The 57671-nt window shown below is 58.2% G+C and carries 54 protein-coding genes and 2 pseudogenes (1 of these 56 running past the window's edge); 26 read left to right on the forward strand and 30 right to left on the reverse strand.

Annotated features, from left to right (window positions below; genetic code table 11):
• The 4 genes and pseudogenes from repA (at position 1) to QA648_RS35480 (ending at position 4073) form a co-directional block, all read left to right on the forward strand.
• Entirely contained in the window at positions 1-1215 is a 1215-nt protein-coding gene (gene repA / locus QA648_RS35465; protein ID WP_283055006.1) for a plasmid partitioning protein RepA, read from the forward strand.
• Entirely contained in the window at positions 1212-2207 is a 996-nt protein-coding gene (gene repB / locus QA648_RS35470; protein WP_283055007.1) for a plasmid partitioning protein RepB, read from the forward strand. Before repA ends, repB begins: the two co-directional genes overlap by 4 nt.
• A 194-nt stretch (positions 2208-2401) precedes the next feature.
• Entirely contained in the window at positions 2402-3616 is a 1215-nt protein-coding gene (gene repC / locus QA648_RS35475) for a plasmid replication protein RepC (protein ID WP_283055008.1), read from the forward strand.
• Positions 3617-3665: 49 nt separating this feature from the next.
• Positions 3666-4073, forward strand: a pseudogene (locus QA648_RS35480) (hypothetical protein).
• Between the two features lie 43 nt (positions 4074-4116).
• Here the strand turns inward: QA648_RS35480 and QA648_RS35485 are convergent.
• Positions 4117-4320, reverse strand: coding sequence for a cold-shock protein (locus QA648_RS35485; RefSeq protein ID WP_040678917.1), 204 nt, complete (start codon positions 4318-4320; stop codon positions 4117-4119).
• Positions 4321-4576: 256 nt separating this feature from the next.
• Here QA648_RS35485 and QA648_RS35490 point away from each other — a divergent pair, with 256 nt between their 5' ends.
• Both QA648_RS35490 and QA648_RS35495 read left to right on the forward strand, forming a co-directional pair.
• Positions 4577-4972 (forward strand): RidA family protein, encoded by a 396-nt coding sequence (locus tag QA648_RS35490; RefSeq protein WP_283055009.1) that lies wholly within the window; start codon positions 4577-4579, stop codon positions 4970-4972.
• Between the two features lie 123 nt (positions 4973-5095).
• Positions 5096-6193 (forward strand): IS1595 family transposase, encoded by a 1098-nt coding sequence (locus QA648_RS35495; RefSeq protein ID WP_283055071.1) that lies wholly within the window; start codon positions 5096-5098, stop codon positions 6191-6193.
• Positions 6194-6457: 264 nt separating this feature from the next.
• On the opposite strand, the gene QA648_RS35500 is transcribed toward QA648_RS35495, so the two are convergent.
• Positions 6458-7279, reverse strand: coding sequence for a hypothetical protein (locus QA648_RS35500; protein ID WP_283055010.1), 822 nt, complete (start codon positions 7277-7279; stop codon positions 6458-6460).
• A 528-nt stretch (positions 7280-7807) separates the two neighbouring features.
• On the opposite strand from QA648_RS35500, the gene QA648_RS35505 reads away from it, so the two are divergent.
• Both QA648_RS35505 and QA648_RS35510 read left to right on the forward strand, forming a co-directional pair.
• Entirely contained in the window at positions 7808-8266 is a 459-nt protein-coding gene (locus QA648_RS35505) for a GNAT family N-acetyltransferase (RefSeq protein ID WP_283055011.1), read from the forward strand.
• Positions 8267-8557: 291 nt separating this feature from the next.
• Positions 8558-8794 (forward strand): hypothetical protein, encoded by a 237-nt coding sequence (locus QA648_RS35510; protein ID WP_283055012.1) that lies wholly within the window; start codon positions 8558-8560, stop codon positions 8792-8794.
• Positions 8795-8952: 158 nt separating this feature from the next.
• Here the strand turns inward: QA648_RS35510 and QA648_RS35515 are convergent, their stop codons facing one another.
• The 3 genes from QA648_RS35515 to QA648_RS35525 are packed head-to-tail and all read right to left on the reverse strand — an operon-like array spanning position 8953 to position 10648.
• Positions 8953-10005, reverse strand: a complete 1053-nt coding sequence (locus QA648_RS35515) for a site-specific integrase (RefSeq protein WP_283055013.1) — start codon at positions 10003-10005, stop codon at positions 8953-8955.
• Entirely contained in the window at positions 10005-10391 is a 387-nt protein-coding gene (locus tag QA648_RS35520) for a type II toxin-antitoxin system VapC family toxin (RefSeq protein ID WP_283055014.1), read from the reverse strand. The genes QA648_RS35515 and QA648_RS35520 overlap by 1 nt, the downstream gene beginning before the upstream one ends.
• Positions 10391-10648 (reverse strand): type II toxin-antitoxin system VapB family antitoxin, encoded by a 258-nt coding sequence (locus QA648_RS35525; RefSeq protein ID WP_283055015.1) that lies wholly within the window; start codon positions 10646-10648, stop codon positions 10391-10393. The genes QA648_RS35520 and QA648_RS35525 overlap by 1 nt, the downstream gene beginning before the upstream one ends.
• A 260-nt stretch (positions 10649-10908) precedes the next feature.
• On the opposite strand from QA648_RS35525, the gene QA648_RS35530 reads away from it, so the two are divergent.
• The 6 genes from QA648_RS35530 to QA648_RS35555 all read left to right on the forward strand — a co-directional run bounded on the left by QA648_RS35530 (position 10909) and on the right by QA648_RS35555 (position 18791).
• Positions 10909-12480, forward strand: a complete 1572-nt coding sequence (locus QA648_RS35530) for a Mu transposase C-terminal domain-containing protein (protein WP_283055072.1) — start codon at positions 10909-10911, stop codon at positions 12478-12480.
• Positions 12471-13409, forward strand: a complete 939-nt coding sequence (locus tag QA648_RS35535; protein ID WP_283055016.1) for a TniB family NTP-binding protein — start codon at positions 12471-12473, stop codon at positions 13407-13409. Before QA648_RS35530 ends, QA648_RS35535 begins: the two co-directional genes overlap by 10 nt.
• Positions 13406-14548 carry a TniQ family protein gene (locus QA648_RS35540; RefSeq protein ID WP_283055017.1) on the forward strand — a complete coding sequence of 381 codons (1143 nt, stop codon included), beginning with the start codon at positions 13406-13408 and terminating at the stop codon, positions 14546-14548. Before QA648_RS35535 ends, QA648_RS35540 begins: the two co-directional genes overlap by 4 nt.
• A gap of 468 nt (positions 14549-15016) precedes the next feature.
• Positions 15017-15976 (forward strand): DUF1403 family protein, encoded by a 960-nt coding sequence (locus QA648_RS35545; protein WP_283055018.1) that lies wholly within the window; start codon positions 15017-15019, stop codon positions 15974-15976.
• A 2-nt stretch (positions 15977-15978) separates the two neighbouring features.
• On the forward strand, positions 15979-16683 hold the full coding sequence (locus QA648_RS35550; protein ID WP_283055019.1) for an SMC-Scp complex subunit ScpB: 705 nt from the start codon (positions 15979-15981) through the stop codon (positions 16681-16683).
• A 101-nt stretch (positions 16684-16784) separates the two neighbouring features.
• A complete protein-coding gene (locus QA648_RS35555; protein WP_283055020.1) occupies positions 16785-18791 on the forward strand; it encodes an ATP-binding protein in 2007 nt (668 codons plus the stop codon).
• 152 nt (positions 18792-18943) lie between these two features.
• Here the strand turns inward: QA648_RS35555 and QA648_RS35560 are convergent, their stop codons facing one another.
• The 3 genes from QA648_RS35560 to QA648_RS35570 form a co-directional block, all read right to left on the reverse strand.
• The gene (locus QA648_RS35560) at positions 18944-20218 is read right to left on the reverse strand and encodes a hypothetical protein (RefSeq protein ID WP_283055021.1); all 1275 of its coding nucleotides are present in this window, start codon (positions 20216-20218) and stop codon (positions 18944-18946) included.
• Between the two features lie 82 nt (positions 20219-20300).
• The gene (locus QA648_RS35565) at positions 20301-21722 is read right to left on the reverse strand and encodes a UvrD-helicase domain-containing protein (RefSeq protein WP_283055022.1); all 1422 of its coding nucleotides are present in this window, start codon (positions 21720-21722) and stop codon (positions 20301-20303) included.
• A 1-nt stretch (position 21723) separates the two neighbouring features.
• Entirely contained in the window at positions 21724-22830 is a 1107-nt protein-coding gene (locus tag QA648_RS35570; protein ID WP_283055023.1) for an AAA family ATPase, read from the reverse strand.
• A 203-nt stretch (positions 22831-23033) separates the two neighbouring features.
• Between QA648_RS35570 and istA the strand changes: the two genes are divergently transcribed.
• Positions 23034-24560, forward strand: coding sequence for an IS21 family transposase (istA, locus tag QA648_RS35575; protein ID WP_283051926.1), 1527 nt, complete (start codon positions 23034-23036; stop codon positions 24558-24560).
• A complete protein-coding gene (istB, locus tag QA648_RS35580; protein ID WP_283051923.1) occupies positions 24550-25362 on the forward strand; it encodes an IS21-like element helper ATPase IstB in 813 nt (270 codons plus the stop codon). The genes istA and istB overlap by 11 nt, the downstream gene beginning before the upstream one ends.
• Before the next feature lie 619 nt (positions 25363-25981).
• Here istB and QA648_RS35585 read toward each other — a convergent pair.
• A complete protein-coding gene (locus QA648_RS35585; RefSeq protein WP_283055024.1) occupies positions 25982-26899 on the reverse strand; it encodes a nucleotidyl transferase AbiEii/AbiGii toxin family protein in 918 nt (305 codons plus the stop codon).
• Complete coding sequence (locus tag QA648_RS35590; protein ID WP_283055025.1) at positions 26896-27498, reverse strand: type IV toxin-antitoxin system AbiEi family antitoxin domain-containing protein; 603 nt, start codon at positions 27496-27498, stop codon at positions 26896-26898. The genes QA648_RS35585 and QA648_RS35590 overlap by 4 nt, the downstream gene beginning before the upstream one ends.
• A 100-nt stretch (positions 27499-27598) precedes the next feature.
• Between QA648_RS35590 and QA648_RS35595 the strand changes: the two genes are divergently transcribed.
• On the forward strand, positions 27599-31669 hold the full coding sequence (locus tag QA648_RS35595) for a helix-turn-helix transcriptional regulator (RefSeq protein WP_283055026.1): 4071 nt from the start codon (positions 27599-27601) through the stop codon (positions 31667-31669).
• Between the two features lie 427 nt (positions 31670-32096).
• Here the strand turns inward: QA648_RS35595 and QA648_RS35600 are convergent, their stop codons facing one another.
• The 7 genes from QA648_RS35600 to QA648_RS35630 all read right to left on the reverse strand — a co-directional run bounded on the left by QA648_RS35600 (position 32097) and on the right by QA648_RS35630 (position 40096).
• The gene (locus QA648_RS35600; RefSeq protein WP_283054807.1) at positions 32097-33749 is read right to left on the reverse strand and encodes an IS66 family transposase; all 1653 of its coding nucleotides are present in this window, start codon (positions 33747-33749) and stop codon (positions 32097-32099) included.
• 62 nt (positions 33750-33811) lie between these two features.
• Entirely contained in the window at positions 33812-34165 is a 354-nt protein-coding gene (gene tnpB, locus QA648_RS35605; protein ID WP_283054400.1) for an IS66 family insertion sequence element accessory protein TnpB, read from the reverse strand.
• Positions 34162-34605, reverse strand: a complete 444-nt coding sequence (locus QA648_RS35610) for a transposase (RefSeq protein ID WP_283054806.1) — start codon at positions 34603-34605, stop codon at positions 34162-34164. The genes tnpB and QA648_RS35610 overlap by 4 nt, the downstream gene beginning before the upstream one ends.
• A gap of 190 nt (positions 34606-34795) precedes the next feature.
• On the reverse strand, positions 34796-36370 hold the full coding sequence (locus tag QA648_RS35615; RefSeq protein ID WP_283055027.1) for a S53 family peptidase: 1575 nt from the start codon (positions 36368-36370) through the stop codon (positions 34796-34798).
• On the reverse strand, positions 36367-37563 hold the full coding sequence (locus QA648_RS35620) for a hypothetical protein (RefSeq protein ID WP_283055029.1): 1197 nt from the start codon (positions 37561-37563) through the stop codon (positions 36367-36369). The genes QA648_RS35615 and QA648_RS35620 overlap by 4 nt, the downstream gene beginning before the upstream one ends.
• Positions 37564-37578: 15 nt before the next feature.
• Entirely contained in the window at positions 37579-37914 is a 336-nt protein-coding gene (locus QA648_RS35625; RefSeq protein ID WP_283055030.1) for a hypothetical protein, read from the reverse strand.
• Positions 37915-37993: 79 nt separating this feature from the next.
• Positions 37994-40096, reverse strand: coding sequence for a multicopper oxidase family protein (locus QA648_RS35630; protein WP_283055031.1), 2103 nt, complete (start codon positions 40094-40096; stop codon positions 37994-37996).
• 749 nt (positions 40097-40845) lie between these two features.
• Here QA648_RS35630 and QA648_RS35635 point away from each other — a divergent pair.
• A pseudogene (locus QA648_RS35635) lies at positions 40846-41072 on the forward strand (hypothetical protein); the annotation flags it as partial.
• Between the two features lie 77 nt (positions 41073-41149).
• Here the strand turns inward: QA648_RS35635 and QA648_RS35640 are convergent.
• The gene (locus QA648_RS35640; protein ID WP_283055073.1) at positions 41150-41443 is read right to left on the reverse strand and encodes a WGR domain-containing protein; all 294 of its coding nucleotides are present in this window, start codon (positions 41441-41443) and stop codon (positions 41150-41152) included.
• A 176-nt stretch (positions 41444-41619) separates the two neighbouring features.
• On the opposite strand from QA648_RS35640, the gene QA648_RS35645 reads away from it, so the two are divergent.
• A complete protein-coding gene (locus QA648_RS35645) occupies positions 41620-41832 on the forward strand; it encodes a hypothetical protein (RefSeq protein ID WP_283055032.1) in 213 nt (70 codons plus the stop codon).
• Here QA648_RS35645 and QA648_RS35650 read toward each other — a convergent pair.
• The 3 genes from QA648_RS35650 to QA648_RS35660 all read right to left on the reverse strand — a co-directional run bounded on the left by QA648_RS35650 (position 41772) and on the right by QA648_RS35660 (position 46257).
• Entirely contained in the window at positions 41772-43139 is a 1368-nt protein-coding gene (locus QA648_RS35650) for an ISL3 family transposase (protein WP_283055033.1), read from the reverse strand. The two genes, QA648_RS35645 and QA648_RS35650, sit on opposite strands and share 61 nt — an antisense overlap.
• Before the next feature lie 232 nt (positions 43140-43371).
• Entirely contained in the window at positions 43372-45279 is a 1908-nt protein-coding gene (locus QA648_RS35655; protein WP_283055034.1) for a DUF262 domain-containing protein, read from the reverse strand.
• Positions 45280-45963: 684 nt separating this feature from the next.
• Positions 45964-46257 (reverse strand): WGR domain-containing protein, encoded by a 294-nt coding sequence (locus QA648_RS35660; protein WP_283055074.1) that lies wholly within the window; start codon positions 46255-46257, stop codon positions 45964-45966.
• A gap of 184 nt (positions 46258-46441) precedes the next feature.
• Between QA648_RS35660 and QA648_RS35665 the strand changes: the two genes are divergently transcribed.
• Positions 46442-46663, forward strand: coding sequence for a hypothetical protein (locus tag QA648_RS35665; protein WP_283055035.1), 222 nt, complete (start codon positions 46442-46444; stop codon positions 46661-46663).
• A 287-nt stretch (positions 46664-46950) separates the two neighbouring features.
• Here QA648_RS35665 and QA648_RS35670 read toward each other — a convergent pair whose 3' ends face one another.
• The 3 genes from QA648_RS35670 to QA648_RS35680 form a co-directional block, all read right to left on the reverse strand.
• Positions 46951-47193, reverse strand: a complete 243-nt coding sequence (locus QA648_RS35670; protein ID WP_283055036.1) for a GapR family DNA-binding domain-containing protein — start codon at positions 47191-47193, stop codon at positions 46951-46953.
• A gap of 70 nt (positions 47194-47263) precedes the next feature.
• Positions 47264-47605: a hypothetical protein gene (locus QA648_RS35675; RefSeq protein WP_283055037.1), complete on the reverse strand. Its 342-nt coding sequence runs from the start codon at positions 47603-47605 to the stop codon at positions 47264-47266.
• Positions 47606-47622: 17 nt separating this feature from the next.
• Positions 47623-48297 carry a ParA family protein gene (locus QA648_RS35680; RefSeq protein ID WP_283055038.1) on the reverse strand — a complete coding sequence of 225 codons (675 nt, stop codon included), beginning with the start codon at positions 48295-48297 and terminating at the stop codon, positions 47623-47625.
• Between the two features lie 485 nt (positions 48298-48782).
• On the opposite strand from QA648_RS35680, the gene mobC reads away from it, so the two are divergent.
• A complete protein-coding gene (mobC, locus tag QA648_RS35685) occupies positions 48783-49169 on the forward strand; it encodes a plasmid mobilization relaxosome protein MobC (RefSeq protein ID WP_283055039.1) in 387 nt (128 codons plus the stop codon).
• Complete coding sequence (locus tag QA648_RS35690) at positions 49162-52386, forward strand: LPD7 domain-containing protein (protein ID WP_283055040.1); 3225 nt, start codon at positions 49162-49164, stop codon at positions 52384-52386. Before mobC ends, QA648_RS35690 begins: the two co-directional genes overlap by 8 nt.
• A gap of 414 nt (positions 52387-52800) precedes the next feature.
• Here the strand turns inward: QA648_RS35690 and QA648_RS35695 are convergent, their stop codons facing one another.
• From QA648_RS35695 to QA648_RS35720, 6 genes are all read right to left on the reverse strand, one after another.
• Positions 52801-53118 carry a CopG family transcriptional regulator gene (locus tag QA648_RS35695; protein ID WP_283055041.1) on the reverse strand — a complete coding sequence of 106 codons (318 nt, stop codon included), beginning with the start codon at positions 53116-53118 and terminating at the stop codon, positions 52801-52803.
• Positions 53115-53525, reverse strand: coding sequence for a hypothetical protein (locus QA648_RS35700; RefSeq protein ID WP_349254346.1), 411 nt, complete (start codon positions 53523-53525; stop codon positions 53115-53117). Before QA648_RS35700 ends, QA648_RS35695 begins: the two co-directional genes overlap by 4 nt.
• Positions 53526-53546: 21 nt before the next feature.
• Positions 53547-53981 carry a hypothetical protein gene (locus tag QA648_RS35705; protein ID WP_283055043.1) on the reverse strand — a complete coding sequence of 145 codons (435 nt, stop codon included), beginning with the start codon at positions 53979-53981 and terminating at the stop codon, positions 53547-53549.
• Positions 53981-54187: a hypothetical protein gene (locus QA648_RS35710; RefSeq protein ID WP_283055044.1), complete on the reverse strand. Its 207-nt coding sequence runs from the start codon at positions 54185-54187 to the stop codon at positions 53981-53983. The genes QA648_RS35705 and QA648_RS35710 overlap by 1 nt, the downstream gene beginning before the upstream one ends.
• Positions 54188-54311: 124 nt before the next feature.
• On the reverse strand, positions 54312-55409 hold the full coding sequence (locus QA648_RS35715) for an IS1595 family transposase (protein WP_283055045.1): 1098 nt from the start codon (positions 55407-55409) through the stop codon (positions 54312-54314).
• A gap of 2 nt (positions 55410-55411) precedes the next feature.
• Positions 55412-55759, reverse strand: a complete 348-nt coding sequence (locus QA648_RS35720) for a hypothetical protein (RefSeq protein ID WP_283055046.1) — start codon at positions 55757-55759, stop codon at positions 55412-55414.
• A gap of 461 nt (positions 55760-56220) precedes the next feature.
• Between QA648_RS35720 and QA648_RS35725 the strand changes: the two genes are divergently transcribed.
• From QA648_RS35725 to QA648_RS35740, 4 genes are all read left to right on the forward strand, one after another.
• On the forward strand, positions 56221-56469 hold the full coding sequence (locus tag QA648_RS35725; protein WP_283055047.1) for a hypothetical protein: 249 nt from the start codon (positions 56221-56223) through the stop codon (positions 56467-56469).
• 59 nt (positions 56470-56528) lie between these two features.
• Complete coding sequence (locus QA648_RS35730) at positions 56529-56699, forward strand: hypothetical protein (protein ID WP_283055048.1); 171 nt, start codon at positions 56529-56531, stop codon at positions 56697-56699.
• 6 nt (positions 56700-56705) lie between these two features.
• Positions 56706-57296, forward strand: coding sequence for a zeta toxin family protein (locus tag QA648_RS35735; protein WP_283055049.1), 591 nt, complete (start codon positions 56706-56708; stop codon positions 57294-57296).
• A gap of 225 nt (positions 57297-57521) precedes the next feature.
• On the forward strand, positions 57522-57671 hold the 5' portion of the coding sequence (locus QA648_RS35740; RefSeq protein ID WP_283055050.1) for a hypothetical protein. 66 nt of this gene lie beyond the right edge of the window; only the first 150 of its 216 coding nucleotides appear in the window; the start codon lies at positions 57522-57524; its stop codon lies off the right edge, out of view.

Genomic DNA, 57671 nt, shown 5'->3' on the forward strand with positions numbered 1-57671 from the left:
ATGCTTAACCTGGCTTCTCAGAACGTCAGAGATACCGCATCGAAGATCGAACTGTATACCTCGAAGCTTTCGGCGGAGCTTCAGGATATGCGGGAGGCCGTCTATCCGCCAGCGGCAAGGAAGACATTCGCAAGGACATTCTCGACGCTTGATCTCGTGCGGTTGCTAAAGGTACCCGAAAGCACTCTTCGCCAATTGACGATTGAGGGAAAGGGGCCTTTACCGGAGCGCGCCGAAAACAATCGCCGCACATATACGGTTGAGCAGGTGAAGGAGCTCCGTTCATTTCTAGCTGCGCTTCGTCCAGACGATGCCGAAGATCTTCTACCTTACCGTCGAAAAGGTGAAAAACTGCAGGTGATCGCCACCGCCAATTTCAAGGGTGGCAGTTCCAAGACGACAACGTCGATTCATCTTGCCCATTTCCTCGGTCTACAGGGCTATCGGGTTCTGTGCCTCGACCTGGACCCACAGGCGTCCATGACCTCACTTTTCGGCATACAGCCGGAATTCGATCTCGGCGAAAACGAAACGGCCTACGCGGCAATTCGTTATGACAACGAGCGGCGATCCTTAGCGGACGTCATTCGTCCGACCTATTTCCCGGGAGTCGACTTGGTGCCGGGAAACCTCGAACTCATGGATTTTGAGTTTGATACACCTTCATACCTTACTCAAAAGAATCGCGACGACCTTGGCCTTTTCTTCGAGCGGCTGAGCAATGCGCTGGCGCGCGTGGAGGATCGCTACGACATTGTTATCCTCGATACGCCGCCGTCGCTCGGCTATTCGACGCTGGCGGCACTCTACGCAGCTACGTCCTTGATTGTAACGGTGCATCCCGCCATGCTGGATGTTGCGTCGTGCAATCAGTTCCTCATCATGATCTCAGATCTTTCAGACGTGCTGGGACAGTTCGGCGCTCGGTTCGAGCACGATTTCTTCCGCTTCCTACTGACCCGGGTGAACCCGAATGACGGACCACAGAAATACATGTCCGGCGTCATGCGCCGCCTTTTTGGTGGTGACGTACTGGTGTCGGAAGCGTTGGAATCGACCGCCATTGCTGGGGCGGCCGTTGCAAAAAAGACCCTTTACGAACTCGAGGCCGGCGAGGTGGGCCGGGAAGCGCTTAAGCGCGCTATCGAAAGCGCCGATCGGGTGAACTTCGAAATCCTTAGCCTGGTACACACGGTATGGGGGCGTAGCGCATGAAAAAGAGCATACTTCAAAGGATGGCTGCCGATGCCGAAAATCGTGATACCGGTCAGGTGAGTGATATTTTAACCACAGGATTGCCCTCCCGGCGTCATTCTTCTCCGGTCATTTCGAATGTCGGAAGAGTGCTTACGCAATTGACTGAAGATACCATCATTTCGCTTGATCCCGACAAGGTGGAACGTTCCCCTTTTAAGGATCGCTTCGACAATGATGACGAGGCCGAGAAAGAGCTTGAAGGGCTGAAAGTTTCCATTGCAGCGGAAGGCCAGAAGATACCCGTTCTCGTCCGACCACACCCCACCAAGAGCGATCATTTTCAGCTTGCCTACGGATATCGCCGCTGGGCGGCCGTTAAGGCAATCATGGCGGAGGCCGAACGGCCTGAGACGATCAAGATCAAGGCCTACGTCCGCGATTTGACAGATCGCCAGCTGATAGAAGAACAGTCGCTGGAAAATGGCGTAAGGGAAAATCTCACCTGGATCGAGCAGGCGATGTGGGCCGTGCAATTGAAGAGCGCCGGCCTGTCTCATCGAGCAATATGCCCTATTCTCGGCTTATCAGAGGCGGCGGTATCGCATTTATTTCGGGTCACTGATGTCGTTCCCCAAGACATTATCTACGCTGTTGGTCGTGCAAAAGGCGTCGGCCGTCCGAAATGGACTGCTTTCGCGGACCTGTTGAAAGATTCGGAAAAACTCGAGGCTGTACGACGGATCATTGATACGCCTGATTTCAAGAAGGCGGATGGCCCCGAGCGGATGAGGCAGGCGACGAAAGCCGCAAGCAGAAGATCCGCCGAGGAGGGTGACGATGAAGCCAGAGACTTCGCTCTTGGAGAAAGGGTTTTCGGTCGCATGAAATCGACATCGGCCGGGACGACCGTCATTATTCCCAAGAAAGAGACTGCGTTTGCGCGATGGCTGGCGGATCGGATGCCGGAGCTGGTGCGCGAGTACCAGCAATCAACCGATTCAGCGCTATAGGGCGTGGGATCAAGCAATGGGTTAGGTCAAAAGGAGAGACCGCAAAAGAAAAAGGCCCCCAAACGTTTCCGTCGTGGAAGCCTCTCTCAATTCCTTAAGCAAGATCGAGAATCGCATTTCCACGAATCACAGTCAAGAGTCTTTGGCACCGTTTTGGTGAGCAGATTTCTTTTGCCTTCTGAAAGGTGAAGGAAATGCAGACTGGAAATGTGACGACGCCCTTCGGGCGGCGGTCGATGTCGCTTGCCCAGGTAAAAGGGCAAATGAAAACGGCTGAGATGCGGCCGGGTAAGACGGCCGACAAATGGAAGATTTTTCGCGATGCCTCGGAGGCGAGAACAGTGCTCGGCATTCAGGACCGCGCCCTTGCCATTCTTGATGCGCTCTTGACCTTCTATCCGGACAATGAGCTTTCGGAAGAGCGCGGCCTGGTGGTGTTCCCGTCAAATCAGCAGCTTTCGGTTCGAGCGCATGGTATTGCTGGCACGACATTGCGGCGCCATCTTGCCGCACTCGTCGATGCTGGCCTGATCCAGCGCAAAGACAGTGCTAACGGCAAACGCTACGCGCGAAAGGACAATGGCGGTCAGATCGAAGATGCGTTCGGCTTCAGTCTGGCGCCGCTGCTTGCTCGTGCTGAAGAGCTTGCGCAACTCGCCCAGCAGGTGGTTGCCGAGCGACGGCACTTCCGTCGCACCAAGGAAGCCCTGACGATCTGCCGTCGCGACGTCCGTAAGCTAATCACGGCTGCGATGGAAGAGGGTGCCCCTGGCGATTGGGGGAAACTGGAAGGTCACTATGCGCAACTCGCCGCGCAGCTTCCGCGCTCGCCAACCATTAAAGATATCGAATCCGTCCTCGACGAAATGCAGATGTTGCGTGAGGAGATCATCAACCTTCTGGCAATTCAGGAAGATTCCCAAAAAACAGATAGCAATGATGTCCAAAATGGACGTCACTTACAGAATTCAAATCCCGAATCCAGCAATGAACTTGAACCACGCTCTGAAAAAGAGCCGAGGGCGAAATCGAACCCAGATATCGGGCGGATGCGAGAGCCGATAAAGGTTTTTCCGCTTGGAATGGTGCTGCAGGCCTGCCCTGAGATTTCGAACTACGGGTCGGGCGGTGCGATCGGTAGTTGGCGCGATCTGATGTCGGCTGCGGTGGTCGTGCGATCGATGCTGGCCGTCAGTCCGAGTGCCTACCAGAATGCCTGCGAGGCATTGGGCGCCGAGAACGCCGCGGCAGTGATGGCCTGCATCCTCGAAAGGGCTGGGCACATCAACAACGCGGGCGGTTATTTGCGTGACCTCACCCGCAAAGCAGAACGCGGCGAGTTTTCGATTGGACCGATGTTGATGGCTTTGATGCGAACGAATGCTTCGCCTGGCCGGAGGGCATCGTGATCAACAAAAGGGTCATACTGCTGTCAGGTTGAGATGGAGTCGCTGAAAAATGCATACTCGAATGGCTGTAACCGCAGATGCGGAGGAGCTGTGTAGCATTCTGAACGAAATCATCCGCACTGGCGAGACAACCGCAATCGAGACATCGCGACATTCGCACGTATGCATCCAAAGATACCCGGCGCCCTTTTCCTGCAACGCGGAAAGCAGCCGAAGAACTCGGTTTCGAATTCATCAATGCGACCACGTGCCGACAATGTTAGCGTTCTTGCCTATTACACGAAGATGGGTTTTGAGGATTATGACAGGCTCATCGACGTTCCGTTCCTGGATGGGGCATCCCGTCGACCGGATCAAGAAGCGCTTCAAGTTGGGCGCTGCGCAGCACACGCCTATTTGGACTCATCGATGGTTTGGGCAACAGGCCGAGATCTCGCAACGAAATCCCGGGCGGTGAAGGCGCTCTTAAGCGCCTTGCCGTCATTTCAGATCCAACGCGGTCAGAGTGGTCTGACGTTTTCCGCCTTTGACTTGCCGGTCTTTCGATCCTGACCGAGATCATAGGAAACGGACTGTCCCTCTCTGAGCACATCGCCATATTGCAGGGCGGAGACATGCACGAAAACGTCCGTTCCTCCGGATTCGGGTGTGATGAAACCAAAGCCCTTGTCGGCGTTGAAGAACTTTACCTTGCCAGTCGGCATAACAATCCTCGTATCTTTGCAATTTGATCGCGGCGGCAAACTAGCGGTCAGCCGTTGACAGATCAAGCCAATCCGCCTTTGGCGTTCAATATCGCATCCTTAGACAGTGTAAACGAAAAGCAGCACCCGAGCCGTTGAACAAAATGGGAGTGCGACATCCTCTTGCATTTGCGGGGGGATTGGCAGACGTTCACCGGCCACCTGCCGGCAGTGGAGATCGATCACCTGGGCACGGGGGCAACCAAGGCGAACAACCATGAAGATTTTGAACCCTCCGACTGTCTGGACCGTGCCTGAGCAGTTCCGCACCATTTACACCCACGCTCTCGAAACCCCTGCTGGGCGCACGCTCTTTGTGTCGGGGCAATTCGGGGTAGCTCCGGACGGCAAGATGCACAGCGATTTTCCGGAGCAACTTGGTCAGGCTATGGACAATGTGGAAGCACTGCTTTCCGCCGCAGGCATGGAGCTCAAAGACGTAGCGAAGACAACGTTCTTCCTCACCCGAGCAACTGATCTCCCGGCGCTCGGCCAAGCTCGTCGCGCGCGCTGGGCCTCGGACACGCCCGCGGCGGTAACCGTCATCGTCGTTGCAGCATTGGCTCGTCCGGACGCGCTGATTGAGGTCGAAGTCACGGCTGTTCGACCGTAGAGGTTGGGGTCGGAACAAGATTTGCAGAAAATCGTACGCGGCCTTTATCAACCAAAGACAGTGAAGTCCTTGTAGGTGAGCGTCTTCCATGAGATTCTTCGATCAGTGCCGATGGAGATCATGATGTCCGAAACGATGTTTGCGACACTTTCCAATATTCGAACAGTGGACGATATGGTCGCTGCGTTCCAAGGTGAGGAACAATGCCGTCGCTTGTTGGAAGGCATGGTATGGCGAGATGGCAGAATTTGCCCTGCCTGTGGTTACAGGCGTTCGACCGCGATAGCTGGCCGCGACATGGGCAAGCGTCGCGCGCGGCCAGGCCTCTACCAATGCTCCAACGGTGATTGCCGCTTCCAATTCACCGTGACAACACATACGCCCTTGCACGCCACGAAGCTGCCGTTGCGCACCTGGCTCAAGGCGATGTGGCTGTTGCTGCAGTCGGATAAAGGCCTATCCTCGGTCCGTCTCGCCGAGACCCTTGGCGTTAGCCAACCGACCGCCTGGCGGATCGGTCATGCGCTGCGTCTCATGGTGGCGCGCGAGCACATGCTCGACGGCACAGTGGAAGTCGACCATTTCTATCTCGGCGGCAGACCCAGAAAGCATCCCGATGATCCGCCACCTGGAAGAGGCCGGAAGGGGCAGGTGAAGACCGAAAAGACGCCGGTCATGGCGATTGTGCAGCGACCGGCAGACCTCACCCCAGGTTCCAGTGTGGGCGATGCCCGTGCCGCTGTCGTTACCGGCCTTTCATTGCGTGCTGCTGTACGAGCAGTTGCAACACAAGTTGAACTTCGAGCTCATTTGATGAGCGACGAGGCAAAGGCATTCGTGGCCATAGGCGAAAGCTTTGCCGTACACGAGACGGTCAACCACTCCAGCCGCGAATATGTCCGGGATGCCGTCCACGTCAATTCAGCTGAAGGGTTCAATGCACGGGTCCGGCGAACCATTGCAGGCGTCTTTCATCACATCAGCCCGGAACTTGCCGACCTGTATTTCCATGAAATCGGTTTCCGCTGGTCCCAGCGCGTTGTTACCGGCCAAGCAGTGCGGAAAAGCCGAAGCGGCAAGGAAAGCACGAAAACCCTCTGGTCACGGGTACCTCCCGCACTGCAATTGCAGCAGGTCTTCCGTGCTGCTACCGGCCGCCAAATGCGCCGTAGTCATAGCGGAGGCATCACCATCAAATCGGCTGTGGCTGTCTTTGGTTGATAAAGGCCGCGTAAGATTTTCTGCAAATCTTGTTCCGACCCCGGTTGGGCGTGAACCAGCGGTCAACGGCTACCACCGTCCAGGAGCGCGATGCCGGGATCGGCCGATTTCGGCATGAACCCCAACAGCGGCCCGTGGGCCGAAAAGGCGGCGGTGTCGAGCCCGGCCCTTCGCGCTCGGGCTTTCAGGATCCGGTTGACCGACTGCACGGTGAGGGGACGCGGCGTGGGCGGCCTGAACGGGTATGAAATCGGAGCCGATTGATCATCCAGCGAGGACATCGAGAGCAGTGTCGAAGATGCGCTGATCCACGTGCCCCGCGCCTGGGACAATCCGCAGCGTCCAGGCAAGAGGGTCACCGAGTCGATCCGCGATCTGCTTGCAGAGATCGAAATGCCACAGACCACGCGCCACGCGATGTGGTCCTTGTGCCAACGCTTTCTCGTCGCGGGGCAGATCGGATGCGGTGCTGTCGGAATCTGCTTCTCCGAGCAATATCGTTAGTTTCTTGCCGAAGTATCGTTGTAAGGAGGATCGATTGAGATCTAACCCGCCCATGCCGCCCGGATATTCGACGGCAAGATCCGGCAGCATGTAAATGCCGCTGTTGGATGCGACCGCCCGATCGACGGCCGATGCGTTGGTCAAGGCCAGATATCTCAGGACGAATTGCGAGCCAGCGGAATTGCCAAACATTCCGAACCCGGTGCGTTCGGACCCAACGCCATCACGAACATGACGGAATAATCGATCGACGATTCCAAAGGACCAGTGGTCTCGCGGCGCGACGGCTGCGCCCGGGCCTGACCTGACGTTTCCGTAGTTGTAGGCATAGACGTCGGGGAATGCTTCGACGTCGAATTCCGGCACCAAGATAATCATTCCGTATTCATCCGCCCTTTTGACCAAAACATCCCGGAAATCCGATGCTGCGCGATCCAACCCATGCATGGCGACGACGATGCGGGCGGCTTTGACGCCCGATGTCGGCCGAAAATAGAATACCCGCATGTGCTGTCGGGTGCCTGTCGCAGGATCGGAGAATTGGAAGCTTCCCTTACCGGCCTCCATCTGGAACCTACTCATGATGACCTCTGTATTCTGCGTCAGCGAGTGGTGCCTGATCGAGGACCACGTGCTTGGCCTTCGTCTTAAACATCGGGCAACGGGCGGCACACTTTCAACCGACGAACTGATGTCGCCGCAAGGGGGACTATCTGTCAATCAGCATCGCGCTCTGCGATCACAAAGAGTTGGTCAATATTGAAGCATAAAATCTGTCGTGGTCCTCGTTTGAAGTTCTTGCAGGGCATGAAGATTCTCTGCTTCGCCGAGCCACTCGTTCATCAGCGTTGTAAACAGCGTGTAATTGGAGACCTTGCTCATGAGATGAGCTGCTCTGTAGAATTGATCCACGCCGCGCCCTGCGAGCGGGCACAGCGTTCGTTTCCCTGACTTCATTCGTCATCGCTTGTCTCCTCACGGTGAAGGGGAGGGAAGTGGCAATGCTGCGATGGTATAGGATATTTTGCTGGCCCGCCAATCTACCGCATTTCATTTGTTTAAGCTCAGCATCCATGTTGGGGGCTCTGCCATACATTGCAAGGAATTCTTATGAAAATCCGAACTGCCGACCACGGAGATATCCCGCAACTGCTGGAACTTTATCGCCACCTTGATCCTGACGATACAGAAACAACAATCGAAGACGCACGCGACAATTGGGAAGCGCTTAAGCGGTATACGGGAAGCGACATTTTCGTCGGATGTTTGGGGAATGAGATTGTTACGAGCTGCACGCTCGTGGTTGTCCCAAATCTCACGGGGGGCGGCGCTTCCTATGCCTTGATTGAAAATGTCGTGACCAATACTGCCTATCGCGATATGGGCTACGGGAAGGCGGTTCTTAAGGAAGCTGTCGAGGCGGCATGGCGCGCACATTGTTACAAGGTGATGTTGCTCACCGGCTCAAACCGGGCCGCCGTCCATCAATTTTATCGTGACGCAGGTTTTGATCAAAATAAAACCGGGTTCCAAATTCGGCGAATCCCACCGCGTTCTTCGTTAAGCTAAGGGAATTCCCCTGTACGCTGCCGTATATCCGTGTTCCTTTAATGCGCGTCGGCTACCAAATGTCCGGCCTCTCATTCGCTCCGGGACCCCCTTAATCAACTTCCGCTTGTCGCAGCTTCCCGCTTCCCGAGCATTGACCTTTGGTGTGAGTCTAACCTGCAACAGCCCTGGGGCAATGCGCGGCGCGACCAATTTCGCGCTGGATCTCATTCATTCACTCAAGCTATTCACTGATGAGCGGAAAGATTTGAGCGCGCAGTGGCCGTCGTCGTCTCCGCAATGGGATACGTCATGACGGCGCAGATTATTGCTGATTGGGCGATACAGAATGGGTTCAATTTACTCGATTCGTGGAAGTATCGCCGCTGCGATAGTGGGCGCACGGTGACCATCGAGATAAAAAGGCTCTCGGTGGTGCTGATCGATGAGAGAGTTGGTTTGCCTCCCCGGATTGCCGCTGCGTTGTTCAAAGATTTTCTTTGCGGGAGTCCAAACAGCAAGCTGGAGCGACTTTTGCTCGACCGTTAAAAGATGGCGGTGCATTCACCTCGCTGCCCGCTGAACATCGGCATAGATGGCCTCGATGGTTGTGGCTTTTACTTACCGATTTCAACTGAAGTCCTAAGGTAAAAATCTGACGCGCAGTTTTTACCTAACGGTTTCATGCCCGGAAGGGGAGGGGGCGCTCAAAGGCCCGATGCTTTGGTGAGATTGACCCGAAAACGGTCACGCCGGCGCTGATATTTGCGGGTCATTTCCGCACTGGCATGGCCAAGCTGTTTCTGGACATAGCGTTCGTCCACCTCGGCCGAGGAGGCAAGACCGGCGCGCAGCGAATGGCCCGAGAATTTTGTCGCGCGCTCACTCTCGCTAAGATCGCCTCTGACGCCGGCTGCGAGCGCCACCTTCTTAACGAGACGTGCGATTTCGCGGTCGTTCAATCGGTCCGGTCCAACATCCTTGCCCTGGCCGCGGACGCGGCGGAAGAGGGGGCCGTTGGCAATCCGGGCGAACTTGATCCAGGTCTGTAAGGCGACGACCGGGCAGGTCACATCAGACGAGCCGCGGCCGATCTCGACTTCGCGCCAGCCGGTTTTTCCGCGCAGGGTGACGAGCAGGCCCTTATCGAGGATCTCGATCCAGCCACGGCCGTCCTCGGTCTGGTCGCGGCCGCAATCCAGTCCGACGATCTCGGACCGGCGCAGCCCGCCGGCAAAGCCGATGAGTAGCATCGCCCGGTCCCGCAGGCCACGCAGGCTGCCTCGGTCGAGCGTTTCGAGCATGGCGATCAGGTGTTCGGGAAGGATCGACTCTTTCTGCCGGGGAGGGGCGGCGTGGGTGTTGCGAATGCCGGCGAGCACTGTGGCGATATGGCGATCCTTGCGATCGAGTTTTTGGCCGCCACGCTGGGCGTAATTCCAGCACAACGAGGACAGGCGGCGCTCGATCGTCGAGACGCTGTTCGGCTTTCCGCCGCGAGTAGCCGTGCCAGATGCACAGGCGGTGATGTACAATCCGACGACCTGCGGATCCGGAGGGAAAGGGGCAAGGTTTTGCCGCCGGCACCAGGCAGAAAAATGCTTCCAGTCGGCGGCATAGGCTCGGCGCGTGTTGGCCGAGCTGGCGGCCTCGACATAGGTGCGGGCGCGCGCGGTCAGATCTCGCAGGTGCGCCGGCGGAGCAGGGGAGGGAGCAATGTCGGGCAGCTCGCCACTAAGAACGGTTTCGCCTTCGCTCATCACGCCGCCTCGATATCGGTCTGGGCAAAATCCTGGCCGATAAACAGCAGCGCTTCGTCGGCGCGTTTGGCCAAGGCATAGGAAAAACAGTCGGCAAAATTCAAGCCGGCCGGATGGCGACCCTTGCCGTAGGTCAGCCAAGCCTGGGTGGCCAGATCCACCAGATCGGCATCGACCGGAATGATCTCGGCCTTGATTTTCGAAAGCCACAGATCGATTTCGGCCAGCGCATGCTCGCCGCGGCGGCTGACCAGCACCATACGCGCTTCCAGCACGCAGGTGGCGGGGACGAGGCGGATCGGATCGGCAACCAGGGCCTTTTCCAGTCGCTCCATCTCCGGTTCATTGCGCAGCATGGCGACGATGGCGGAAGTGTCGATGACCATCAGTTGGGGATACCATCTTCGTCATAGCCGACGATATCCTCGTCGCTGCGGCTGTCCAATTCCGGAAGATGTGCTACTCTTTGACGGATCGCTTGAAGCTCATGCAGCAATCGCTCCTGAGCGCCGCCGCCGTGTCCCATGCGGCGGAGCTGTTCGCTGAGCGCCTGATGAATGGCGGCCGTTTTGCTGATCCCCTGGCGCCGCGCCAGTTCGTCGACGAGCGCAACGGTGGCCGGGTTTTTGATGTTCAGGGACACGAGAATCTCCAAAAATCTACCTTTTGTTGACTTTCTACCATGTCCTTCGAGGTTCGTCAACGGACGGTAACTGATTGATATACTCCAAGTCACGTTCGGAGTGATTGGGCGGATTCTAGCCGAATCAGCGGACTTTTTGTAGTGTTCAGGCGGACGAACTTTGCAGCGAGGCAGCTGTGGTTCATGAGCCTGACAGGAATGCTGTCGATGACGCTGTCTGGAGCGAGGCGGTCGCAAGAGAGGCTGTCATCCGGAGGCTGGTGTTGCTTCAGCGACCCAGCCGCTCTGACTTTCTTCGCGCCTGCCGCGAGCTCGGTCTTAGGCGGACCCGTCTTTATGAGTTGATCAGGGCGTATCGTGAGCATCCGCTCACAAGTTCGCTGCTACCGCAGCCGGCGGGGACGAGACGTGGGAGCCGGCGGCTGCCGGACGAGACCGAAGCCGTCATCGGCGAAGCGTTGCGGGATTTCTATAAGACGCGTCAGAAGCCGAGCATCAATCAGCTACACAAGGAAATCCGTAGGCTTTGCCGCTTGCGTGGCGTGCGGGTGCCGTCCTGGCATACGGTGAAGGCCCGGATCGCTGGCCTGGAGCCCGCCGCACTCATTGCGGCGAGGAATGGCCCGAAAGCAGCACGCGACCGCTTCCAGCCGGTTCCCGGGCAATACGAGGCCGCGTACGCCTTCGACATTGTCCAGATCGACCACACGTTGGCTGATATTATCGTGGTCGATCGCCAATACAGAAAGCCGCTGCAGAGGCCATGGTTGACGCTCGCCATCGATATTGCAAGCCGCATGATCGCGGGTTTCTACCTGACGCTGGAGCCGCCGTCGACGGTTTCGGTGGCGCTCGCGGTCCAGCATTGCGTGCTCCCAAAAGAGGCATGGCTTGCCGGGCTGGACATCGGCGCCGAGTGGCCGGTCTCCGGGTTTCCCGATGCGATCCATCTCGACAATGCCAAGGAATTCCGCTCCCGCGCCCTGAAGCGCGGCGCCCAGGAGTATGGCGTAGACCTCATCCACCGTCCGGTCGCCACACCGCACTATGGCGGCCATATCGAACGGCTGATCGGCACCATGATGGGCGCCGTCCATCTCCTGCCCGGTACGACCTTCAGCGACATCGACGAGCGGGGTGACTACGATTCAGCCGCCAACGCGGCGATGACACTGGACGAACTGGAGCGGTGGATGGCGCTTGAGATCACGCGCTACCACGCCGATCGGCATAGTGCCTTGGGGATCCCGCCGCTTGCAGCGTGGCGTGAAGCCGTCGCGCGGCGCGTCCGGCCTGTCCGGCAGCCCCACGATCTCGCCGGCTTCATGATCGATTTCCTGCCGAGCGTCGACCGGCTGGTGCGACGGGACGGCATTCACCTATTCGGTCTGCGCTACTGGGATGACGTGCTGAGCATCTGGGCCGGCCGGCTCGATCGGCCGCTGCGTGCTTCCTACGATCCGCGCGACCTCTCGACGATTTTCGTGCGGGGGCCCGACGGCGCGCAATGGCCGATCCGCTTTGCAGACCTAAGGCGTCCACCGATCACGCTGGGCGAGCACCGCCGCGCCCAGGCAGCTTTGCGTGAGCGCGGCCTGGCGCTTGTCGACGAGCAGCTGATTTTCGAGACGATCGAGGCGCAACGGGCCTTGGTCAATGAGGCGACCCGGCACACCAAAGCAGCCCGTCAACTGGCGGAGAAACGCGATCGGGCGCTTGGCGCCGTCAAGCCAAACCAATCGGCCGCTCCTGCTGAACCGCTACAAGCTCACGACGAGCCGCCGATCGATTGGAGCAGGGTGCCGATCTTTCCCGTCGAGGAATGGTCGTGAGCGGGCAGGGGACCTACGATCATCTTGACGACCACTACCGCCGTTACGCCGCGCTCCCCGACGATGAACGCGTTGCCTGGATCAAGGCCGACCGCTGGATCGGTTTCGATCAGGCTGGAGCAGCAATTGCGCGTCTGAATGCGTTGCTTGCCTATCCGCCGCGTGACCGCATGCCTTGCCTTCTGATCTATGGCGACACCGGCATGGGCAAGACCAAGATCGTCCGCAAATTCGAGCGCTCGCATCCGGCCACGTTCTGCCAGGCAACCGGCGTAACCAACAGGCCGGTTGTTGTGGCGCAGGTGCCCTCGGAGCCGGTCGAGCGCGATCTTTATCGGGAATTGCTGGCAAGCCTCGGGGCTCCCGCGCTCGCCGGCGGCACCCTTGCCCGCGAGAAAGACATTTGCCGCTCGTTGCTGCGCACCGTCGGCGCTAGGATCATTGTGCTTGACGAGGTCAACGGCATGCTGGCCGGCACCTATCGGCAGCAGCGGATTTTTCTGAATGCACTGCGGTTTCTCGCCAACGACTTAAAAGTGCCGCTTGTCTGTGCCGGGACCGACCTGGCGCGGCAGGCGCTGCTGACCGACGCACAGCTTGCCGAGCGCTTCGAAGCGCTGCATCTCAAGCCATGGAAAAACGATCATGTGTTTGCGGCTCTGTTGAAGAGCCTGACCCAGATCCTGCCGTTGCGCGCGCCTTCCGATCTCGAAAGCGACGCGGTGCGCGAGCGAATCCATATGCTCACCAGCGGCGTCACCGCACGGATTTTCCGGCTGATCGAAACGGCGGCCGAGGAAGCGGTCCGATCGGGGAAGGAGCGGCTCGACCTGATGAGCTTTGGTGATGACCTGGTTCTGCCGCTCGTTTCGATGACCCAATCCGCCGGACGACGTGCGCCTCGCAGGCCTCAACAGGTGGGCGCATGATGGCCCGGCATCTGCCTGTGGCGCCGCGACCCTATCGCGACGAACTGCTATCGTCGTGGCTCGCACGGGTAGCCTGCCGCTACGGTCTTACTCATCAAGCACTCGTTGGCTGGTTGGCCGACGATGGCGAAAGCCTTTCGCCAATTCAATCCATCGACGACCGGCTGCCGACCCCTGAACAGGTTCGACAATGGGCCCGGAACTGCGGTGTCGATCCGGAGCGGCTGCACCGATTATCCCTGAGCCGGCGGCATCCGCAACGTCCCAATTCATGGTACGTGAGCAGCGGACCGGACTGGCCGCCGTCACCAACGATCGGAGCCCCGCCGGTCTGCCTGGCCTGTTTAGCGGCCGATCATGCCGCCGGTTGCGACGCTAGGCTGCGGGCCGATTGGGCGCTCGCCGAGCACTGCATTTGCCCCGTGCACGGCCAACTCCTTTACGATCGCTGTCTCAGATGTGGTCACCGTCTTTCCGTCACGTTCCGCCTGCGCGAAGGACGTGCATGCGCGGTCTGCCGCTGGTGTGAAGCGCCTCTTGTCGATAGGGGAGGGGAGGACTCGGCGCCGCGGCATGTCGCTTTGATCGAAACAGCGCTATCGATCCAGAGACAGGTCGCACAAAGCGCCGACGGCGAAAGCCGCGCGCGTGAACAGCTCGCGCGGGCGCTTGCGACGCTCTGGGCGCCACTCGATCGTCCGACGGCAGCGCGCCCGACCTTGGCGCTCTGGTTGAACGAATCCGGTTGGCGTTGCCCTTACGAGGTTCGGCATGTCGTCGGCGCCAAGGCGCCGCTCGGCCAGTTGCCGGTGGGCTGGCGCTTCGTCACGCTGCTTGCTCTGAACGATGTGTTTGGCGCCGATCCGGATGAGGTCCGTACGATCTCGGAGATCGCCGGTCGTCTGACGCGCCGCGCGGCATCGCGGCGGATACGCTCCGTGCTTCCGCCGCCCCGCCCAATCGTCACGGACCCGTTGCCGCGCAGTTCGGCCGAATATGAGCGTCTGGCCAACCAGATCCTGGCGGACCCAGGCTGGATCGACGCACAACGCCTACCGCGGCGCAAACGCGATAGGGCTCGCGCACGGCTGATCGATGCAGCGCTATCCAGAAATGTACGGCCCGCAGCCGGGTCGTAGCCGCAAGAGGGACAAAGAAGGCGGAAAAATCGAGCCACACAGAAGGCCGTGGAACGCGTTTCGAGGGTCAGGATGAGGCGTCGATCGTCCGAAGCAAAAAACCGCTGAGCGGGCTTCTCTGGCCGAAATCAGCGAAAGCGGTGATTTTTTCGGAAGAGGCGCCTGCGAACACCCCGTCGGTTGCCGCGGCCGACGCCAACGCTGTTCGGATCGAGGGCGAGGCGCTGGACCGCTGCAGTCCACCGATCAAGCGCAAGACCAATCCGCTTAATGACTGCGAATTTCGAAACCAGAAACGCCAAAACGGGCTGTCCGGCGATCAAATGCGAGCGACATACCATTGTTCCGGATCTGTGTCAAATACGTCCGATAAGGCAAGATTATTGGACATAAAGCACCACTGACAAGCTGTGCGGTTTTGCGGTAAATCCATAGCACAAACCGCGCGCATCGATTATGATCCACCGCATGGATTCGCGCCTCCACTCCCCGCTTGCCGCCCCGATCGCGCCGGCGACCGTGCCGTCCCTGCCGGCCTGGGCGACCGCGCGCCAGCACGATCTGGGTGAGGCGGATGCCGCCGTCGCCGCCGGCATCGCGCTGAAATCACTCGATGATTTTGTGCGATCGCAGCGCGTCTACGCCGGCTGCTGGCGCCAGCGGCTGGCGCTGAGATGCGCGCAAGCCGCTGTGCAGCTGGTCGGCCGCAATGAGGGCGAAAAAGCCTTGCGCGACGCGGTGCTGCTGACCGCGCCCGGCGACGATCCGGGGCCGGCCGGCGCGATGGTTTTGGCCTTCAACAAGCTTGCGGCGAAGAAGCGGCCGATCGGCACGAAGGTTCTGCAGGAAGTGGCGGCACTGATCGGGTTGCGAAATGAGGGCCTGAGCGAGCTCGCCGATCTCTTCGACGCCGCGCTGCAATCCGGCCGTGCGGTGCCCTTTGCCGTCGCCGACCTGGTCGCCAGCATCTCTGCGGCGCGGCCCGACGCCGAAATTTTGGCTTGGTGGCTGGCTGATCGGCTGCTGGTGGAAAAGCTCGGTTGGGCGTGTGGTGTGCCGCTGCTGATGGGCGAACGCTACAGCGCCGCGTTCAAGACGATTGGTGGCCGCGGACGCGTGCGGCCTGGCGAGCCCGCTTTCCCGCGGGTGGTGTGCCTGGCGCTGGTCGCGGGCACGGCCGAGGCCCTGCGGCTGGCCAATGATATCGGCCGGCGGGCCGAAAAATTGCTGGCGGCAGCGCCGAAGGTGCGAACCAAAGGCGCCGGCGTCGTCATCCAGAAGTTGCTCGACGAGGACGCCGTGCCGGCCTCGGCGCCCGGCAGCCATCTTTCCCGCTGGGCCGCAACGCGGCTGTTCGAACGGCTGGAAAATTTTGGTGCGGTGCGTGAACTCTCCGGCCGGACCTCGTTCCGAATTTTTGGGTTGTGACGATGGCGGGAGCGAGCGAAGCCAAGATCAGCCGGCGTCAGGCGAAACAACAACAGGACATGCTCTACGACCGGGAGCTTGAAGATCTGCCGCCGGAACTGCGCTGGCGGGAATGGATGCTGCGGGTGGAGGCCGTTATCTTTGCTTCGGCGGAGCCCGTTTCCCGCGACATGCTCGTGCAAGTCGTCGGCAAGGAATGCAGCATCGACCTGCTTATCGACGATTTGCGAGACGAACTTAGTTCCCGCCCCTACGAATTGGTTTTGGTCGCCGGCGGCTGGCAGCACCGCACCCGGTCGCGGTTCGCCGAGACCATCCGGGCTTCGACGGCGCCGACGCGCGGCGCGGCAACAATGTTGTCGGACTTCGAGGCGATGGTGCTGATGGCAATCGGATATTTCCAGCCGGTCACCCGCAGTGAGTTGTCGAAGATCTTTGGCAAGGAGGTCAGCCGCGATACGATCGCGGCGCTCCGCAATGCTGGTTTCCTCGGCTCCGGGCCGCGCAGCCCGACGCCGGGAGCCCCGTATACCTATGTGACCACGAAGTATTTCCTCTCCCACTTCGGCATGGAGACACTGCACGACCTGCCAAACATTGAGGCACTCGAGGATGCGGGGCTGTTGAGCAGAGATTGGAATGGGAAGCAACAGGGTGGCTTACGAGATGAAGCCGAAGAGCATGTTGACATTTCAGGTGACGACTAGAGTTTTTTCCAAGCCGTTTGCTATAGGGTGGGCGCTTGCGCTGTTAGAGCGTTGGTAACGACGAAGCTCGTGAAAGTGCTGCCGCGGATGGGGGAAATGCAATGAGCAATGTCAATGTCAAGCGGCTCGTCGAGAACATCCGGTCTGGCACCAACATCTACACGCCACTGGTGGAGCTCGTCGTCAACGCAATTCAGGCCATCGACCAAAAAGGCAATACCGACGGATTGGTTCAGATCGAGATCATCCGAAGTGGCCAGGCTGACATCATTGACCGTATCGAGGAGATCGATGGGTTCCTTGTAAAGGACAACGGCATCGGGTTTACGAAAAGCAACCGAGATTCATTCGATACCCTCTACACCGAACAAAAGATCGCCGATGGCGGCAAAGGATTCGGCCGTTTCACCTGCCTGAAATATTTCAATCGCGTCAAGGTAACGAGCACGTTCGCCGATGGCGACGCGTACCATGATCGGTCCTTCAAGATGGGATTCGACAAGGACATTATTGTTGACGAGAAAACGGTTGCTTCAGCAAAGCGTGAAACTGGGACCGCTGTCGAAATCTCCGGGATCAAGTCGATCAAATTCCCGGACAAGCGGCTCGAAACAGTCAGCCGCGTGATCGTTGAACGGCTGCTTCCATATTTCGTGGACAAGGACCACACGTGCCCGCGCATCGTGATCCGGGAAGCGAAGGAGCCCACCGGAGGGGTATCCCTTAACGATTACTTGGGCAAGGAGAACAGTCAGATCATTGAGATGCCGGTCGAGCAGGGGACCTTCACGCTTTCAGCCAATGAGGAGAGCAAGAATTTTCAGGTTCGCGTCTTCAAATTCTATGCTCCAAGGTCGGCCAAAAGCAAAGTCAGCCTTGTCGCCCACCGACGTGAAGTCACAGATAACCCCCTTCAGGTCTATATCCCTGAGTTTGCGGAGGAGTTCTATGAGGCTGGCGCCGATCGGGATCTTTCGAAGGGACGCAATTTCGTCATCAAATCCTATGTTTTCGGCGATTATCTGAATGACAACGTTTCGCTCGAGCGAGGCGAATTCCGTTTTCAGACAGACAACGATCTTCTGAGCGGAATATCTCAGAGCGAAATCGAGAAAAGAGCCGCCGAACTCGCGCAATCGGCCGTAGGCGCGGAAATCAATGACCGAAAGATGCGTAAACAGGTGCGCATTGCCGACTATGTGTCAACCGACGCCCCCTGGCACCGGACCCTTGCGAATGAAGTCGACTTTGACGCCCTTCCCATGCGACCGTCGAACCAGGAGATCGAGCTCCATCTCCAGAAGAAGAAATACGAAAAAGAAATTCAGACCCGCTCCCAGGTGGCCGCATTGTTGAGATCGGAAAATCCTGACGAATTGGGAGAGAAAATCACTCAGCTGATGGACAGCATTTCCGACACGAGCAAGAATGACCTCATCCACTACGTCTCCATGAGGAAGTGCGTCCTCGACCTTTTTTCAAAATCCTTAGAACTGGATGTCGATGGAAAGCATAAGTCGGAAGGTGACGTTCACGACATCATCATGCGCCGCAAGAAAGATTCTGAAGACCTCGATTACGATGCGCATAATCTTTGGATGCTGGACGAACGTCTGAACTTTTCTTCCTACGTGTCGTCAGATAAGCCGCTGAACAAACCAAATGGTGATCGGACGGACATCACCATTTACAACAGGCGTGTTGCGTTTCGCGGCGAGAACGAGGCCAGCAACCCGATCACCATCTTCGAGTTCAAAAAGCCGCAGCGCGACAATTTCGCTGATCCTTCATCGAAGGAAGACCCTGTTCAGCAGATCGTCCGCTATGTGAACCAGATAAGAGAAGGCAAGTTCAAAACAGCCGCAGGCCGAGATATTATCGTTAATAGCACGACCCCATTTTACGGATACGTTGTCTGCGACTTAACGACCAAGGTCAGGAAGTGGCTTGAATTTGAAAAAGACTTCACACCCATGCCTGATGGACATGGGTGGTTCCGCTGGTTCGGCAACAATAGCCTCTATATGGAGGTCCTAAGCTGGACGAAGCTGCTCAGGGATGCAGAGATGCGAAACAAGATATTCTTTAGAAAACTGGGCATCGATTAGAAAACCTTCGCGAGAGTCAATTCGGCGATTGTCCGAGTACCGGCGAAGGCGGGACGTTCAGTAAGGAAGTTCTTTAGCGGATGGTAGGGGGGGAGTCGGCCGCGCAGACCCCTCATTACATCTCGCTTGTCAGATGCGCTCCCGCAACGCTCCTATGTTCGTTGCGGGTCCCAATGTTGGAGGATACGTCGGATGTCGTCGTCGCTTGACCTCCCCAGACCGAAATTATTGAGCACAGCATCGAAACCTTCCTTCAGGAACGAAAGTTGTTCATCAGGACCCCAGCTCCGACTTTGGCGCGTGTGCACTGTGCTATCTCGGCGCGCCGGTGGGGACTCGCTCTCCCATTGACCATGCCAGCGAACGCCTTTGAAGTGAGCGAGCCCGACCTCGACCAATTGAGCCTCGAGCGCCCCAAACCTATCGAGCATGGCCATTGATCGGCGAAGGGTCCTCGACCAATTTCCAAGGGCGCTTTCATGTCGAAATGTGGGACCAAATTTGGTGTCGGCCACCGCAGTGCCGTGAACCGCCCACACTTCGCCCGTTTCGTCAAAATAGCAGCAGACGTTGGATGTCTGAGGTTGACCATTCCCGGTTCGACCAGTGATCCAGTAGCTAAGATAGCCCTCTTCGCACGCGCCGTAATCACCCGACCCACCTCCTTCGATCGGTGCCCACAGGGCGAAATTGTCGGAAAGCTCTCTGATTTCGCTAACCGTCGGTGCCCCACGTGTCCAGCCGGCAGGGATCACCCGCAGGTAAGCGCGAGGGCCATGTTTGAAAGCGATGGTTTTTTCATGCCCCCTGCTGAGGCTATCGTTGTGGCTAAGGGTCTCAGCCGCCGATGCCCAGATCGACCTATCGCCAGATGCCGCGGCGACGCCAACGATCACCTGGTTTGCCGCAATCTCCTCGGCGTGATCACCGAGATTGACGGCAATCGCGTCAGCCAGCTCCTTTACCAGCTTTTTCTTCACGGATTCTTTGGTTTTCTTATCGGCGCCCTCCGGTAGGCAATACTGCATGGCCCGCCGGTGTCGAATATCGAATGGAAGGTCTTCGATGTTCCATCCATCGGCAGAGTTGAAAATGCAGACGATCCGCTCCGGACCTGGCTTACCCAGCGCCCATCCAAGCTCGACGAGTACATTGGGATTGGGCAAAGCTTTTCCGTTTTCTGATCTACCGATTGGAGTAACGTCAGCAACGAAAGCAGCCGATTCAGCGATTTTCCGAAAGATTGTTGCTGCAATTTCCGCCATTCCCGGTTGGCCTTTGGTGTCATGGTCGAGCTCAGGACGCGAGGCGGCGTCAAGGTTTAGGTTTTGGCCCGCCTGGGCGACGGCTTCGTCCAGACAACCTTTCAGAAAATGCCGGTGACGGTTCGGGGAGACATCGTTCTGCCAAGACCAGAAAACTTTCATGTAAGACCTCAGATAGAAACTAGCGAAATCGGTTATTCGCCTTGGCCGCACTGGACCGAGACGTACCGTTTCGATTTGTCCTTTACGGCAGTATTGGACTTCTTGAAAACACACGTATTGTGCGAGCGCCTCTCGATAGCGCGACATAGAGGTGTTCCTTCGTCATCGGATTGCGGGCATGGTCGGCATCAAGAATAATCACGTGGTTCGCTTCAAGGCCCTTCAGAAGCAATGTCGACCCGACCGCCTTCATCGGAACGGTCCTTCCCGCCTGCCTGCGTTGTTCACGCAATACAGCGATAGTTTCACTGGGCGTCTTCGCACTGCTGATAGCGGCAGACAGACAATCGATCAGGATGTTGAAGGCGCTGTGCCTATAAATGCGCCGCTCTCGATCGGCCTCCATCGAGCGGAGAAATGCGATCGCCTCACGGTAACCACCTCCATTGGCAAGTGTGATCGCCGCGAGCTCCTGAGGTGTTGGTGGCGTTCTGTTTCGATTATTCTGGATCGTTTGGACGCGCGCATGGATCTGATCTCCATATACGTTCACCATGACAGTTGCCAGAAACCGGGTACATGACTGCAGAAGGTCCGGCCCCGCTTGTCCAGTCATCTGCGCGGCGACTCCAACCACGTCCGGGAAATCAACAGGCTCGACTACGCTGACGCCTTGCGCGCGACTGGCATAGTCATGACGCGACTGAGCTTGGATCGAGTCGCCAATGATCAGCACGCTCTCGTTCGGAAACTGGCGGGCAATATCGTACTGGATTCTAACTTGTTCCGCGATCAGTGCACCCGGGTCCGCGCCGATCGGATGCCAAAAGATTCGATTCGGGCAGGTCCGTAGATCAATGCTGTTTCCGGACGCAAGGCGGTTTCTTGCTGCGACAAGCCAATTGCCAAGCTCAGGTGCGCCCGCGTTGTTCCATCGCCACGGCGTCGCCAAAAGACCGATCCGCGGGAACGTTGCCGCCGCTTGCGCGTGCCAGCCCGCAAGTGGATCATTGCCGAACCCAAAGATTGCTTGCATCGGATCACCGAAGACAACGGTGGGAATCGCATTGGCAATGCCACTGACGATCGTATGCTGGCTGAGCGAGCAATCCTGGTACTCGTCGACGAGGAGACGGCCGTACGTCGCACGGAGTTCTCGGTCAATGTGGCCCGACTGGCAAAGCCGACCGACGGCTGCTTGGATGGCGGGATAATTCGGCGGCAAGCGCGGGTCATGAAGGTAGGATGCCCGCTCGGGAAACATCGATACCATACCGATCGCCCAGCCTGCGATCGTGTTGAGTCTGTAGTTGGCTGTATGGACGTTCGCGCGTTGCAGCCGGAGGCGCAGTGCTGCTACACCGGCTGTCGTATGGGTCAGAACCAACGTCGGCTTTGACACCGCGCCGGCCACGCATCCGGCAATGAGCTCGGTTTTGCCGCAGCCGGCTGGCGCCTCCACATGACCGCGGCGAGTCTGCAGGACATCGAGAACCGTCACCATGTCATGAAGCCGTCTCGGCCGGCACGTTCATCACCCAATGCCAAAGAAGCTCGATCGGAGTTCGGAATAGTGGATTACAGCTCAGCATCTGCTGAGCGACGACCTCCCGCATGGCTCGCTCAGCCGGCTCGATGTCCTTGAACCATTTGCCGTCACCCGCGGCTCGTCCGAGAACCGGCCGCATTTCCTCTGTGAAGGAACCCCAGCACAGGGCCAGTGTCAGATTCCCGCCGCTGACAGCGCTGATCCGAGCGTTGACAGAATCCTCACCGCGCCAGTCACAGGCGATTGCCAGCAGAGCAGGGATAAGGGCGGCGGGCGCGGAGGCAAACAGCGCGCTTTCGGTCGAATAGCCTTCGGCCCAGCGGTATACGGTCACGCCCGCGGCGAGGAGATCCGTATAGACTTGGGGGGCGTATGGGACGTCTGAGTCCATGAAGAGCGCAGTTCGATAGCCCATAAGTGCAAAGATCTTGGCCCGCTCCATCATCGTTGAGCCGCCGCCGTCGGCCCAGTGTGAGCCATAAGAGAGGATGCTGCGCTGACCGCGCTCCTGAAAATTGAGATCGATGCCACGCAGAATACCGATCTCGGTCTTGCCTTCGCAGACGATGACGCTTGGTGCCAGGAACGCCTCCGCGCAAGCCCGAAGTGTCTTTTGTGCTGCTTCTTCATTGCCTAGATGGGTGACCCAATTTCTGGTCACTTTACGGGCGGGTTGGACCGTGATTCCCGCGTTGATGACGGGTGGGATCTTCTGGCTGAGCGCGCGGACCGCAAACAGCTGGGCGGAAGACAGCTCCCTTAACACGATCGGCGAATGTGTCGTCAGAAACACCTGCTGGCTTGTATCGTTGCGCTTGGCGCCGAGGGAGTCCAGGAGCCGCACGATACGGTAGGGCTCAAGACCGTATTCGAGCTCGTCGACGATAAAGATAGATGAGCGCCCAACCGCCTTTTGCAACCCTGCCACAAGCAGCCGTGTCGAGCCGGAACCGAGGTTTTTCATCGGAATCTGATCCTGATCGTGAAGTGAGATCGCGCCGCCGGAAAGACTGACGCCTCTGACATCCAGCAGAGCCTTCACCTCATCGACACGAATTCCCATGGCGTTGGAAATTTGTCTGGACGTTTCCAGAATAGCATCGACGCCTTGACAACCCTGATCAGCGAAGGCTTGCCGGGCCTGACGTGACGCTGTTGATTTGCACTGAGAAGTGACCCGGCATTACCGGATATTGTCATCGAGAATTGACCCATGTTTTGAACCTTGCTCCGCGTGTTTTCAGCGGGAGCTATGGAGTGATCGACATGGCGTTATTGAGCGTGATCCGACGCTGGCATTTTAGAGAGCATTTATCGATCCGGGAGATATGCCGCAGGACTGGCCTGTCCCGGAATACCATTCGCAAGTACCTGCGGTTGGGTGGCGTCGAGCCGAAGTTCAAGGTTCCGGAGCGGCCGAGCAAGCTTGACCCTTTTGCCGACCGGCTATCGGCCTGGCTGAAGACGGAGGCCAACAAATCCCGCAAGCAGAAGCGGACCCTTAAACAACTCCATGCCGACCTGCTGAGCTTGGGCTACGAGGGTTCCTATTGCCGTGTCGCCGCTTTCGCTCGAGAGTGGAGAGCCGATCGACAGAAAGAGCTTCAGACGTCGGGACGCGGAACATTCGTGCCTTTGGCATTCGAGCCCGGTGAAGCATTCCAGTTCGACTGGTCGGAAGACTGGGCGATCATCGGCAATGAGCGCACCAAGCTACAGGTTGCCCATACGAAGCTGAGCTATTCCAGGGCCTTTTTCGTCCGCGCCTATCTCCTGCAGACACACGAGATGCTGTTCGACGCCCACAATCACGCATTCCGCGTCTTCGGTGGCATTCCCCGGCGCGGCATCTACGACAACATGAAGACGGCGATCGACAAGGTCGGCCGCGGTAAGGAGCGCGACGTGAATGTTCGCTTCCTGGCGATGGCCAGCCACTATCTGTTCGAACCGGAGTTCTGCAATCCGGCGTCCGGTTGGGAAAAGGGTCAGGTCGAGAAGAACGTCCAGGACGCTCGTCATCGGCTATGGCAACCCATGCCACGCTTTCCATCTCTGGAGGCCCTCAACGAGTGGCTAGAGCAACGCTGCAAAGAGTTTTGGGCACAGACGTCTCACGGCCAGATGCGCGGCACCATCGCCGATATCTGGGCGGAGGAAGCACGGGCTCTTATGCCGGTTTCCCGTCCGTTCGATGGTTTTGTCGAATACACCAAGCGGGTCTCTCCCACCTGCCTCGTGCATCTGGAGCGCAACCGCTACAGCGTTCCGGCATCCTTCGCCAATCGACCGGTGAGCCTGCGGGTCTATCCGGATCGTGTCGTTGTCGCCGCCGAAGGCCTGATCATCTGCGAGCACCAGCGCATTATCGACCGCTCCCATGATCGGCCGGGACAGACGGTTTATGACTGGCGGCACTATCTCGCGGTCGTGCAACGCAAACCCGGCGCTCTCCGCAACGGTGCTCCATTCACCGAGCTTCCCGAGGCCTTCAAAGCCTTGCAACAACACCTGCTCAAGAAACCTGGCGGAGACCGCGAGATGGTCGATATCCTGGCGCTCGTCCTGCAGCACGATGAACAGGCCGTGCTATCGGCCGTCGACATGGCGCTGAAGTCCGGCGTTCCGACCAAGACGCATGTGTTGAACCTGCTGCATCGCCTCGTCGATGGCAAATCCTTCACTCCGCCGACGATAGATGCGCCCCAGGCACTGACACTCACCAATGAACCAAAGGCCAACGTCGAACGCTACGACACCCTGAGAAAGACGGAGATTCGCCATGCGTCATAACCCAGCAAGCGGCGCGATCGTGATCATGCTGCGGCAATTGAAGATGCACGGTATGGCCCAAGCCGTCGGTGAACTGACCGAACAGGGAGCGCCGGCGTTCGAGGCCGCCATTCCGATCCTGTCGCAGCTCCTCAAAGCGGAGACGGCGGAACGGGAGGTGCGATCGACAGCCTATCAGCTCAAGACGGCACGCTTTCCCGCTTACCGTGATCTGAACGGCTTCGACTTCGCAAGCAGCGAGATCAACGAGGCGCTCGTGCGTCAGCTTCATCGCTGCGACTTCCTCGACGAGGCCAACAACATCGTCCTGGTCGGCGGGCCCGGCACAGGCAAAACGCATGTCGCCACGGCAATCGGTGTTCAAGCCATCGAGCATCATCATAAGCGGGTTCGCTTCTTCTCGACCGTCGAACTGGTCAACGCTCTCGAGCAGGAGAAAGCTCAAGGACGGTCCGGTCAGATCGCCAACCGGCTCATACACTCCGATCTCGTTATCCTTGACGAACTCGGATACCTGCCGTTCAGCGCATCAGGCGGTGCATTGCTCTTCCATCTGCTGAGCAAACTATACGAGCGGACCAGCGTCATCATCACCACCAACCTGAGCTTCAGCGAATGGGCCAGCGTCTTCGGCGACGCCAAGATGACCACCGCATTGCTCGACCGGCTTACCCATCACTGCCACATCCTCGAAACCGGAAACGACAGCTTCCGGTTCAAGAACAGCTCAGCGCATGAACCCAAAATAGCAAAGGAGAAAAGTAGGAACTTGACCACCACCACCGACCCGAAACATACCTAAGAGGCGGGTCAATTCTCGGCGCAAATGCCGGGTCACTTCTCAGTGCAAATCAACAATCAGGCTCAGCTAACCGAGCCGTGTCATGCAGTCGGGCTTGGAACCTGGAGCCGATACCGTGAAGAGGAGAATAGAAGTGAATGACTTGACGCAGGCTTTCCCATGTGAGGTGGCATGGGGTGGGCAGTTGCCGAATGAGTTCGCCCCAGAAGTCGAAAGGCGGCCTTGATTGCCCGTTATCCGGAAGACCCGTTGTCAAATCATGCCAATCCCGAAAACCGCCGGCTCGGGCTACCGCGGCCTGGCATTTTGATAGTGGGAAGATCAGGCTGCTTGCGTTGAGAACACGCTTAGTTGCTTGGCAAGATTCTTGGCGCCGTCGAGCGTTGAATACATACTGCATCCTTCGTTCCGGCCAGTATCGACGCGCTGCTCGTCTCAGGCGGCCGGATGAGGTTGCGGTCACGTGAGGATATTGAAGAACGTTGGATCAGCAATCCTTCGCCAAAGCAGCGGCCATGCCGACGTCAACGGCAGAATCGTAGGTTACCGTTTTCCATTCTCAGACACAAGCGGATCAAACGAGCAGCGGAGAGCGAACCCTTCTGCGATTACCGATCGGCTATCGCCAGCTGTATTCGACTGGGTCCCAGCGGCTCTCGGCCCCGCCGGGGGCATTGAGGCCCGCAATGACTGGCTCGAAGAAACGCGTGAGCTGGCGCTGAAGCTCAGGAAAGGCGGGAGGTGCCAGCATTGGCGGGTTGCGCTCGAGAAAACCGCTCCACAAACCTTTCTCCGCAGCGATGGTAGCGTAGGCCTGCGAAAATCCCTCGGGCCTCGCGGTTGGGACGGCCGTTCCGCGGCGCGCCAATGTGCCGGCGACCGCATCGATCACAGTCGAGAGCTGAAATTGAAAAATCTGTGTAGTGAGCCAGATGTCATAGAAATCCTTGATCCGGCCGTTCGCCAGTCCGAAACGGATCATTGCTTCGAACTTTTCCGCGACGACGGTCTCGGGCGGATACATCAGTATGCTGGCCGTCGGCAGATCCGGAAGAATGCTCGGGAACGACGCCAGCTTAGGCGCCGGATAGACATGATCTCCGAAGCCGATGTCAACTTGCACTCGAATGATCGCCTTGGCGAGCTCGCCATTCAGCATGACACGAGCGCCCTGATACTTGTCCGCTTCCCGGACCGGATCGACCTTGATGCTCGCGAGGTCGAAGTGCAAACCGTCGTCGGCTTCGACCGCACAGATTTGCTGGAAGGTTTCAACTATCGCAGCGGGGTCAGGATCGCCGTGACCCAACAGATCGAGATCGCCGGTGGGTCGAAAGACATTCTCTGGCCAGGTTACGAAGAGCATCGCTCCTTTGAGAACGTAGCGGTCGCGCACGCCCGATTGACTGAGGCGAAACAACAAACGTTCAATGGCGAAGCGCGTTAGTGTACGCTGATATTCCTCACCAGACTGCTTTGCGTGCATGAGCAGTCTTGCGCGGATAGACGCCGATTTGTCCTTGATGATTTTAGTCATTCCTGTAGCGCCCGGATCAGAGGCTCCATGCGCGCCGAGCACCGGTCGATCGCTGCGTATTTCATGAGTTCGTTCGGTGTCGTCTTGCGAAATCGCAGGGCATCGCGAAGCGCTTCAATCGCGACGTCCTCGCCAACAAGGCGCCGATATTTGAAGCAGTCCGCTACGGTTTTTGCCACGCCATAGATAGGCACATCGACGCCTTCGACCGAAATCCTCTCAATGCCGGATGTTAGGGCATCACCGGTTGCCCGCACGATTTTTACTGGAAACGATGGTGATATCGGCGCTCTTGCCTTATGAGGGATCATCATCCAGACCGCATGCGGTAGCTGAGTGGTCAATTCGTGTTGGCGAAGTGCGCTGATCAGGCAGACTGTGCCGTTCGCCATCAACCGGGTAGCTTCTGCCAGATCGTGCGCGACGTGCTCACCAACACGGTCTGGATCCTGATACAGTCCACGTCCAAGTCGCACGAGGTCGCCGGAATCGGTCAGGCGTTTCAGATAGACGAGGGGGATGCCGGCCGACTTGAAATCACGGGCCCGCACGATGCCGCGAGATCTGGCCAGTTCGAGCGCGCTATCCCGATAATTCATATGATCGTGGCCTCGGTTGTTACCTTATGTCGGCATATATATACATCCTGCCGTCAAAAAATAACAGGTTGAATTAATTTCGTGACGTCATATATTTCATATGACCATGATGAAGTCGAGCCAAACCTCCGAACTGACACCTAAACACGTGCGCGCCGCGCGCGCCCTCTTGGCATGGTCTCAGCAGGACCTCGCCAAGACTGCTGGCGTAGCGACTTCTACGATCGCTGATTTCGAACGGGGACAACGCACACCTGTCGCCAACAACGCCCAAGCGATCAGGAGTGCGCTTGAAAGCGCCGGCGTTCGGTTTTTGCCAACAGGAGCAGTCATCGGTCCAGCCATTCCCCCGATGGACGTGTCCGATCGACCGGGCGTTCCCATTCGTTGGGTCAGCGCACAGGATCTCTCGGATTGGGCAGACCGCAATGACGGCGTCTCCGGTCTGCCGACTCTAATTGCAAACCTCGTCCGCGCCACACACGGATCGGCCCACTTGCGGTTTCCTTCCGATGAAGGTGTCCGGCATTCGGGCTGGGACGGGCATACAATTGCTGCCAAAGGAAGTATTTACGTCCCGCAAGGTGAGACTGGCTGGGAGATCGGCGCCCAGCGCAAGAATGTTTCTCATAAAGCCAGCGAAGACTACGCGAAGCGCAGCTTGGATCCGTCACCCATCGAGCCTGCCAATGCGACCTACATCTTCGTTACACCCCGGCATTGGCCGGGGAAAGACGAATGGGCGAAGACGCGAAAGAAGGAGGGTCCGTGGCGCGACGTTCGGGTCTATGATGCAAACGACCTGGTGCATTGGATCGAGCAAAGCCCGGCCGTCGGTGCCTGGCTGGCCAGAAGGCTCGGCAAGCGCCCCGACGAAACCCGTGAACTGGAGGACGTGTGGAGCGAGTGGTCGCAGGCAACAGAACTGCCGCTCACGGCCGATCTCGTCCTTACCGACCGCGACGAGGATGTCGCGGCCGTGCTTCGATGGCTGAGAAGCCCCCCGTCGGTCATGTCCCTCCGGGCGACGACGGCCGACGAAGCGGTGGCGTTTTTTCACGCGGCATTGAGCGAGTTGCCGGATGAATTTGCACAGACTTACCGCGCACGCTGCCTTGTGGCTACCACCGAGGATGCTGCGCGACAGCTTGGAGATGCTTCGGGGTCTCTCATACTCGTTTTGACGGCTCCAAACCCAGGCCTCAGCCGGGTCCTTGCCGGGAAGGGCCATTTCGTCCTTCAGATCTATGATGAGCGGGCGGCTGGCGATGGAGATGTGAGGACGCTTGCCCGGCCATCTCGCGAAGGCATTGCAAACGCGCTTATTGCAGCGGGCATGTCCGATACGCGGGCGGAGACGCTTGCGCGCGACAGCGCGCGCGAGCTGTCGGTCCTGCGGCGACGCCTGCCGGGTGCGCCAGGCCGCCTGCCGGCCTGGGCAGTCACGTCACCCCCTCGCGCCCTGCTGGCAGCGCTGCTGATCGGCGGCTGGCACGATGAGAGAAAGGATGATTGCCGCATTCTTGAGGAAATCGCTGGCCAGCCGTATGAAGAAATCATCAAGGAGCTCACTCCTATGGTTCGCGACCTGGACAGCCCCTTGCAGAAGGTCGGGCCGGCATGGCGTGTAACCTCGCCAATCGATGCCTGGTTTCTGCTTGCTCAGAATCTTACCAATGATGACATCTCGCGGTATGAGGCTGCGGCATTGGATGTTTTGGGCGCAGCGGACCCCCGTTTCGAGATGGAACCAGATGACCGCTGGATGGCCAACGTCCGCGGAATTCAACCTCCGTACTCTGGCCTCCTGCGTCACGGGATCGGCCATTCGATGATACTGATGGCGCTATGGGGCGACAGGGTCCGGACGGTTCCAGACGTGGGGCGACGTGTCGATCATATCGTGCGAAAACTCCTTCAGGCAGCCGATGGCCGTCGGTGGTGGTCTCTCTCTGGTGATTTCAGGCTCCTGGCGGAAGCCTCTCCGGGTGCATTTCTGGACGCTATCGAGGAAAGCCTTGATCGTGATCAGCCTCCGATCGAGGCGCTGTTCGGAAGCGATGGGGGCGGGATCACCGGTCAGGAACATCTGGCCGACTTGATGTGGGCGCTCGAATCTCTCGCCTGGTCAAAGCAACTCATGCCGCGTGTTACCTATGTCCTCGCGCGCCTGGATGCGGTTGATGTAAAGCCGCGTCGGTTCACGAACGGCCCGGCCAACAGCCTCCGCAACATCCATCTTCTATGGCATCCGGAGACATTTGCGACACTCGACGAAAGATTGAGAGCACTTGACCTGATCAGGAAGCGCGAGCCGGCCAGTGCCTGGAAGCTGATGATCGGGATACTTCCGCAAGGACGCGACCACATGTCGCCGTCCGCCGTGCCGCGGTGGCGTGACTATTCGGTTGATGACGAGGAAGTCGTCACTTGGGGCCTTGTGGAACGAGGGACGACGGAAATCAGCAAGCGTTTGCTCGATGATGCCGGGATCGATCCGCAGAAGTGGTCGGACCTTCTGGATTGCCTCGCCGACCTCGTTCCGGGCACGGAAGTCGCACTGGCGAACCTTGCCGCCGCCGAGCCGAAGATGATTGACGAGGACGCTCGCGCTACCCTGTGGCGCAAGCTCCGTTCAACGCTCCACAGGCATCGGCAATTCCCCGATGCCGATTGGTCGCTGGACGAGCCTGTCTTGATCACTTTGGAAAGAGTCTATCATCGATTTGCTCCTGCCGATCCGATCGAGCGGGTGGCATGGCTGTTCAACCAGACCGTGGAACTCCCTGACCGCGTCTCTGCCGGGTGGGAAACTGAGGAGCGCGATATTGAGGAAGCGCGGAGGCAAGCCGTAGCGGGGGTTTTCAAAGTAGGAGGAATTCCGGCGATCCAAGAGCTCGCACGACGAGCAGAAGCCACAGGCTATATTGGCAAGGCGCTCTATGATGCACGTCTGCCTTCAACCGAGTTCGATAAGCTGCTTGAGTTTTTCCTCAAAGCCGACGATTCCACGCAACGGGACGTCGCGCATGGTATTGTGGTGACTGCCTCTCGTGATCGCGAGAAAGAATGGCTCGAGGGCCTGATCGAAAAAGCAGTTGCTGAGAACTGGAACGAGGAGGCGCTTCTCACATTGCTTCGCGCCATGCCTGCCGCGCGCTGGGTCTGGGAACGTGTTTCCGAAATCGGCGGCTCCATCGAGACGACATACTGGCGGACTGCCCGGGTCATGTGGATCGATGATCGCGAGGATGACGTCGTCTATGCGGTACGCAAGCTCATTCAGATGGGCGCGCCACTGCGAGCGGTGGGGCTCGCTGGCCGGATGCGGAAGTCCGATCTTCCTTCGGACCTTCTCATTGAGGTACTGACCGAGGCAGCAAAGCAACCCTTCACTGGCGATCCAGGTCATAATGAACTCGGCATGTTTCGCCATCATGTTGCGGAGCTCATGCAGATCCTGGACAATCGCGATGATGTCGAACGAGAAGCGCTCGCGACCCTTGAATGGAACTATCTTGAAGTTTTGGAGCATTCCCAGCGACCTGCAAAAGCGCTCCTCGCCGAGCTCTCGGAGCAACCAAAGCTTTTTGTCGATCTCCTGAAAGCCGTTTATCGAAAAAGCGATGATGAAGACGGTGGCGCGGACGAGCCTGTGCCCGCGACACCTGAAATGGCGAAAGCAGTGGCGAGCCGCGCTTATGCGTTGCTCGGACACTGGAACAGAATTCCTGGGACACAGAACGATAGCTCAATCGATCCGATCAGACTGACCGAATGGATCAAAGAGGCGAGGAAGCTCGCTCGCGAGGCGGGTCGCCTTGATATTGGCGATAGCCGCATCGGGCATATGCTCTCCTCGTCACCAGATGGCAAGGATGGCAATTGGCCAGCCGAGGCTGTTCGGGAGGTCATTGATCTCTTCCACAGCAAGGAAATGATCGACGGCTTTGTCGTGGGCAAGATGAACCGCCGCGGCGTGACGACCCGTATGCCTCGCGACGGCGGATTGCTGGAGCGAAGAGAGGAAGCGCGCTATCGTGAGTCGGCGGATGCGATCATTTTTGATTATCCCCGCACGGCCAACGCTTTGATCCGGCTTGCTGACTATTACGAGCGAGACGCCAGACGCGAGGACGAGCGGGCCGAACGGTTAGATTGGCGCGGCTAGTGTCTCCCAGCCGACTTGCGCCCGACTAGGTGATGGGAATGAAACGGAGGTCTTGCGGGACCTGAGGGCATTTGCCGAGAATATCCGCATTGCCTCTTTTTGTAATAAGAGAACGCTCGAAGAACTAACTTCCGCCCGCATGAGGACCGCATTTCTAAGCTACCCAGTAGACTGGCAAGGCGTAGTCGGTGGCGCCTTGGCTGATGGGATCATCGGAAGCTATCTGTACTCAATGCCGACTAGCAGCCAGTCCGCTCTGGCCCATTAATCGCCCCGGAGGCGAACAGACGTTCCCCATTGAGGAATTTCAGTGTGTTAGCTCAATTTCTATGTATGCGGCGTCCACGCCCCATCGATTTTTCAGTTGCGGCAACCTGAGGCCGATTTTCGGCCGTCAAATGAGCTCACCGAAGAGTACCTGACGAGCTCATTGTGAGGGCTTGGTGCGGGCGGCATGGGCCCATGGCATCAGGGCATCGATGTCTTCGGCGAGGTGGCCGTTTGCGAGGCGGGTGAAGAGGTCGCACAGATAGGCGTAGGGTTCAACGCTGTTCATTTTACAAGTGCCGATCAGGCTGGCAAACCGGGCCCAGTTGCGGCCCCCTTCATCGTGCCCCGCAAAGAGCGCATTGCGGCGATTCATGGCGGGTCGGCGGATCGCGTTTTCCACCAGGTTGGAGTCGATATCGACGTGGCCGTCGTCCAGGAACAGCCGGAATCCGGCCTGTCGCGTCAGCATATAGGCCAGGGCTTTTCCGAGGTCAGACTTGCGTGAGACGCGCTTGGCTTGCGCTGCCAGCCAGGTGAAGAACTCGTCCACCAGCGGGAGGGACAGGTCCTGTCGAACTGCCCGGCGATGCTCGTGATCGCAACCCCGGATACGGCCTTCGATCTTGTAGAGCGCGGCGATCCGCACCAGCGCCTCGTCGACGATCGGCGATCCACTCTTTGGCGTGGCCTTGATCAGCTTTCTGCGCCCGTGCGCCCAACAGAAAGCCAGCTTCAATGGATCGCCACCCATCCGGTCCGACGTGGCGAGGTGAGAGTAACCACCGTAGGCATCCACCTGGATTGTCCCGTTGAACCCGTCGAGGATTTCAGCGGCATATTCGCCTTTACGCCCGGGCCGATAATGGAACACCACGCCCGGCGGCGCAGAACCGTTCCAGCCGCGGTCGTCACGCAACACGGCCCAGAGATAGCCGGTCTTCGTCTTGCCTCGCCCCGGATCAAGAACCGGAGCTGTTGTCTCGTCGACATAGAGCCGCGTGCTTTCAAACAGCAGCCTTTCGGCCATGTGGTCGACCACCGGTGCGATTTCGCTGCCCGTGCGCCCAAGCCAATCGGAAAGGACCGTGCGGTCGATCGGCACCCCGTGTCGCGCCATGACCTCGGCCTGCCGGTTGAGCGGCATATGTTCGGAATGCTTGGAGACGGCAATCTCAGCCAGAAGGGCTTCCGTCGGCCAGCTCCCTTCCAAGAGATGCGCCGGCGCTCTGGCCTGGACGACGCCCGTTCGACCCTTGGGGCAGGCGTATTTCGGGCGGATCGTGACGATCACCTCGTAGCGTGCCGGAATCCGGTCGAGCCGTTCCGTCCGGTCTTCGCCGATCCGGACCATGTTGCCGCAACCGCAGGGGCAAACGATGCTCTCGGGCTCGATCACTCTCTCGACCCGCGGCAGGTGTTCGGGCAGTGCACGGGCCTTACGCTCCTTGCGAGGGGCGGCCTTGTCCGGATCGGATGCGCTGGCTTCGATCTTTTTCTCGACGGCGGCGATCCGCGCCTGTGTTTCGGCAATCGCCGTTTCAAGGTCTTCCAGCGCCAGTTCCATCTGCGCCGGATCGAGCTTTTCCGATTTCGGCCCGAACTTGGTGCGCCGATAGTCGTGAACCTGACACTCAAGCTTCTCGATCAGTTCCTTCAACTCGGCGATGAAGGCGTCCTTTTCGGCCACCACAGCCTGCTCATGCTGACGTGCAGCACGCTCGACCGACAGTTCGAACTGCATCGCCGCAAAGGCTTTGACCACCTCGGGCGGAAGGTCCGGAAACAGGCTGAGATCAAGGGGCGACGACATGCGGCCTTATAGCAAGGCAGCACAAAAAAGCCAAATAAAACAATGCAAAGACGGCCGGATATTCACCCTGCCGCCGACGGCGCGATCACCCGTTGCGCCATGACCCGTCGCCAGTCAAGACCTTCGAACAAAGCCTCATATTGAGCCCTGGAAAGACGCATCGTCCCATCCTGAACCTTGGGCCAGGCAAAGTTTCCATGTTCAAGAATTTTGTAGGTTAGCACCATTCCGGTGCCATCCCATACCAGGATTTTCAGGCGATCACCGCGCTTCGACCGGAAGATCACCGTCACCCCGGAATGCGGATCGAGCTTCAACTCGGTCTGCACCATCAGAGCCAGCGCCTGATGCCCACAGCGGAAGTCCACCGGCCGCGTTGCAATCAGGATCGGCAGTCGTTGGCCCGCGACGATCATGCCGTCCCTCGCATGGCTCGCACCAGAGCCGCCACACGTTCAACCGGCACATCGCCGGGAACCCGCATCACAACATCCGGGCCGATCTCCAACGTCAAGACCGACGAAACCGCCGCCGGCAGCGGCGGCGCCAAAACATTCACAGCCGCGCTCGGCTCTGCCGCAATCGCCAAAGGCACAAATGCAGGCTCGGCATCGCCGCTCTCCGACTGGCCCGACATAGTCTCAAAAGGCAACGCCAGAATGCCCTCGCGCACTTGCCGGCGCCACAAGGAAAGCTGGTGCGCAACAACGTCATGACGGCGCGCGACATCAACAACACGAACACCAGGCTCAAGGCTTTCCGCCACGATCCGCGCCTTCACATCATCCGGCCAACGCCGGTTTCCGCGGCGCGGCTCGACAACTTCGTAGCGCCCAACAAATCCATCATCTGCCATGCAAATCTCCAGATAGTCCTGGAAACCTTCTCGCACACGCGGCAAGCCTCAAAATACAGCCAATTCAATGGGGCGGAGACGGCGCTTACATTTCTATAACAGGGTCGAAGGTTCCGATCCTTTCAACTGCCTCTGGCAGATCTCACCCTCACGAATAAAGAATTCAGATCGCCGCACGTTCACCATCAGTTTAGGACATCAGGTCTCCTTCTGAGGCCGCTGTGAGAATTTCAATGACATTGGTTCCGATCGGCGTACCAAGGCCGGCACACGCGCTCCAGCCGGCGCCGGCCTTATAACCGATCCCATTTCTGAAGTTATCGCCTTCTAACACGGATCGCATGGCTCGCGGTTGCGCATACAGTGCTGGGACCGCAAATCCAATTGATTGCGCGCGTAAACTGTCAGTAATCGCCAGGCAGCCGGCCCATAGTGGCGTTGCCGCACTCGTCCCGCCCAGATTGCGTTCAGTCCCCTCGACAATGATCCTGTATCCCGGTGTCTCCGAGGCCAACGCCGAAACATCCGGCACGCCGCGTCCCGGCAACCCCGTACTTACAGATAAAGGTATCTGGGTATGAGCCTGATAGGCGGGCACCGGGAACACCTCGCTGACCCCGCCGCCGGTGCCGGCGATTCCGGTATTCCACACAGCTTCTTGCGCGATCGCATTGTCCTGAAGTTTTATCGAGGTGCCGCCGCAGCTCAGGACGTAAGGGCTCGAAGCTGGAAACCAGACATGTGCCTTGCCATCGGGTTCGTTGCAGGTCGCTAAGTCATCACCGGCGGCAGCGACGACGGATACACCCAGCCGAACGGCGTCACAGAGGATTGCATTGAGCACCTCGCGCCGCGGGGCTGTCCAATGCACTTCCGCCGCACCCCAACTCACCGATATCACCCTGGGATCGTTGACGGAATCATGGACGGCCTTATCGAGCGCATCAGAAAGTGCCTGCTGGCTGTTTTCGGCGAAGTAGATGACGATCCGGGCAGCCGGCACAAGTGCCGCGAGCACCTGAAGGTCGAGTGCGATTTCCTCATCTGCGCGGGCGTCGGCGCCAAAAACGCCGGTGGCGCCATTGAGATGAACTTCAACGATCTCGGGCAGCGTTCGTCCCATCGCTGACAAGGCCGCCCTGAGATCATCTGCTAGATAACCACCGCCGAGCGCGACAATTCCAACGCATTGGCGGGAGAGATCGTGATCGAGCGGCACGCCGTAGAGTTCCGCAACGTTCGTGGGCCAAAGTGAGTCAGTCCCATCTCCAGTGAGCACCGAAGATGTCGTCGGCAGCGGTCTCTGATCGAAACCTACCACCGCACGCACCCAAGGGGCGATCGGACGTGGTATGGACAAGGAGCCAGTCCGTGCCCGGAAGGTATGTTCCCCATCGCTATAGAGCCGTATGTCGGCCTGAAACAACTGCGTCAGGACATGGGCGGGTGCTTCGATCTCCATTTTCCGAGAGGTATAGTCGATCGTTTGGACTACGATACCTCTGTCGCGCAGGAAGCCAGAGATGCGTGCTGCCGCGCGCTTGTGGGTCCGCGCACGCTGGCGTTCGAGAACCGTGCGCGACAGGCGGGGCTGCAGACGTGCCAGGTCCTCCGCACTGCCTATCGGCAATGCGGGCGACCGTCTGCGAAAATAGATCGTCAGACGAAGCGTCGCGTCCGCATCGAGTTCGCCGACGAGCTGTTCATCTGGTGCGGCACGCGCGCTATCGGAAATCAGGACATTGTTAGATCTGGCTTTGGTCACTTGCCACTACATCCGGATGGTTGCGGTGGGTTCGTGGAGTCGTCGATTGCGCAAAGAGGGATTGACCAGACAAAATCAGCGGATGTTCCAAAGCGGGTGAGGCCAGGACTGCCCTGTGAGATCGGTGGCTGCCCTGTGAATGTCCAATACCACGACGGCAACAGAGGCCCGAGAGGACCAATCGGCGGATTGACATTCACATTAATAAAGCCAGCAACCGAGGTCGCCGCGCCGTTCGAGTCGAACGCCGCGCGGCCATGGCAGCTCAAACAGGAGGAGGTTGGCACAAAGCCATCCTCGGTTACCGAATTGCCGAGACGGGTGTCGAGACCGGTATTATCGACAAAGTCCGTCTGCGACCCCTTGAGACAATAGTTTGTGTAGGCAGGTTCAATGTCGGCCTTGGCCAGCATTGCTGCCAGTTCTGGAGTCTTGACACAATCCGGATATTGCTGGCCGTGCTTGTTCGGCTGCGGCATCACGTTGGCGTCTTTCGCGCCGAAGGAATCATGACAGCCGATCGTGTCGCAGCGTCCAGGATTGAATCGCGACTCGAACGTTGCCCAGGTCCAGTTCGGCACCTGTTTGGTGATCACATGCATCGCCACTAAGGCAAATTTTTTGTTGGCGGAATTCGAGTTGATGTGAAAAAATTTCGGCGCATCCGTTACCGAAACCTGGTTGTTTGTCCATTTTGGAACCTGTTCGATGGGTATCCAATTCGCTTTGACTTCGATTGAATCGATCGGGAAGGACAGCGTTTTGCCGAAAGCCGCCTTCAGGCCAGACCTCTTGTAGAGGTTGTTCTGAACGATGAAATCGAAGACTGGACGATTGTGACGCGTCTCTTCGAGTGTCGCAGAGGTGTCCGGGGGTAAAGCAGGCAATAGGACTCCCGCGTCCAACGCGGCTTGACGTGCGAGCGCAGGCAGGATGAGGGGATGAAGAGACAGAGTTGTTGGATTGGTTGGATAGCTCGGCACGGGTTGGAACAGGTCGGTGTCGCTGGCATAGGTTTCAAATACGGAATTTGTCCCACCGGCTCGGCTGTTGACCTGGATGAACAGCTCCCAGGAGAGTTTGTCGGGATTGTTCATTGCGGGATTGGGGTCGGATTGCGCCATGACCTGGGCAGAAGGGACCACCAAGGCGATAGCCGCAAGAAGCAATACAAGACATTTTGGCATGAACATTCCTCCTCCTTGTTTTCACGCAATTCCGCACGCAAAAGCGCGCAGCACTCTTGCTGGAATTGCCCTAGATATTGAACCTTCGTTCATCCACTGCTGATAGATTGCGAGCTTATCCGGCGGCCAGGCGCCATCGGGCGGCATCTTCCCGCGTGACAATGCAGAGAAGACGCGGCGTGCATTTCCATGATCTGGGAATCCGAATTTTGCGGTCGGATCGCGCATCCAATCTGAAACACCGAGGCTAACGCCCCGCGCCTTCATGCAAGCGATATCCGTCGGCCTGAACAGAGGCAGTATGTCCGAAGAGAAGCTGGTCGGCATCGAATTGTCTCCCTGGAAGAACATATCCAATTCTTCCCGCCAAATGCTCGATCCTGTTCCGGGTAGTGTTGGTGGATGACAGTGTTGATCGTGCCTTTGCTGAACTGCGTTACTTATGGTCATCATGACCACTCATCTGCATGATGGTGTCTTGAGTGGTGTCGTTCACCTGGTCAGGCAGTACCACGGCAACGTTCTGCATCATGCCTTGATCTTCGTGATCGAGGATGTGGCAGTGAAGCACGTATTCGCCAATGTAACGCTCGTAGCGGGTACGGATCTTGACGGTATAGATGCCGGAGAAGCCGGCGGGCAACGTCTGCGGAATGAAACTCTTGATCCACAGCGTATCCTTCCACACGCCCTTCAGCCCGATATATTGCGGATCGTAGGGCGCGCCACCCGCATCATCGACCGCACCCGGCGCGCTGACATCCTTGCCGTTGGGATCGATGATCGAGACGATTTGGAACGGATTGACGTGGATGTGGAACGGATGGCTGACGAAATGCGACTGTAGCGTCCACTCCTGCGCCTTGCCGAGTGGCAGCGAGCGGTCGATGCGGCTGGGGTCGTATGGTTTGGCGTCGTCCGTGTCGAGCGTATTGCCGACCTCGAATTTCGGAGCCGTTCCCTTCGTGTCAATGAAGAAGGTCAGTTCCTGCATGCCATTGCCGTTCACTTCATCGTCGGTGATATCGGGATGCGGCGTGAAGCTGGTGAATTTCGTGCCCGCTTTGAGATCGGCCACCACCGTCGCTTTGATATTTTCCGGCATGTCGGTCTCGGCCAGGGCAACCAGCTCGCGATTGATATAGATTTCCACATTATCGACCGGCTTGCCCGGAGCAACGTCGACCAAGCCGAGCAGTTGTGGCCCGACATCGAGCGCATTGACCACACCCGATTTGGGTGCCGAGGAGTCGATCACGCAATAGCGTCCGGCTTCCGGGAAGACGACCAGCGCGTCGAAACGATAACCGGGCTGGAACGTCGCAAGCTTGGTCGTCTGTGCCGCAGCCATCGTCAGGCCATCGGCTGCAATCAGCTGATAGGGCACCGGCGTGGTATCGCACGTATCCTTGATGAACGCGGCAGTGCTGTCGGCCTTGAGCAGCGTTTTCACCCCGGACTTCAGTTTGCCGTCGAGCACCTTGAAGAATTGCAGGCTGATCGTGTCGCGCACGCCGGCGTGGATCATGCGCCAGCGCTCGATCTGGCCCTGTGTCGTTTTCATCGTATCGTTGGGATTGAACACCTTGCCATTTAGCGAGGTGTAGCGCCCGGACGCCGGCCAGGTGCCCGGTCCGAACTGGTCATAACCCTCGATCCCGCCGATATCGCCTGGATCGCAGTAATAGCGACCGCTGATGTCCTGTTTGATCGGGCCGAGGTCTCCCGGTTTGGCTGGAGTACTGCGGCAGGCATACTGGATCTGCTGCATCACCAGCACCCGCTCAGGGATCGCCGAGGTCGGGATCAGCGTATCGATATCGCCGTGTGCGGCAGGTGTCGGAAAGCGGTTGCCACGGATGATCAGCGCACCGGCCATGCCGCTCGACACCTGCAGCGCAGTCGAGCCGTGACGGTGCGTGTGGTACCAGAACGTGCCAGAGGGATGGTCGGACGGGATGTTGTATTCGTAGGTGAATTTTGTCTGCGGGTTGATCGACAGCAGCACGTTATCGCTATTGCCCGAGGGGCTGACCCATAGCCCATGCGTATGGAGATTGGTACCGTTGAAGCAATGCGGGATATCGGGCATTGTCTGCCCACCGGGCATGCAGCCGGGATCGCCCGGCTGCGGTCCTGCCGGCAACTGATTATCGAGAGTGATGCGTACGGTGTCGCCGGGAGTTGCCTCGATCGTCGGCGAGACGTAGGGCGCGTTGGGATCGACGCCCCTGCCGGTGTAGCCGCGCAGATGCACCTTGTCATACCCGCCTGTGGACGGATTGTAGATCTGGTTGTCGATGTTGCGGATCTGGAGGTCAAGCACGCGGTCGCCGAGCACCGGCGTTGTGTTGCCGCGCAGCGGCTCTAGCGGTGTGGTTTCTGCCAAGGCGGGCTTGGCAACAGGAGTGCGTTCATCCTGCAGCACCGGTGGATTGAGGATCTCAGCCGTTGCTGGCAAAGCTGCCATTGGCACTAGGCTGCCGGCGAAAACAGCAGCGAAAAAACGCGCATGCACCATCGATCCACCATGTGACATGGGGGGCTTCTCCGCTTTCACTACAACTTGTGCAATGAAGGTATGGTGCACTCGTTCTGAGGGTATGTCCAGATCGATAAACTGCAAAGTGCAAAATATACTTTTTCGCTAAGATCAAGGCAAAGTCCCCGGTCGACGTGCGGCGCTCGACGTGTCGCTAATCTGCGCTTCGGTCAAACTACCGATCGCCCGACAATGCTTGATGTCCGCCGAACATGATCAATCCCGATCTGACAACCGCTATTTTCTCCATGCAGCCGGGGCCCAGCGCCATTCTCCCGATTACAAAACATGGATTGGAAGCGCCGTACAAAACCGGCGGAAGTAGCAACCTCGGGCGGCCGAATGAGGCATCGTCGCCACCGCCGGCCTAGCAAAGGTTGAGGCGCTGGTTCGATCGTCCGCGATGAGACCGATGCTCGCCAAGCCGCTGCGCTTGGTAACCTACCTGCCTTGATAGTTCGCGCCGCGAAATGCGACTGGTATATTCCATATCGTGCATACGCTCCAACTAGCGACACGCTACCCGACCGTTTGCCCTGTCGAAGTAGGTAGTCGCGGGAAAAGCCGGACGATCTGCAAGGGGGCGTTCGGTTTTTTCTTTTTTAGGTTCTTCCCTCAAATTATGCGGTGAACGGACAGTTGGCGTGCGCATTGCTATCTGCTGGATGCGAACGAAATAGAAAGGCACACCCGACCCACCGGTCAGAGTTCCGGGTATCACCCTTCAACATGAAGAAATTGTCAACATGAAGAAATTGGGCCGCCGTCAAACCAATCGGAGCCGCCTGGATTGTGGCACGCGAAGCCGCTGCCGGCACGGATGGCACAACTGCAGCCTCCAGGACTTACCAGTTCTGGGTCAGGTCATGAAAATTAAGCTCGCACCGAATCGATGTGTAGACATCGGGAGTTCCTGCGGCGAACCTTCACAGACCGGTTGCCCAAGCTTGCTTTACCCCACACGCGCCGAACTGCAATTCGTTGGTCGTGGTCATGACGGTTCCCCATGTTTGAACACGGGGCAATAGTTTTCATTGACGTCGCTTATTGTCACCTGCCGCCGTCGTTCGAAGGATGCTGAATGCCGCCATTTCCACAGGTCCCGACGGGTCGATAGCCTTTTGCACGCTTTCTGCGCGCTAATTCCAGAAAGTGCTTTGCCGCTTCGCGCTCCGTCGGGAACATTTCACTCTTTTCACCGCCACGCTTTCCAATCCTCCCCCAGGCGCGCGTGACGGCCACTTCGCCAAACAGTGTCGGTTGGATGGAAAGCAGACAATAGCGCGCCATGTTTCTCGCCGTGTCGATGCGTTGGCAATAGAGCTGAAATGAGTAAAGAGCCATGGGTGAAGCATCGCCGCACTGCCCGTATTCGTCCAACGACGCTTTTGAATCGATTGGTCCGGTTCGATTCACGATGCTGATGGATCCTCCGCTAGCGCTGCTTCAATCTGCCTAAGGCTAGCCATCGTGTAGCTCAGCCTATAAAAACTACGCCGAGGCAGAGACAGGACGATCCCATGAAAGACACGATCGAGATAGACAATCGCGGTAAATTCGGCCTCTGGGCTATCGAGGTCGCCAAGCAGATTGTTGGCGAGCAAGGCTTTGGCCTTGCCAAGGCTGCCCGCGATGGCGGTGAAGAAGATATTCGCGTGGCAGGCAACGCCGTTCAGGCGATCACGCTTCTGGAAGTGTTCGACGGCCTGCTGGAAGGCGCACCAGCAGAATAAATTGGTGCTCGCCCTCTACGGGCGACAATCAGTTCCGGAACGTTCACTTCGATAGCCGCGATGAGGATCGCTTCAGCTTTCGGCAAGTCATCGCGTGCGGTTGTCATCAGCCGGGCGATGACCCGCGCCGATGGCGTTCGCGCAAGCCCGCTTTGGTTGGCCTTTTCCGCAAGACGTCGCCGTTGAGCCCATTGCGAGACGACCCCGCTCTGCCCCGCAAAACCCTTCAATTTCATCTCCCGCCAGAGCGCCAAAGCGTTACGCACGCCTTCGTCCCAGCGACTGTTGAGCCACGGCAGCCAGCTATCCAGTGAGCTGGGCCGTGTTCGGAAGACATCGAGGCGCTGGCCCCTCAGAACGTCGCGAACAATCTTCCGGCTATGGCCGGTTTGCCGAACGATCTGTCTAATTGACGTTCCCTTCTTCGACAGCTCCTGGATCGCCTCGTTCGTCTCTTGGCGGCGCAGATATCCCTCGTACTGCAGTTTCTCAGCGTAGGTCAGAAGTTTGGGATCAACGATATTGTTGCCGACCGCTTGCCTGATCTGGCGCATTGACTTGCCGACTGCATCGAGAAACGCCCGGCTGGAATTCTCCATCAAGTGCCAACGATCAGCGACCTGCTCAGCATCAGGCAAGGCCTTCGCGATGGCTTCACCATAGCCACCGCCTCGATCGCGAGCGACGATCGATATTGACGGATGCTCGGCAAGCCATGTCCGAGACGTATCCAGTGCTCGATCCGGCAACAGGGTGACCGGCCTCCGCCGTGCCAGATCGCAAACGATCGTTCCGTAGGTCTGGCCGCGCCTGAAGGCAAAATCATCAATACCTATGACGGTGAGTTCATCGTTGTGGTCAGCGATGCGGCGTCGAACCACCCGCAGTAGCGTATCATTACTCACCGGAACCATTAAACGATTGGCGAAGGCCGCGGCGGGTCTGCCGCCGAGCGCCAAGCCGAGGTGGTGGACAATTGTCTCTAGCCTCTGGGTACGCCGACCGTAACGAGCCAACACGCCGTTATCAAACTGTTCGCAGAAGATGCGCCGTCCGCACAGGACGACATCGCACCAAAATCGACGCGCCACGATCGCCAACTCTACTCGCCGGCCGCTAAGAGGCAGATCGGCGGGCCGGCGCAAATATCTGCTTTGAACTCTCCGGCTCGGCCGTCCGCACTCCGGGCAAGATCCCATGGGATAGCGTGATCGAAGCCGAACTTGGACGCGCTCCGCGACAACCTTCACTTCGTCTACTGCAAAGCCGGGCGGCGCGAGGCTCGTGCGCTGAAATCGATGTTGCATTGCTGATCCTCCGGTGAATCAGCAAAAGCGTCGCCCGCAACAGCAGCAAATGTGAGTCAGCCGAACTTTGACCCTGGGGTCTGGGCGACCATATCGTTTTCCTTCGCCTGCCCTGCCCATGGCGGCATCATGACTAACGGCGAGTTAACCATACAAATTGAGGAAGATCCCGATTAACTGCAAAACGACAGTCGCTCCGCGACGACGGGCAGAAGCGTGGCTTGAACTGCTTTTACTCCGCCGCCTGAGCAACCCTGATACGTGAGGAGTAGGTCGCAGGATCCGGCCAGATGGCCGTTGCCCGAGCGAAAAGATCCTCCCCCCGCGCCATTATGGCATCTTCGTCCCAGTGATGGACGCCGTTCAGGTCTTGATTCATCGGCAGCAGAGAGTTTGCCATCATCGCCGGCCGTTTCTCGTCCCATCCTAGGTTCGACTGCGCCGAGTTGAGCCCCTGCATCAAGAGCGTCAGGTTCCCAAACGTCTGCACCATCCTGTCCCGGTTCTCTGTCGATGCCGCCCGCGAGTCGCCATCTGGCGCATTGTGAGCTTCCAGGAATTCCATCCCCTTGGATCCATCGGCTAGGGGCCAGTTGTCGATCCACTTCTGTGGCATAATGTGTTCGACCGACGGCTGCTGCTGGAACACCAGCGGCTCCTGCCAGCCGTTCGAGTAGGACGAATTCAGGCGTCCTAAGATGTGGACGAGCTTCGCGTTACCCATATCGTAGGCGGGATTTCCCGTCCACGCTTCGCGGAAGACAGCATCGTTTGGCCACGCCGCCGAGTCGCCGCTCTGCTGGGACAATTGCTGAACAAGACTCGCCGCTGAGAGACCATTGCGCCGCAGGTTTTTCGTTAGTTGCAGGAAGATCCGGTTGTAGTTCTTGGTATTGTTGCCGCAGATCGATCGTCGTAATAAGTAGGATTCGAGAACATCGGTGATCTGATCCCATTCCATGGTCGAGAGGGGGCTGTCGAGCAGGAGGAGCAGAAGCGGATAAGCCGTCCTGATGTCAAAGGCCTCCAGGAACATCGCGAGGCGGCAAACTGGATCACCCACCGTGGGCTCCAAGATCCGGCGGAAGTTCTGACCGTGCTTGGCGAGCGTCTGCAATTCCTCTTCGACGTCCTTGAACGGATGGCGGCGCTCGATCCAGTTCCGGTACTCGACGAAGAGGTGCTTAACTGGAATGTCTTCCTCGATCTGGCTGGCGAGAAAGTGCTGCATGAAGAGGTCACTACGTGGGCGAATTAGTCGGCCTTGTTTGACCTCGACTCGCCAGAATTCGTCGTCGAACTGGTTCCAGTACGTTGCGTAGAGGGTTTCCTGGTCATGGCCTGCGCGAGAAGCTCGAAGGAAGATGTAGTTGCGTAGAAGATCCGCTGGCAGCAGTGGCTCGCCCCGGGCGTTCAGCGTCTCGAAGATCACCTGCGCATCGTCTCCCTGCTGCAGGTCGATCGTAACAACACGAAGCGAGTTCTTCAGCGCCTGGAAGCATTCCAACAGACGAGCTGACAACGGAGAATCCACACCAATAGGCGGCTCCTCTGCAGCTCCGAGAAAAAATTCGGCAAGTTGGTCATAGAAGAAAAGATAGGCTTGGACCATGCGGGGCCTCGGCTCAGGCTTCCGAGCATACTTCCGCCAGACTACCGGGTGTCGCCGTTCCAGTTCCGCCTTCGATCCCGACGTGAGCACGTCGGCGAATTGGGTCCGATCCACCAACGTTGGCCAAACCTTGAAGCGATCCACGGCTGGATCGGCTAGCATTCCTTTGTTTTCAGTAAACCCCTCGCATTCTTTCGCAAGGTCGATGCAATCGTTCTCCCGGCAGAAATCTCGGAATGCAGCCAGGAAGATTTGGAACGTAGTTAGTCGCTGCTGCCCGTCGATGACCTGACGCTTCTCCACATGCGTGACCGGGGTCTGCTTCTGGTCGAGAACCATAGCTCCGAGGAAGTGAACGGGCGCGTCCTGTCGGCCTTCAATACCTTCTACGAATTTGCGGGAGATGTCCTCCCAAAGCGGCTCCCATTGTTGCTCCTGGCTCCAGACGTATTGACGTTGAAACAAGGGAATTTCCAACCGCATCTTTCGTTCAAATATCGCGAGCAGTGAAACGGCATTTGCGTCCATAAGAATCCTCCCAGTTTCGGCGGAGGGTAGCGATTTCACGCAGTAGTTTCAATCTACGTTTAGCCTTGTACACGCGAGATAGGTGCACTGAAGGCAGCAATACGGAGCTGCGGCGAGTGTATCTGGCCGTGGCCAGTCAAGCTGCGCGCAGCGACAAACAAAAACCTTGTTCCAAATTCGAGAACCAGAACCGCAAAGGGAACGCCTAGAGTCGGCCGAACCGCTCTTGGATATCCTCCGGTTCTGATTTGAATATCCGCAACAATGGTGATTGGAGCAGTTGCCTACGGCGCCACAGTCATATCACCTTCGGTTAAAGCATCTATTTGCACAGTAGTGCTCGGTTGGCTCTGTCGAGAGAGACGGCGGCGAACGCCAAGAGGATCGCGCAAATCGATGAATAGATCGTTCTGCGGAATATGTCACCCATGCCCACATCGATCCTCAGAAACTCAAGGTGGGCGCCGACAAAAAGAAGATTGCGCCTAGGCCAAGGATGAGGACGGCGCCGTTCAATATAAAGGAAACCAGTCGCAACCCCCTCGTGCATGTTCCTTATTGTTTATCTCCAATAAGCCGGACACATGTCCTTTTGCCTGCCAAGAGAGGACGGGCCATCGGCAGAATCGGTGGCGGTCAGATGTTCGCTCACGACCGAATAGTTTTCATTCGTCGTGCTAATTTTCACGTGCCGCCGTCGTTCGAAGGGCGCCGAATGCCGCCATTTCCGCAGCTTCCGACGGGCCGGTAACCTTTCGCACGCTTTCTGCGCGCTAATTCCAGAAAGTGCTTTGCCGCTTCGCGCTCCGTTGGGAACATTTCACTCTTTTCGCCACCACGCTTTCCGATCCTCCCCCAAGCGCGCGTGACGACCACTTCGCCAAATAGCGTCGGCTGGATAGAGAGCAGATAATAGCGAGCCATGTTTCTGGCCGTGTCGATGTGTTGGCAATAGAGCTGATATGTGTAAAGAGCCATGGGTAAAGCATCGTCGCACAGCCCGTATTCGTCCAACGAGACTTTTGAATCGATTGGCCGTGTTCGATTCACGATGGTGATGAATACGGCGTCTTCCGCTTGCTTCCACAAGCATACCATGCTGGCCATGTAGCAGCTCAGTGTATAAAAGCCTGGCCGCGAACAAATGTAGGAGGGCCCACCCATGGAAGACACGATCAAGATAGACAATCGCGGCGAATTCGGCCTCTGGGCGATCGAAGTGGCCAAGCAGATTGTCGGCGAGCAAGGATTCGACCTTGCCAAGGCTGCCCGAGATGGCGGTGACGAAGATGTTCGCGTGGCCGGCAACGCACTTGGCCAGGCGATCACCAATGCGCTTCTGAAAGTGTTCGACGGACTGCTGGAAGGCGCGCCAGCGGAATAAATTAGTGCCAGGCTGCGTCTGCATGCCATCTGTGCGCGCAAACAGATCGGCTCAGCGCGGCCCAACTATCTGCGATGCCTTCCATGAATTGTTCTGAAGAAGGTTTTCCAGCCGCAGCGCCGCGGACGGCGCGGTAAGCTGCCGGAGTGAGCCGTTGCGACAATGCTAATGCATTTGCGCGGGGGCGAACGGAGCTGGCGGAGGGCTGCCATGGGCAGCGCGCCCGCAAGGTGGGGCCGTAGGGTTTGCCGGAGCCGTGTGGGAAATCTGGTCGGCGACCGAACTTTTCAATCGAGCTGACCAAGATATTCGCTGACCTTGCGATCATGCTTCTCGAACTTTTCCGGGCCGCCATCTTGCCGGCGTCGGCGCCGGATTGCGATCGCTTGTTTCATTGCCTTCACGTCGTAGTTCCTCGCTTTCGCCGCTTTGTAGACGGCCGACTTCCGGTCGTTGCGCTCCTTGACCTCGTCCTCGATGGACTCGATCTCGTCCACAAAGCCCTGCAATTCGGTATTCTTCCGGCTCATGACCGATCCTCAAGATGGCTGAATAGCTCGCTGCAACTGCGGCTTTCGCGTGCGCGCGCACACTTGAGGATCACGGCTTTGACGGCAGATCGAGATAGGCGCGCAATGCGCGCTCGGTGATCTCGCCGGCCGTCGTCTTCTGCCTCAAGGCCTCAAGCTTGGCGGCGATGATGACCGCGCCGGACAATATGATCTGAAAGCGTTCCGGCTTATCGAGGGCAGCACTGGTAGCGGGAGTATCTATTGCTTGCGGTTGCGCAGCCGTCATAGGTGGATCTTTTGGGATACCGCTCGCATCCGGCGTCCCGTGCATCTCGTCATAGGTTTTCATGCTGCCGATGGACTCTGCGATCAGCGAATCCAGGTCCGACAGATTGCGCCGTGATTTTGGCAGAGGCGGGATGTCCGTCATGTGGTCCTCCGTTCGTTTCACGCAGCTTCGCTGACGATTCTGGTGATATCGGTGATCACGCCGACAATGTTGGCGCGGGCCTTGGCGACCTGCTCGGCTTTGCCTGGATCTTTGCCGATCTGTGCGAGTGAGCCCGCCTCTTTGGAAAATTGCTCATAGACTTTCCGGGCGCGGACGAATGTCGGAAGGGCTGGTAGCCGGTTGTCACGGATCATCTGCACCGCGTCCTGGAAGGCGACGGTTTTTGTGTCGATGCCTTCGACACGATTGAGGATAAGCCGAAGCGGCGCGCGCTTGAGACTGTTCTGCGCCCATTCAAACAGTTTTGCCGTTTCGACCATTTCCATCACATTGGCCTTGGCCGGCACGAGTGTGACGTCGCTCGAGACGATGGCTGCGATCAGCAAATCGTTCATGGAACCCTGGACGTCGATCAGAATGATGTCTGCCGTCGCGGAGGTGAGGGCGATTTTGAGATCATCGGGGTTATTCGCCGGCACCGCGATTAGAGAGGGCGGCAGCGTTCCGGCGCGTCTGCATCGGTTCACCCATTGCAGGCAGGATTGCTGTTTTTGATCGGCATCGATGATCAGAACATTGGCACCGTTTTGGGCAAGTTCGGAGGCGATGAGAAGGCATAAGGTGGACTTGCCGACGCCGCCCTTCGAGTTCGCCATGGCAATGATAGTCATGCAGCAAAGTCCTATAGCGCGGTGAATGATTATATATATACCAATTAAATGCGAGTGCAGCCTTTTGCAAGCCCGGCCGCTTCTGCAACCAGCAAAAGCGTTGGCGCTGTCGCAGGTATTGCATCTGCTCCCAGTGACGTCGCTAAACTCAGTTCCGCAACGACCGTAACGGCTGCTGCTGCATGCAGGGCCGCCGCTGGTACCACTGGCGCCCGTCATTGCCGTCCTGGCACTTCTGCGACATGCAGTGGTTTTGCAAGCGCGCGAGCTGTCACCACTTCGGTCACTACCCGACGTGATGAAAGTACTGTCAGTGCCGCCACTGCCGAAAGTAACATAAGTATTTGAAAATAGATGATAAAGGAGAATTATTTGGATGGCAGGATAGCAGTTTTTGTATTACAAAACTGGCGTGTGCCCGACGCGGGCGGATGAGGTCGTTCCGGCAGTCGCAAGAGCGACCGGAACGACGACGGACGTGGCCGATGACAATGACGAAACGAAGCAAAACGGTATGTGTGCGACTGTCGGAGACGGAGCTTTCCGCGCTCAAAGACTTCGCCGAAGACGCTGGATTGCCAATCAGCGAAGTGCTGCGGCGTCTGGCACGCGAAGCTGGCGGCCATGGTCCAACTGTGGAGGGAGAGTTCGCGTTACAGTTTAAAGCGATGGTGGTGCAGTTCAGGAAGGTGGGAGTGAACCTTAACCAGGTGGCTCGGGCGCTGAACAGCGGCCGGAACCCGGGCTATGAGCATCTTCGTGACGGCATTGGCCGACTTGTCAGGATCGTCGCTGACGTTGAACGCAATCTCGATGAGATGCGGGCGAGGGGACGTGCTCGCGCTAAGCGCCTGGTAAGATCAGATGTTTGATGTCGGCGCCTTCCTCAGCTTGCTCGATGAGATCGAGCAGCGGAAGAAGCGGCGGGCAGCCGCCGATTTTCTGGAGCAGCAGGACCTCGACGTGCTGGCGGCTGCGAAGACTGGACGTAAGCCGGGACCGAAACCAAAGCGCCGCGCCGACGACGGCAAACCTTATACCGGCAGAAAACCGCGGACGGGTGTGACCCCGGTCGTCAGCGCGGCGGTTGACGAAGACGAGCGGCGCAGGCGTCGCGGGGGCGCGGGAGCCGCTCCCGCAAGCGCGGCCTCTCCTTTTGGCAGGGGAGCATCCAAATCGGGTCGTGAGCCTGGTAACAGCGGATCAACTCCAGATTCGCGGCGGCGAACTGCCGGGCCGGCCGAGCGCCTGGCCGTTGCAGCAGGATCGCAGCCCGCCGTCGTCAAACTGGTCAGCTATGCCGCCGGCGGCGCTCGTATTGGCAAACTGCTCACCTATCAGAGCCGGGATGGCGAACTGGCGGTCGAACGTGAGACCGGCGAGCGAGTGTCCGGAGGCAGCTGGATCCAGGCGCTGGCCGATGAATGGGCCGAGGAAGACGGCCGACAGCCGTCGAGAGACGTGCTCCGTCTGTCATTGACGGTTCGATCGGAGTCCGACGAGGCAATTGGCGCTGCGCTGAAGCAGGCCTTGCCCGGCCATCGGATTGCCTGGCGCAGTGGGCCTGATGCGACAGGAAAGGGAAGGGTGGTCGACGTCGTCATGAGTGCCGCCGCGCGCGCCAATCCCGGCGAGCGCAAGGCGCTGCGCATCTATGACAATCGCAAGTCTCTGGCCGCTCTTGAAGCACGGCTTGAGACCGCCTTTGGCGCCGGCACGGAACTCGAAGTGCATGGGTTCGCTCATGGCGTAGAGGGCGTCGGCCGCTATCTTTCACAAATCCGCAAAGGCACACGCCATCAGGCTTTTGCCGTCCGGCTTAACAGAGACGGATCCTTTACCACCGATCTCTTGATCGATGCCGGTTCGTCAGCGCTTGAGGAGGCAAAAGACTGGAAGCGCGATCTGCGCTCACAGGAGCGTCGCGACGTCGCGCATATCATCTTCAGCGCCAAGCCGCGTACGCCGAAGGAGCAGTTTGTCGATGCGGCCCGAGCGACGCTGGCTCGCGAGTTTGCCGGTCATCGCTACGCGTTTGTGCTGCACGAGGACCGCCAACATCTACATGTCCACGCCGCCGTGAAAATGCGGTCGGAGACCGGTAAGCCGCGTCATCCGCGGATCCAGGATTTTCAGCGGTGGCGCAAGACGTTGGCGGAAGAGGCACGAGAACGCAACATTCCGATGGATGCGATGAGCCGCTTCGAGCGCGCCAATCCGCCCGGCTACAAGCTGAAGGATATTCATCGCGTCGAACGCGGTGTTGCGACGGAGGATGTTCGTCGGCGCGTCGAGGCGGTGAAGGCAAGTGTTGTCCATATCCCAACAAGGGAGGAGGGCAAACGGCATGCTGTTGCGGCTGCACAGGGTTGGAGCCAGATAGCGGCCATTGCGTCCGAGGCACTTCATGAACATCACCCGGAACCAGGCGTCTTGCGGCTCTATCGTGCGGAACGGCCGGGAACGCGATCGTCGGCGCCGATCTTCACCCGCAATCGTGCCGAGGCCGCCGAGTTCGCACACCGTTTTGGCGGCACGCTCAGCTATATCGATGTTCGCCCGGCCGATAGGCACCACGTTGCGCCGGCGCGTGGGCAACCCAATGCGGACGATGCCACCCGGTTCGTCGTCTCACGCGAACTTGCCGGCACGATGCGTCCCGTTCCACTGACGGAGACTGAAACGGCGGCCGTGCTGGAGTTCCGCCGGCGCAGCGAGACCGCTGTCCGATCAATGGAACGTATGGCTGCCGAAACCCAATCGACACAACCCAACAGGCCCACAGAGGAGGCTGACAACATGGCAAATCTGAATGTGATGAAGACCTCATTTGCGCAAATGGATGAGCAAATGGAGGTGATCAAGAAGAATCTCCCCGCCGACCGCCAGCCTCAGATCGAGGAGTTGCATGGCAAGCTGAAGGAGACGCAGCAGCAGATGTTGGCCACACAGGAGAGCATCGAACGCAAACGCGGAACGGTCGAAGGCGAAACATTCGTTGCTCCCGTCAAACACGAGTTCAGCCAGTTCGTGGCCGAGGAGCGTGGCGAACTGATCCGCTATGTCAGCCGCAAGGAGAACGGCAAGGCAGGAGCGGTCGCCTTCACCGATCATGGCGATAAGGTCGAGATCGCGCAATGGAAGGATCGCGAGGCGGTGCTGGCTGCCATGCAGGTCGCTTCCCGGAAATGGGGTTCGCTCACGATCAATGGCACCGAAAACTACCAGGCGCTCGCCGTCGAGCTTGCCGCGGAGCACGGATTCAAGATTACCAATCCCGAACTGCAGGACAGGCTTATTGCGGCAGGCGAGCGAATTGCTCGGGAGCGAGCCGGTCGCGCTGGTATCGTGCCGGGCAACAGATCCGAGGCGCCGACTTTGCAGGTGCAGAGCGAGGCGGCCGGGCGGGAGCTGTCGCAATCGTCGGCACCCCAGACCACGGCGCCGATTGTCGACGGCGATAAGGTCAGGCCAGTCGATCGCGATCGGGAATCGATGCTGGCTGCTATGCGCGAGGCGGCGAAAAAGTGGGACACCATCACCGTCAATGGTTCCGAACGCGACAAGGCCTTGGCGGTCGAGCTTGCTGCCGAACATGGCTTCAAGATCAGCAATCCGGAACTGCAGGACAAGCTTGTCGCCGCCCAGGAAAAAGTCGAGCAGCGCCGGCAGAAAGAGCAGGTGCGCGAGGAAAGGCGGCCAGGCTTCACCGACGGCATGACCCCGCAGGAACCAGGGCGGAAGTCCGACGCCGAAATCGAGCTCGCCCTACAAACCATCCGGGAGCGGACGGACGCCGAGGCCACTCGCGAGGTCCGGCAGGCTGAACGGAGTGCTGCCACGCAGGAGCGTCCATTTGACGGCGGCGGCGAGGACCATGCCTATCGCACTCAGGCAGAAGCCAATGCCGCAGTCCGGGCGGAGCGGGCAGTAGATCAGAATCCCTCGCAGTCGATTCCCGCCGACGTGAACCAGTCCCCCGAAATCGAGCGTCAGCGCCAGATTCAGCAAGAGCTGCTTTCAGAGAAGCAGGCCAACCACCAGGGTGAAGCGCAAAAGCAGACGCAAAAACCGCAACAACGGCACTAACATCTCACCAATTGAAGGCTGCGGCGTCTTTGCCCGGTAGCTTTTCACCCTGTCACCACCGCGTGGCGGGTGATGACAGGGCGGGAGACTGATATCAGACAATTAGACTAAGAAGAATATTCGCTTAATCTCTACAGGTATGGCCTCACAAGAAAACTTCTCCTTCAATCTCGGCGCGAAGGCGCTATTCCTCGCAGAGGATAGACAGATCGTGCGCCCATTCGCTCGTAGTCAGGGATATCACCGCTGAGCTTGGCGGGAGAGACATCGTCAGCTTCAACATTAAGGTATGGTGCTGAAGCCATGCGAGATGACGTCGCCCGAGGTGGTCGATTTCGTCGTCGAACTGATCTCAGTTGCAAAGGAGTTGGACGGTTACCTTCAAGACCACGCAGCGTGAAACAACCCACGTCTTCATGCCATGCCATCCACGTCGCCGTCCTCATCCAGCTCCCGCACCGGCAGGTAGGCGTTCGTTTCCAGCCACTCCTTGATGATATGCCGGATCATGTCATTTCGCGTTATGCCGAGTTCGCCAGCGATCGAGAGCAAAGCGTCGTCGGTGTCAGCATCCAGGCCGATCGGTGTTGCGTTCCGGATCACAAGCGCCGCGCGTCGCAGCATGATCTGCAGGTCGGCACGAGACGCGTCTCCAATGCGATCGGCTGCATATTCGAGCTGACCCGCCACATCACTTGGCACGCGTTCTTCTTTCCGTTTCCAGTCGCTCATGCGGGCACGCTCTCTGGCGAAAGCAACAGCAGCTCGTCATCCGGCATTGGACGCTGCAGCCGTTTCGCTTCCTCCCATGGAGCTGTCATCCATAATTCGATTTCTTCCACGGTCCGAAGAATAACCGGCATCGCTTTCTCATGAATTTCACCAACAACTCTGTTCGGTGACGTTGTCAGGAATCCATAAAGGTCGCACGTCACTTCGCCTTCTTTGATCTTTCGAACACTGGTCCAGTTCGCCACCCATGCGCCGGCAAACCAGAGCAGTGGACAGTCTTCGTCTCCGGCAAACCACGCGTTCGGCACGCGTTCTCCTTCCACATGGCTGGTATAATCTGGTTCGGCAAAGCGGCTGAACGGCACGACACACTGATTTTCCGGACCAAGCCAGAGGCGGCAAGCCACTCCGGTCCAATAATCTCGCTGTCAAAGCCGCAAGGAATGAAGAACAGGCCACAGGCCACAGGCCTCTTTCACTTCGGTATCGACAGCCAACTCTATATGGCCAATGGGCGCGCCTGACGGGATATCGAAAAGGCTGGCATAATAGAGCTTCACGCCCGTCCTGTTGCCGATCTCCTGAAGCAGGATCGGCTGAATTTCGTCCACCTGACACTCGCTGTAGGGTGTCCAGTAGGTGCCTTGCTCAATTTCCGGCTCGTCGATCAGCTTGTCGCACAGGCCCCGCATCCGATCTAGCCGTTCAAGTAGATCCTTCGACTTCCATCTACGGCCGTCGCGCTCGCTCTTGTCGCTGCAATATGCTGACACGAAAGTGAGGAAGTCCGCGAAAGCGATCGCGTCATCCTCTGTGATAACCAGCGGCCCTGGCTTTGGGGTGACATCGACGATTAAATCCATCACTGTTCTCCTCCAAAATGCGGCTTCCAGCCCCTTGTGAAGCCAACCGACATTCCGGCTTCGGTTAAGGCCAACTGCCCGCGGACGAACTGCAATTCGTCCAGCAGGGCAGCAATTGTCGCACAGGCATCACCGCCGCAAAAAGCAAGTGCGACTTCAACCGGATCGAATTCCGGTTCTTCCGTTTGGGCGACCGTCCTACTCATCGGGCAAGCTTCTTCCTTCTCCGCTGTCGCCAGGGAGTCTCATCAACAGGGTATCGGGTGAACGGCGGTTATTCCGCCGCCAATGTGTTCCTATTATGTTCTCTTTTTTCAATATGGGCCTTTATCAACCAAAGGCAGCTACGGCCGATTTGATAATGATGCCGCCGTCCGGGCTTCTGTGCATCTGGCGACCGGCGGTAGCGCGGAACACTTGCAATAACTGCAGTGCGGGAGGCACCCGCGACCAAAGGGTTTTCATACTTTCCCTGCCATTTCGGCTTTTTCGCATAGCCTGGCCGGTTACGACACGTTGGGACCAGCGGAAGCCTATCTCATGGCAATACAAATCGGCGAGTTCCGGGCTGATGTGATGAAAGACACCTGCAATGGTTCGGCGGACCCGAGCATTGAACCCTTCAACTGAATTGACGTGGACGGTATCACGGACATATTCGCGGCTGGAGTGGTTGACCGTCTCGTGTGCGGCAAAGCTCTCGCCAATAGCCATGAATGCCTTTGCCTCGTCACTCATCAAATGTGCCTGAAGCTCGACTTGTGGTGCAATCGCGCCTACGGCAGCACGCAATGAAAGGCCGGTAACGACAGCGGCGCGAACATCGCCCGCAGCGGAACCCGGGGTGACATCTGCTGGTCGCTGAACAGTCGCCACGACCGGCGTCTTCTGCGTTTTTACTTGCCCTTTGCGGCCTCTTCCGAGCGATGGATCATCGGGATGCTTTCGTGGCCTGCCACCGAGATAGAAATGGTCAATCTCTACCGTGCCGTCGAGGATGTGCTCGCGCGCCACCATGAGACGCAGAGCATGACCGATCCGCCAGGCCGTGGGTTGGCTTACACCGAGCGTCTCGGCGAGACGAACCGAGGACAAGCCTTTGTCCGATTGCAACAATAGCCACATCGCCTTGAGCCATACGCGCAAGGGAAGTTTCGTGGCGTGCAAGGGCGTATGCGTTGTCACCGTGAACTGGAAACGGCAATCACCGCTGGAGCATTGATAGAGACCCGGCCGCGCACGGCGCTTGCCAGTATCGCGGCCAGCTATCGCGATCGAGCGTTTGTAACCACAGGCGGGGCAGATCCTGCCATTCGGCCATACCATGCTTTCGAGCAAACGACGGCAATGCTCCTCGTCCCGGAACGCGGCGACCATGTCGTCAACCGTCCGAATATTGGAAAGCGTTGCCAGCATCATTTCAGACATAATTACCTCCTTCGGGACTGACCGAAGAATCGCATGGAAAGCACGACTTCACAACAAATTTGCTGTCTTTGGTTGATAAAGGCCTCAATATGAGTCAAGAACGTTTTTTTGATGGCACCGAGCAGTTCGTCGATTTCGCCTAACGTGATCAGGCCAAGCATATGATGATCAGCCAGGTCGACGAGAGCTGCTGCAACTTCCCGCTCGCCCCAGCCGGCATTGACCGCTTTGCTGACAAGTTCGGCAAAGGACAGATACATCGCGTACTGGCACCAGAGGTGCCGATCGGGATCAGAATAGCGCAGGCGGCGATCTATAGCCACGATCAGAGGAAGGCAGGAGCCGACCACGGCGAGAAGTCAGGGCTGCCGGATGACGTGGTTGCCGAGCTCATGCCGGATCCGATCATGGTCTCGTCCGGGAGCTGCATGAGGCAGAGGAAGGCTCCGAGGATAGGAAGAAGCTGTCGGAGATCGTGCGCAAGCTGGCGGCTGAGGCGAATACCGTCCTATTCCGAATGTCTGCGAACAGGGCCGCAGCTCAACTGCCTCCGGATGCTTTGGAGGACATGGACCTCGCCCAGGACCAGGAGATCGAGGGCGTTGAGTCAGTCGATACGCTGATCGGCCTACAGGGAAAAAAGAACCCCGTCGGATGAACAGCGGGGTCTGCGCTCAGAGATAGGAAAGGGGGATGCCGAGTGGCTTTGTCCGAAGACATAGGCCGTCTCCCGCGACCCGTTGATATCCAGTGTTGCCGTCGGCCGAGAATGATGCAAGAGCTTGCGCTATATCAAAATCGGAGGAAATTCATGCTACCGCGCATCATCGACGACATCGACAATGAGATTGCAGGCAGAACAAGCGACGAACTCGGCATCAAGTTTTCCATAGATCTCTTCAACGCCTTGGTGCGTATAGGAAAGATCAAGATGAAGACGTTCACACTCTCCGGAACAAAACTATTTCCCGCGGAGCTCCCGGCCTACAATGGCGAGTTTTTCGCTTCCGTGGATCTCGCGTTGGAAGGCCTTGAATTTCGGGTCGGCGTCCCGAAGTAACGGGCGAATTTGCCGTTTCCCCGCAATCAGGGTAACATCGGCGACACAGGAGAATCGAGATGCTGCTACAGAAACTTCGTGAGAACTATGACACCCTGATGCAGATCGGGGTCGAGGCTCGTGAAACTGGCCGGAAGATCGGCTTGGAGCCGAGCTGCGCAGATCCCGAGCAGGCTTCGAAGAAAATCGAAGAGCCTGAAGTCGTCGTTCGCAAAGTGATGACGCGATAATCCTCCATGCCGGAAATCACATGCACGATTTTGGCAGGGCCGAACGGTTCCGGTAAGACCTCGGCATTCGGGAAGCTCAATCTCGAAGGCGAATATATCAACGCAGACGAGATAGCGGGGACACTGACATCTGGTGGCTCGAAGAGCATCGAAAGGCAGGCGGCCGAGCTCGCCCTGCAGCGCATCGCAGAAAAGATCTCCAAGCGTTCCTTCATCTTCGAGACGACACTGAGCAGCCAGCAGTCGATCAGGCTGATGCGCGATGCCAAGGCGGCCGGGTTCAAGGTCGATCTCTATTACGTCATCCTGGATACGGTCGAACGGAGCATCGAGCGCGTGAAGTTTCGTGTCGCTCTTGGCGGTCACGACGTCCCTGAGGATGCTATCCGGCGTCGATACAAGGGATCGCTCCGACATCTGCCGCAAGCTATTGCCCTGACAGATGAAGCGGTCATCGCGGACAATTCGGAGATCCGGCCGCGCATAGTTTTCCAGATCAACAACGGCTACGTTTTCCACACCAGCCAGATCCCCGGTAATCCTCTCCACGAATTGCTGACCGAGAAGGTGCAGCAGTCACTGCACCTGCGCGGGTGAAGCAAAAGGGCTGCCTCCGGCAGACAGCCCTTTTTGTCGCGCAACGGTCTCGACGCAATCGAGGTTTCACTGCCTCTGGAGAGGCTGGCCTTGGAAATCATTAGGCGGCGGGTTGGATCTCCGCGTTATCAACTATTGCTGTCGGCGGTGAAGGATGCAAGGCCGCCGAAGGCCATTCCCTCGTCAGGAAACCTGATGCTATGGTTGTGGAAACGGGGGGTATGCATGTTCTGGAAGAAGAAGCAGGATCAGAGAGCGACGGAGCCCGTCGTGGCGGCCGAGTCGATCAAGCCAGCGCCAAAATCGAAACAGGAGGAGCTTGAGGATGCCGCGGAGAAGTTGACGGCATCACTGCGCTCTTATGCCGACGCGTCC

Source organism: Rhizobium sp. CB3171 (genome assembly GCF_029714265.1).
Taxonomy (GTDB): Bacteria; Pseudomonadota; Alphaproteobacteria; order Rhizobiales; family Rhizobiaceae; genus Rhizobium.

Bases quoted from the DNA above. Each gene is read 5' to 3' on its own strand.
- QA648_RS35670 (WP_283055036.1), bottom strand. From the start codon at position 47,193: ATGAGCCGGAAGAATACCGAATTGCAGGGCTTTGTGGACGAGATCGAG.
- tnpB (WP_283054400.1), bottom strand. From the start codon at position 34,165: ATGATCGTCGCGGGCCAACGACTGCCGATCCTGATTGCAACGCGGCCG.
- repB (WP_283055007.1), top strand. From the start codon at position 1,212: ATGAAAAAGAGCATACTTCAAAGGATGGCTGCCGATGCCGAAAATCGT.
- QA648_RS35500 (WP_283055010.1), bottom strand. From the start codon at position 7,279: ATGAGTAGGTTCCAGATGGAGGCCGGTAAGGGAAGCTTCCAATTCTCC.
- QA648_RS35630 (WP_283055031.1), bottom strand. From the start codon at position 40,096: ATGTCACATGGTGGATCGATGGTGCATGCGCGTTTTTTCGCTGCTGTT.
- QA648_RS35495 (WP_283055071.1), top strand. From the start codon at position 5,096: ATGTCCGAAACGATGTTTGCGACACTTTCCAATATTCGAACAGTGGAC.
- QA648_RS35560 (WP_283055021.1), bottom strand. From the start codon at position 20,218: ATGAAAGTTTTCTGGTCTTGGCAGAACGATGTCTCCCCGAACCGTCAC.
- QA648_RS35600 (WP_283054807.1), bottom strand. From the start codon at position 33,749: ATGTCGTCGCCCCTTGATCTCAGCCTGTTTCCGGACCTTCCGCCCGAG.
- QA648_RS35610 (WP_283054806.1), bottom strand. From the start codon at position 34,605: ATGGCAGATGATGGATTTGTTGGGCGCTACGAAGTTGTCGAGCCGCGC.
- QA648_RS35725 (WP_283055047.1), top strand. From the start codon at position 56,221: ATGCTACCGCGCATCATCGACGACATCGACAATGAGATTGCAGGCAGA.
- QA648_RS35730 (WP_283055048.1), top strand. From the start codon at position 56,529: ATGCTGCTACAGAAACTTCGTGAGAACTATGACACCCTGATGCAGATC.
- QA648_RS35655 (WP_283055034.1), bottom strand. From the start codon at position 45,279: ATGGACGCAAATGCCGTTTCACTGCTCGCGATATTTGAACGAAAGATG.
- QA648_RS35695 (WP_283055041.1), bottom strand. From the start codon at position 53,118: ATGAGCGACTGGAAACGGAAAGAAGAACGCGTGCCAAGTGATGTGGCG.
- QA648_RS35595 (WP_283055026.1), top strand. From the start codon at position 27,599: ATGACCATGATGAAGTCGAGCCAAACCTCCGAACTGACACCTAAACAC.
- QA648_RS35585 (WP_283055024.1), bottom strand. From the start codon at position 26,899: ATGACTAAAATCATCAAGGACAAATCGGCGTCTATCCGCGCAAGACTG.
- QA648_RS35640 (WP_283055073.1), bottom strand. From the start codon at position 41,443: ATGGCTCTTTACTCATTTCAGCTCTATTGCCAACGCATCGACACGGCG.
- istB (WP_283051923.1), top strand. From the start codon at position 24,550: ATGCGTCATAACCCAGCAAGCGGCGCGATCGTGATCATGCTGCGGCAA.
- repA (WP_283055006.1), top strand. From the start codon at position 1: ATGCTTAACCTGGCTTCTCAGAACGTCAGAGATACCGCATCGAAGATC.
- QA648_RS35665 (WP_283055035.1), top strand. From the start codon at position 46,442: ATGGAAGACACGATCAAGATAGACAATCGCGGCGAATTCGGCCTCTGG.
- QA648_RS35660 (WP_283055074.1), bottom strand. From the start codon at position 46,257: ATGGCTCTTTACACATATCAGCTCTATTGCCAACACATCGACACGGCC.
- QA648_RS35520 (WP_283055014.1), bottom strand. From the start codon at position 10,391: ATGGTCATCGACACTTCCGCCATCGTCGCCATGCTGCGCAATGAACCG.
- QA648_RS35490 (WP_283055009.1), top strand. From the start codon at position 4,577: ATGAAGATTTTGAACCCTCCGACTGTCTGGACCGTGCCTGAGCAGTTC.
- QA648_RS35485 (WP_040678917.1), bottom strand. From the start codon at position 4,320: ATGCCGACTGGCAAGGTAAAGTTCTTCAACGCCGACAAGGGCTTTGGT.
- QA648_RS35705 (WP_283055043.1), bottom strand. From the start codon at position 53,981: ATGGATTTAATCGTCGATGTCACCCCAAAGCCAGGGCCGCTGGTTATC.
- QA648_RS35535 (WP_283055016.1), top strand. From the start codon at position 12,471: ATGGTCGTGAGCGGGCAGGGGACCTACGATCATCTTGACGACCACTAC.
- QA648_RS35690 (WP_283055040.1), top strand. From the start codon at position 49,162: ATGTTTGATGTCGGCGCCTTCCTCAGCTTGCTCGATGAGATCGAGCAG.
- QA648_RS35540 (WP_283055017.1), top strand. From the start codon at position 13,406: ATGATGGCCCGGCATCTGCCTGTGGCGCCGCGACCCTATCGCGACGAA.
- QA648_RS35680 (WP_283055038.1), bottom strand. From the start codon at position 48,297: ATGACTATCATTGCCATGGCGAACTCGAAGGGCGGCGTCGGCAAGTCC.
- QA648_RS35510 (WP_283055012.1), top strand. From the start codon at position 8,558: ATGACGGCGCAGATTATTGCTGATTGGGCGATACAGAATGGGTTCAAT.
- QA648_RS35550 (WP_283055019.1), top strand. From the start codon at position 15,979: ATGGCGGGAGCGAGCGAAGCCAAGATCAGCCGGCGTCAGGCGAAACAA.
- QA648_RS35620 (WP_283055029.1), bottom strand. From the start codon at position 37,563: ATGTTCATGCCAAAATGTCTTGTATTGCTTCTTGCGGCTATCGCCTTG.
- QA648_RS35650 (WP_283055033.1), bottom strand. From the start codon at position 43,139: ATGCAACATCGATTTCAGCGCACGAGCCTCGCGCCGCCCGGCTTTGCA.
- QA648_RS35710 (WP_283055044.1), bottom strand. From the start codon at position 54,187: ATGAGTAGGACGGTCGCCCAAACGGAAGAACCGGAATTCGATCCGGTT.
- QA648_RS35675 (WP_283055037.1), bottom strand. From the start codon at position 47,605: ATGACGGACATCCCGCCTCTGCCAAAATCACGGCGCAATCTGTCGGAC.
- QA648_RS35565 (WP_283055022.1), bottom strand. From the start codon at position 21,722: ATGGTGACGGTTCTCGATGTCCTGCAGACTCGCCGCGGTCATGTGGAG.
- mobC (WP_283055039.1), top strand. From the start codon at position 48,783: ATGACAATGACGAAACGAAGCAAAACGGTATGTGTGCGACTGTCGGAG.
- QA648_RS35735 (WP_283055049.1), top strand. From the start codon at position 56,706: ATGCCGGAAATCACATGCACGATTTTGGCAGGGCCGAACGGTTCCGGT.
- QA648_RS35545 (WP_283055018.1), top strand. From the start codon at position 15,017: ATGGATTCGCGCCTCCACTCCCCGCTTGCCGCCCCGATCGCGCCGGCG.
- QA648_RS35570 (WP_283055023.1), bottom strand. From the start codon at position 22,830: ATGGGAATTCGTGTCGATGAGGTGAAGGCTCTGCTGGATGTCAGAGGC.
- QA648_RS35590 (WP_283055025.1), bottom strand. From the start codon at position 27,498: ATGAATTATCGGGATAGCGCGCTCGAACTGGCCAGATCTCGCGGCATC.
- QA648_RS35715 (WP_283055045.1), bottom strand. From the start codon at position 55,409: ATGTCTGAAATGATGCTGGCAACGCTTTCCAATATTCGGACGGTTGAC.
- repC (WP_283055008.1), top strand. From the start codon at position 2,402: ATGCAGACTGGAAATGTGACGACGCCCTTCGGGCGGCGGTCGATGTCG.
- QA648_RS35645 (WP_283055032.1), top strand. From the start codon at position 41,620: ATGAAAGACACGATCGAGATAGACAATCGCGGTAAATTCGGCCTCTGG.
- QA648_RS35515 (WP_283055013.1), bottom strand. From the start codon at position 10,005: ATGAGCGAAGGCGAAACCGTTCTTAGTGGCGAGCTGCCCGACATTGCT.
- QA648_RS35555 (WP_283055020.1), top strand. From the start codon at position 16,785: ATGAGCAATGTCAATGTCAAGCGGCTCGTCGAGAACATCCGGTCTGGC.
- QA648_RS35505 (WP_283055011.1), top strand. From the start codon at position 7,808: ATGAAAATCCGAACTGCCGACCACGGAGATATCCCGCAACTGCTGGAA.
- istA (WP_283051926.1), top strand. From the start codon at position 23,034: ATGGCGTTATTGAGCGTGATCCGACGCTGGCATTTTAGAGAGCATTTA.